Source organism: Sporomusa acidovorans, from assembly GCF_900101845.1.
GTDB classification, from domain to species: Bacteria; Bacillota; Negativicutes; order Sporomusales; family Sporomusaceae; genus Sporomusa; species Sporomusa acidovorans.
The window spans coordinates 3,292-60,962 of record NZ_FNAM01000037.1 but is presented as its reverse complement, the minus strand read 5'-3'; the positions used below and the strand labels follow the sequence as shown (position 1 = coordinate 60,962).

Here is a 57,671-nt window from a genome sequence, read left to right as displayed (position 1 = left end):
CCTTCGGGACCGAGGCGATTGCCGCTGTAGCGATCGCGAATGCGTTATGCGCCACATTGTTCAACTTTCTGGAAGGGTTTAGAATTGGGACAACCGTACTGATTGCCAAAGCGGCCGCTGCTCGTGATATAGCAAAAGGGCGGGCGATAATCAACAGCGGCTTATGCCTGGTTTTGGCGATTGGCATAACAATCATTGTCTTTGCCTCTGATATCAGCAATCTGGTTTACCATATTGCCGGGAATGCGCAAATCAAATATTATGGCGTCGATTACCTTACAATATGGTTATGGGCAGTGCCGGTCATTTTATTTTCTTACGTTTTGACTGGGTTATTCAGAGGGGTGCGGGATACAGCAACACCACTTTACAGCACGGTTGCCGTCTGCATACTCAATGCCGGGTTTTCCTATTTGTTTGTTTATGGTGGTTTAGGCATTGGCAGTATGGGCGTAAAAGGGGCTGCGTGGGGCACGTTGGCTGCCAATCTTATCGGGTTATTCATTACAGCGTTCCTTGTGCTAAAAAAACCGGTTACCAACAAGTATATCGGCTTACGGCAGCCAGTTTCACAACAAATGCCGGAGTATCTTATCCTTGCTGCCGATATAGGTCTGAACACAGGATTTACACTGCTTGCCTTACTGCTTTTTGTTTGCGTCATAAAACAGTTAGGCGCTGTAGCACTGGCTGTGCATCAGATTACCTTGCAGGTCTTTAATTTCGCCTATTTACCGGCAATGGGTTTTTTGATTACGGCTGCCATTATTGTGCCGCAGTTATTGGAAAACAGACAGGACAGCTTGCTTGTTCCTACTGTTAAGCGTCTTGGCAAGATGAGTCTCAGCGTAATTTTTATTACGAGCAGCCTGCTGTTTATTTTTTCAGCTCATGTCAGTTGTTTCTTCAGTCCTACCGATAAACTAGTGGCAGAGCAAACAGCTACAACACTTAAGCTCGTCTGCGTTGGCCAATTATTTTCATCTATTTACATGGTAATGCGGGGGGCGCTGACCGGTTGTAAAGATACCCGATTTATCGTGTATGAGGGATTGGTATCAGGGTATTGCATATTTCTGCCATTGGCCTACCTGTTGGCAATCCAGTTAGGCTACGGTATATTTGGCGGTTATATCGCTTTTCTCATATGGTGCGTCACAGATTGCACAGTACTTGTCTTTCGGTTTTACCGGAAATATGATCAGTGTGGATTTCATCGAGAAGTGAAATGACCATGGACAGAAATTGAGACCCGATAAAAAATGGTCTGCCTTAGGCAGACCATTTTTACTGGGTGGACAATTACCAACCTAAACTATTTTCTAATTGAGGTATAAGGTATTGAACAAATTAGGTGCGGAATTTACTAATGGCATCTTGCAGCTCTGTCGCCATTTTGGCAAGGTTTTGGCTTGAGGCGGCAATTTGTTCCATAGAAGCAGATTGTTCTTCGGTTGCTGCCGAAACGAGCTGTGATTCGCTTGTTACTGTCTCTGTTAAACTCGCTACATTTTCAACCGAGGAAAGAATCTCTTGACTGGCCTTGTCGGCTGTCTGGATGGCTGCAAAAATTTCATTAACTTCCTGCGAAAGCTGAGTAATCATATCGATAATCTGTTGGAATGCAGTGCCGGCATCGTTTACGACACTTGTGCCGACTTTGACCTTGTCGGTTCCTTTATCCATGGCTTGAACCGCTTTATCGGTCTCGCTTTGGATGGCGCTGATTAGGTCTTCAATCTGCTTGGCTGCCACTTGGGATTGTTCAGCCAGTTTACGGACTTCTTCCGCCACCACGGCAAAGCCGCGTCCCTGTTCGCCGGCCCGGGCCGCCTCAATTGCGGCGTTTAAAGCCAAAAGATTGGTTTGGCCTGCTAAACCGGATATGGTATTGACAATTTGGCCAATTTCTTTTGAGCGTTCTCCCAACTGGGTTACTACCTTGGCTGATTCCGTCACTGTCAATTCGAGTTCCGACATGTGGTTAACTGCATTTTGTACTGCTTTACCGCCGTCCTGAGCTGTTTGCGCAGTCCGTGTGGACTGTTCGGAAACAATATTGGCATTGGAAGTTACAAGTTTGATGCTTTCGGCCATTTGTGCCGCCATTTTCGAGGAAGATTCCATTAACAGGCGTTGCTTCTCCGCGCCTTGCGCTACTTCGGTTATGGAGGTCGCTACCTGCGTTGCCGCCTGTGCCGATTGTTCAGATCCGGCATTGAGTTGCTCCGACGAAGTGGCAACAAGTTTGGCATTCTCCTGTATTTTGCGGATTAACTGTGTTAAGTTGCCAACCATTGTGTTAAAGGCTTCTGCCAATAATCCCAGCTCATCCTTAGACTTTATTTTAATATGTTCGATGGTTAAATTTCCTGCAGCAATACTATTGGCCGCAGTTACCAGTGCAAGAATCGGCTTAATTGCGATGGAAGACAGGAAATAAGCAATGCCGATATTGATTAAGAGTAGCAGCAGGCCGATAAGCGAAGTCGTTTGTGCATCACGCAGACTTTGGGCAATAGCAACGCTGTACGGGATCTCCGTACAAATCAGCCAGCCGGATTTTTCATGCTTTATGTAGCTCACCAACATTTTTTTATCATTCATCATGACTTCTTCCGAACCGTTGTTTCCCGCTAAGCCGCGCTTGACAAATTCATAATTTGTCATATCAACACGTTCTTCGGGCTGTTGAAGGTTTTTGGTCGGGTGTGCTAACAGTTTTCCGTCCCGATCAAGGATATACACAGTAACTTGATCAGTGGAAAGATTTTTAACAAAATCATTTAATACTGAAAGTTCAATAGTCCCCTGGACAACCCCTGTTACATTACCCGTAACGCTGTCGGTAACAGGGGTTGCCAGTACGGAAATAAGATGCCCATTATCTTTGCTTACCAGAACTTCAGAAATAACATTTGGTTGTCCTTTTATTGCCTGCTTAAAAAAATTGCGGTCAGCTACACTGACTAATGGAAAATTATCACTTCTAGCAACTTGCTTTCCGTCATAAGCGTCAACAAGAATAGGATTAAGGTCGGTGTAAATTTTTGAAGCACCGACGAGAAGAGTTCTGGTTTCCTGCGCATTATAAGAGCGAATAACAGGATTTGCCGCCAGGAGTTTTATACCGGCTAGATTTTTATCAATAAAGTTGTTAACTTTTTCCTGAACAACGGCAGATCGTTGCGCATTTTCGGCCAGTGCATTTTTGGTAGCAGTTTGGATGGAATTATTCAAACTAATGCCGGTATAAATAATCAAGGGAATTGAGCTCGCTATAAATAATGCCAACATACATTTTTTTTTAAGATTCAAATTATCGCCACCTTTCGATTATTGAGAAATTAAACTGGATATCTCCTTTCCGTTTAGACTAATTAGATTAAGTCAGTTGGCTCCCTATCTATATTACTCCTTTGTAATTAGCAAAAACACCTTTGATTTTTTTAACTTTAATCTGTAAAAAATTGTCCAGTTTGGTTAATATTTAATGAACAGGCTAAAATATCCTGTAGCGAATAAAGTGTGATTCGCGGCAAGAATAGCCTATATTCCGCATGAAAGAAGCCTGAGGTAGGCGGTATATTGACGTTGTTCCACCGGATTTGTGTTTTTGCCAACACAGCATCCGTCTGGCAAGAATCTTTAGCGCGTTATATAAAGTTAAGATAGTTACATAATACAGGAGGCTAGGATATGCGTGTGCGTACGTTAGGAGTAGGCGGGGCTTTTACCGACCGTTTTTATCACACCAATTATGTGGTGGAATTTCCGGGCTGCCGTTTGCTGGTAGATGCCGGGACAACGCTACGGTATAGTTTACCGGCAAGCGGGTTTACGGTTAAGGATATAAACGCAGTGGCTCTTACGCATTTTCATTCCGACCATGTGGGCGGTCTGGAGGAATTTTCCCAGCGATGCCGCTATTTGTACCAATACAAGCCAACCGTTTATGCTATGCCGGACCAAATTCCGCTTTTGGCAGGTTTATTTGCGCTTCATGGCACGCAGCCGGAGGATTATTTGCACGTAACCGCAGTAACCCATTCAACTGTAATCGGCTCAACGCCTAAAGAAAACTATTTATTAGAATATTACTCGACACAAGGCCTGCACGCCGAGGTAACCAGTAATTACATAATTGGCATCCGGCGGGTTGACAGGCACAACAAAGCTGTACGCATGATTTTTACGGGAGATATTGGACCAATTGAAAAATCAGTATTGGGGCGGCTTATGGCTGATCCGGAAACGATAGCCGTATTCCATGATTGCCATACCGGTACAACAGCAACTCCGGCACACCCAAGCCTGCAGCAAATAACGAGCTTCTATCCTCCGGAGCTATACGGTAAAATTCATCTAACTCATTATGGGGATAATATTGCTGATTATCAACACAAAATCTATGAACTTGGATTTAACATAGCGGTCCAGGGAGAAATCTATAAGTGGTAAAAAAATAATTCCCGCAAAATTTGCGGGAATTTGATGTATGTCTTCGGTTTTATTGCCGGCAGTAACGGATTTGGACTATGAGTACGGACGCTATACCGGCGATGAAGAGCATATATTTTTTTTGTCGGTTATTTCTATAGAGTTGGCATAATTAAGTCCCCACTGACACAACGTTTCTAATATCGGTAACAGGCTTTTGCCGGCCGGGGTCAAAGAATATTCTACTTTCGGCGGAATTTGCGTATAAATAAAGCGGCTTACCAAGCCGCTGGCTTCCAATTCCCGCAATTGTTGAGTCAGCATTTTCTGGGTTATTTTGGGCAGCGTTTTTTTTAATTCGCTAAACCGCAGGGTTTTTTCTCCTAAGTGCCAAAGAATTAGAGATTTCCATTTGCCGCCGATCAGTTCCAACGTCAATTCCATGGAGCACTGGTATTGGTTATTTTTGAAGGTAATCACGGTTACCACCTCCTTATTTTATTTCATGTTACTGGATTGATAGTATACAAAAAGATACTATAGCACAATTAAGTGCGTACTTGCCTAAATGTATTCTATCATTTATTATTAAATTAGGGAAGGCATTCTTTGGAAGGGTTACGTATATATTTCGCATTAAAGAAGTTTGCAGGCACAGGCGGGTAGTGTAGGATACGCTCACCAACACACACCATCCGGCTGCAAAATCTTTAGTACGTTATATAGAGAGTGCTTTTTTGCATGTAAGGCAAATGAAAATTGATAGGTGGGAAAGGAAGGGTGACGAATTTGAAAGTAATTGCGTTTAACGGAAGTCCGCGGGCTAATGGCAATACGGCGCAAAGCCTGAAAATGGTGTTGACGGAATTGGAAAAGGAAGGCATTGAGACGGAATTGATCCAACTGGGGGGGAAGAAGGTCTACGGCTGTCTTGCCTGTGGCAAATGTTGGGAGACAAAAGATAACCGCTGTGCCCGGAAGGATGATGATATGAATACCTTTATCCAGAAAATGATTGACGCGGACGGCATTATCATCGGTTCACCAACTTATTTTAGCAATGTGTCTACAGAAGTAAAAGCGCTTATTGACCGTTCGGGTTTTGTGGCCAAGGCGAACGGCGGCAACATGCTGCGGGGTAAAGTTGGCGCGGCGGTTGTGGCTGTGCGTAGAGCCGGAGCTACTTTTACCTATTCCGCCATTAATTTCTTTTTTGGGATTGCCGAAATGATTATACCGTCTTCAAGTTATTGGAACATGACCTTGTCGCTTAATCCGGGAGATGTTCAGAAGGATGAAGAGGGCATCGAGACTTTTCAGACTTTGGGGAAAAATATGGCAAAGCTGTTAAAACAGGTGAGAGAATAGGAATATTGCTAGTAAATTAATATGGTGTTGAATATGAGGAGGAATTGCGATGATTATTGGTAGTCAGGAAATTGAGGAACGTTCGATAGAACGGATCGCCGACATGATGTGTGTGGCAGCAAGGACCGCTCCTAAAGCCAGAGGGGTTGACAATTTAGTTACCGCCATCATTAACGGGCAGGACAAAGATAAACTGTCTGCAGAAATGCGCCGTATTGCCCAGGAATCCGGTATGCAGTTTTTCGAACGTGATGCCAATTGTATCGATAAGGCACCAGTTGTTGTGTTAATGGGGCAAAAAGTGAACCCCATTGGCGTGAAACCATGTGGTTATTGTGGCTATGCGGATTGCGCCGAGTGTGCAAAAGGCAGTGGAATCTGTGCCATCAGTACCGGCGATTTGGGCATTGCCTTGGGATCGGCGGCCAGTACCGCAGCATCATATCATGTTGATAACCGGATTATGTTTAGTGTAGGTAAAGCAGCCATTAACCTCGGTCTGTTGGGCGAGGAAGTTAAAATTGTTTATGGAATGCCGCTTAGTGTAACAGGTAAAAGCCCGTTTTTTGACCGGTAATCCATCAGTTTAGGCGGCAGCTTCCATTCATAAGGTAGAGAGGGGGACAGGAGTATTCGCTGTCTCCTTTATTTTTGTACGCTCTTTTTAGGGTAAAATACGATAAGGTAATCTATCTATTATAGTTGACATTTCAACTAGTATAAAATAAAATTAATGTAGTTGAAATGTCAACTATAATAGGAGGCTATAAATGACTGCATTGAAAAACCAAGTGCTGCGGGAAGTAGGTGCACTTGCCCGTTGTATACAATCAATCAGTGATATTCAGTATCGGAATTATAATTTGCAGAGGGGTCAGTTTATTTTTTTGACTCGTATCTGTGAGCATCCGGGAATTAACTTAATTGAACTTTCTCATATTCTTAAAGTTGATAAGGCAACGACCACTAAGGCTGTACAAAAATTAATGCAAGAAAACTACATAGTGCGGGAACGGGATCGCGCTGACAAGCGGATGTGGCACTTATTCCCGTCAACCAAAGCGAAAGAAGTGTATCCCTGTATCATTGAGGAAGAAAACCGGTATATTGAAATCTGTTTTCAGGGGTTTACCCAGAAAGAAAAAGATCATGTCGGTCGATTGCTAAAAAAAATGCGTGAAAATATTGAACAGGAATGGAAAGCGTTAAAGTCATACAAAGAAGAGTCTAGATAACGGGTAAAGATGATAAAGGAGGCGTATAAGTTGGAGAAGGTTCGCATTGAGAAGTTTTCTAAGGAATATCAGGATGAAGTGATTGATTTGATTTTGGACATTCAGCAAAAAGAGTTTAGCATTCCCATTCGTAAAGAAGATCAACCTGATTTAAGCGATATACCCAATTTTTATCAAACTCAGGGTGGGAACTTTTGGATAGCTGTTGATGACCAACAGGTTGTTGGCACAATTGCCCTGATTGATATTGGCAATCATCAGGGGGCGCTGAGAAAAATGTTTGTAAAAACGGAATATCGCGGAAAAACCTTTAATACGGCAAAACTGCTGTTATCAGCATTGCTTTCCTGGGCCAGTGACCATCATATGCAAGAAATTTTCCTGGGAACGACCGAGAAGTTTTTGGCTGCTCATCGGTTTTATGAAAAAAATAAATTTGCGCAAATACCAAAAGAGCATTTGCCGCGTGCCTTTCCCCTGATGAAAGTGGATACAAGATTTTATAAGTTAATGCTGTAATTGCCGGTGCCGTCTTCTGGCAGAATGTGATCGCTTTTATTTAAATTGCCGGTTGTGGATATACTGCATAATATTTATATTTGTTTTTGGTAAATAATAATCGCAATAGGAAAAAATATTTAAAGAAGGCGATAAAATGAAGACGAAGCATCATTGCAAGACTAAATGGCATTTTAAGAAAATTGCAGCCGCGCTCGGTAGTGCTGTTGTGCTTGCTGCAGCAGCAATACCAGGTGTTACTGCCATTACGTCAAATCATGACGCGACCACGCCGGTTCCACCGGCACCCGCCCAGGAAGCGGCGGCACCCCAACCGCCTGAGCAGGTTGCGCAAGCCGCGCCGCCGGAAGAAGCAGGGGCTGTAAAGGTTTTGGATATAACCGCCACGGCCTATGCACCGGGACCTCATGACAACGACCAATGGGGCAATAAGACTCATTTGGGAACGCAAGTCCGGCCAGGTGTAATTGCCGTTGATCCCAGAGTGATACCCCTTGGATCGCGGGTTATGATAAAATATCCGGACGGATCAAAAGAGTATGCGGTAGCGGAAGATACCGGCGGAGCCATTAAAGGACATCGTATTGATATCGCCAAGTGGACGGTGAAAGAAGCTTATCGGTTCGGTATCAAACCGGTTAAGGTGTATGTACTTAATACGCCGGCGCAGCAAAATGAAGCGCCGGCATAATGAATAATCCCTTTATATTAGGCAGATAGAATTCCAATCTGTCTGATTTAAAGGGAATTTTTATTCCATATAGTTCGGCAGCGTTTTTGTTTTTGCCAGATGACCGGCGGGGCCCTGGGATATAATAAAATAAAGAACGGCAAGGGGGATTATATGAAACCTTTCGTGCCTGAACGGGCTTATTTTGAACCAGATGCGCTAAACTATCCGTTAGGACAGGAATTGTATGAGAAATTACAGTCTATGTCCGTACCCATTACCATGACTTCATCACATAACCGGATAACGGGAATAACCGGAAAAAACGCATGGGAGTGCTATCAGAAAGCGAAACGGACCTTGGCGGTTGGCGTCAGGCGAAGCCTGGATTTTCAAAGCTGCAAACCATCGGCGCACTTTCAACTGCCGCTTAATACCGGCTGTCCGAGTATGTGTGAATATTGCTATCTCATGACTACTTTAGGTAAGAAGCCCTATCTCAGGGTCTATGTCAATATAGAAGACGTGTTAAATAAGGCTGCCGCATATATCAGGGAGCGTGCACCGGAGATAACAATTTTTGAAGGAGCCGCTACATCGGATCCAATCCCTACGGAATATTTAACAGGGTTGTTAAAACAGACGATTGAGTTTTTTGGGCGGCAGCCGTTGGGCAGGTTTCGCTTTGTAACCAAGCATGTTCAGGTCGATACATTACTGGCTGTCAACCATAGCGGTCATACCCGCTTTCGTTTTACACTGAATGCGGCTTCTGTCATTAAAAAGTATGAGCATTTGACGCCTCCTCTGGCAGAACGGGTAGCCGCCGCGGCACAAGTTGCCCAAGCCGGCTATCCGCTGGGATTTATTATTGCTCCTGTTTTTTATTTTCCCGAATGGGAAAGTGAATATAACGACTTGCTGAAACTGTTAGCTAAAGAGTTGCCAACTGCTGCTCAGCCGATTACATTCGAGTTTATTACGCATCGTTTTACCAAGCGGGCCAAAAACAATATCCTGGAGTTGTTCTCCAATACGGCGTTGCCATTGGATGAAACGGTGAGGCAATTTAAATTTGGTCAATTTGGCTATGGCAAATATCTATATGCTAAAGAGCAGCGCGGGGAGATGGAGAGGTTTTTGCGTCGGCAAACCGCTGTCTATTTTCCTGATGCCCAAATTGATTATTTTATCTAACAGCCTCTTAGCAAAAGGTATGAGCAGCTGGAAGAATTTGCTGATATTTTTGCGAAAGTGGTCTCTTGACCAACTTGCAACCTTGATGATATTATTAGGTTGTAAGTTACGAGGGAGGTGCTTTATGAAGGTTGCTTTGATAGGGTTAGGGACAACCGGAAAGATTGTCGCGGAGTTCCTTTTCCAGAAACAGGTTCTTTCATTGGTGTTGTGCCGTAAAAACAGTTCGGCTGCAGCCGGAAAAGATCTGGGTGAAGTTTTACATAGGCCATACATGGCTGTGCCGGTTGAAACGACAGATAACCTTGAAGAGAAATTAACCAAATATAAACCGGACATATTGATCGATTTTTCTTCACCGGCCTTTTTGCGGGAACATTTAACGACACTAGCCCGCTGTAATGTCAATGTGGTAACTGCTGTTACCGGCTATACCCAAATGGATATCAGACGTGTCAAGGTACTGGCCAGAAAACGGAAAATTGGAGTGGTCCTTGCACCGAACATCACTCGCGGTGTTAATGTAACCTTACTAATGGCTCAGATTGCCGCTATTCTACAGCCGGATTATGATTTTCAGGTAATTGATGAAAATCACAGAAATAAAAAAGACAGCCCGTCAGGAACGGCTGAAAAAATAGCCGCCGCCATTATGAAGGGGTTGGGAACCCCACATGGAGATGAGCGGCAGGTGCCGATTTATTCTATTCGTGCCGGGGACATTACCGGCAGGCACAGGGTAATGGCCTGCGGGCCTTATGACCAAATTGAAATTACGCACACCGCCTTTTCGAGAAAGGCGTATGCGGAAGGGGCGTATCAGGCGGCCGGCTTTATTTTAGCGAAAACAGGTCTGTATGAGATGAAAGACGTTTATGGTTTTAGTAATTATTCAGGGGAACGGACATGCGAGGTAGCGGAATCTACTCCTGCCCATGTTTATGCTTAAGGGGAATATTATCATATAAGCAAGCCGCCAGCGGTTAGGAAGAATTAACCGGGCGGCTTACTTGTTTAACGGCCTGCCAACAAACGTTAGGGTTTTCGCTAAGACATCGCTGTCACCTACAACGACAACCCGGTCATGGGGTTGAATGACTGCCTGCGGTCCGGGAGAGATAATGATGGATGTGCCCCGTCTGATAGCAACAACCGTTGCGCCCGTATGTTGCCACAGTCTGATTTCCGCAATCGTATGTCCGACAATGTGCGAGGATTCGGGCACCTCGACTTCAACCGGATTGTAGGGTGTAAGGTTGCGTAATTTATCTGAATAATTAATAATGTCGGAAAGAAGAGCTTCCAGCTTTGCATCAATGTCACGTTTTTGGTGCAGCAGGATTTCGACATCTTGGTGCAAGGAGTAGACGGATTCAGCGCTCTTATATTGATCAATAAACATATAGGCGTTTTCGGTGGAGATGACCGTTACCTCTTTTCCCTGGGAAACGCTTACCACGTTTTTTGCTTTCAACAGGGCAATCGCCTTGCGGATTGTCTCCGGCGATACCGTGTAATGACTTGCCAGCACCGACCTGCCGGATATCTTTTCACTAATGGCAAATTCTCCATTGATGATTCTTTGCGCCAAATCCAGGGCAATGGAACGGTACATGGCTGTTGCGGATTTCATTCAATCACTCCGTTACAAGTAATGGTAAGCTTATTATAGCGCTTCTTTGAGCAGTCAACAAGCTGGGGGCTGCTTAACAGTATACTCGTCGTTGCTTGTTGTTAAATTTGAATTGAATCCGCAGGTTTTTACATTCTTTACAAGAATTATATACATATCAGATTTGAACATGAAGTTTTTAAAGGGGGGGACTTTCTATGAAGTTTGCTGTCATTGGGGCAGGGGCAATGGGGAGCTTAGTTGGTGCGATGCTGCAAAAAGCCGGTGCAGAGGTTTGGCTTGTCGATTCGAATGAGGCCCTTGTGAAGCATATCCAGGCAAACGGTTTAAAAATCAGTATCAATGACACAGAAGAATTCGTAAAAATCAACGTGGCACAATCACCGCAAGCAATCGGCCAAAAGATGGATGTTATCCTGTTTTTGGTCAAAGGCTGCTATACGGAAGCGGCGGCTCAGTCAGCTAAATGCCTCGCCGGCGAGAAAACGTACATAATGACCCTGCAAAACGGGATCGGTAATGTTGAAATATTAGCAGAGCATTATCCCAGGGAGCAGATACTATACGGCATCCTGGAATTTGCCGGAAAAATGGTTGCAATGGGCCAGGTCCAAGGCTTTATTGGGAAAAACTCCAAGATCTGCTTTGGATCTACGCAAAAGATAATTACGGAAGATATGAAAGCGATTGCGGATTTACTGGGAAGAAGCGGTATTCGTGTTATTGTGCAGGAAGATATTGATAGTGAAGTGTGGATTAAATTAAGGAATAACTCCACGAATGTAGTTTTTGGGTTATTGCGGTTAACAATGGGGCAGGCACTTGCCGTAACGGGTACCGAAGAACTTATGCAGGCAGTCAGGGCGGAGGTAATGGCGGTTGCCCGGGCGCGCGGAATATGGTTTGCAGAAGAACAATTGAGCATTAATGGCGGCAAGACACCGATTAATCCTGAACTTTATGCGCATCTTCCCTCTACCGCTCAGGATATCAAAAACAAGAATAAGACAGAAGTCGAATTTATCAATGGTGCCATTTACCGTGAAGGCTTGCGGCTAGGGGTGCCTACGCCGCATAATGAATTATTGTATAGAATGGTTAAAATTATCGAAGCGTCCTACGAAAGGCAATTTTAAATTATGGAAATGGCGAATATACATCTTCACAATGTAATGTATTTTACCGTAACGTCATTAGCCCTGGTATTGATGCCCGGACCGAATACGTTGTATGTATTATCGCGGGGGATAACGCAAGGCAGGAAAGCGGCTGTCATTTCGGCGTTTGGGGCAAGCACAGGCGACCTTTTATACGCATTGTTTGCTGCGCTAGGGTTGGTTGTTGTTCTTCAGCAATCAGCAATGCTTTACGATGTGATAAAAACGTGCGGTGCTGCGTATTTGCTGCTCATTGGTATTCAAACTATTAAAAGCAAGGGTTCGCTTACAGAAAATGTTGAACTGACCAAAGAAACAACGATTACCAAGATGTTTATGAAAGGTTTTCTAACTTCGGCCTTAAATCCGAAGACGGCGCTATTCTTTATGAGCTTTTTACCCCAGTTCATTGATGTAAACAGTGAAGCGGCAGGCGTTACCATGTTGGCTTACGGGTTTATCTTTTTTGTGTTAGGGCTGATTGTGCTTATTTCCTATGCTTTATTGTCAAGCGTCGTAAGACAATGGCTTGTCTCTAAACAGCGGCTTGAGCAATATTTCCGTTGGGTAACGGGTACTATATTCGTCGCATTAGGGATTAGGATGATGATGCCTGAACAACGGTAAGCGGATTCATGATTGAATTCCACATATTTCCATGTATGAAACGGCGCGGTTGGCAGATACTATGAGTGTAAAGGGTCTGTAATGGTCGAGCCAAGATTGGTGTCGGATATCAACAGGTGTTCGGCATCAGTCGGCCAAAGATTGGCGTCGGATCGCAAGGTTCGGCGTTAGTCGGCGGGAAGATTGGCATGGGTTCTGAAAGGCTGTACGGTAGCCCAACTGTTGCCGTGTGGTCCCAAGGGATTTATGTCGGTCGAGCTAAGACTGCTATGGGTTGTGAATGATACGGGTCGTTTGCAGTCGGGAGATTGCAGGCGGTTCGGTAGCTATCTGTGGCAGTCGAGCAAAGGTCTGTATCGGTTGTGTAATGCTTGTGGGTAGGCGAAAGTCTGCGTATAGGTATGTAATGATCGGTGTAGGCTGTAGCGTAGATCATTGCGGGCTCTTTACTTACTAAAAATTTTTTAGCCGCTAAACGCAGTGGCTTTTTTTGTTTGGCGAATTAACGGCAATTTTGTAAGTCCCATATTTGTTCTTGCAACTGCTGATTTTGCCGTTGCAGCTGTTTAATAAGTTCCAGGATATCGTCCATGGTTAGCTGCATATCAGGATTGTCGGCCGTTTTTTGATCATTTTTGTTTGCTTCCGCAGTTTCAAGGGCTGATTGCAGGGTTGCCACTGTGACGATGGCTTCGCCCAAATAGATGATAACTCTGCCAATTACGAGCATATCGGCGACGCGTAATCCTTGTGTTGCAAGCGTTCCGAGAATGGCAACGGCCAAACTGGTCAGAGGAGGATTTTCAAAGAGGTTGGCAATACTCATTCGGTATCAATCCTCACAGTATATTTTGTATAACATATGATTTTTTCGATAAAGTAGTGAACGAATAGAAGTACGGCCGGTAAGGAGAGTCTTATAAGCTGATGGAGAGAATTGACAAAATAATATTTGTATGATACAAATTAAGTAGAGGAGTGAGTTAAGATAACGGGCGAAGTAGATAAATATCAGCAATGTATTGAGGATATTGGTAAGCTGCTGCAAAAAGCCGTACGTACTTTTCAGGTTCTGGAAAAAGAACAAATTAGAATCCATGGTTTTACCTATTCACAATGCTATATACTATTGGAAATCTATAAATATCAGGCATTGGCGATCAATGAAATTAGCGAGAAGATGCGTCTGGACATTAGTACGATCACCAGAATTATGAGCAAATTAGTCCGGGACGGGCTAATTCTGAAAAACCGATCGGTTTATGATAAAAGGATTGTTGAGGCTACTCTAACGGAAAAAGGTAAAACGGTGGCCCGGCAACTACAAAACAGCATTGAAGATTATTATAAAGAAGTTATCTCCAATCTGCCGCGCGGCCATGTTCGTGAAGTGATGAGAGGAGTAGAACTGTTAGTAACGGCCTTAGAAAAGGCCAGGTAAAATGCGCAAGAAAGTAGGATGCTGGATGATTAATATTTGTATAATACAAATATTTTATCAGTGAAACAGCCGGTGAAGCAGGCAGTTTGTTTTTCCGGCTAATTCAAGGGAGGCGATACAATGAAGGCAAGTTTTATTCAGCAGTTGTTTGCAGACCGGATAGGGGGCAAGCACTTTGGCAATGATGTTATACTCTATAAATTTGAAAAAATCAAGAGAGCAAAAAGAGAAGCGCGTAAACGTCAGCCTGCTATCGACCTGATTGACCTGGGAGTAGGGGAACCAGACTGGATGGCAGAAAAAGAAGTTATTGAAATTTTATATGAGCAAGCCAAGCGAAGGGAAAACAGGGGATATACCGACAACGGGATTCAGGAATTTAAAGACGCCGCTGTTCAGTATATGAAGGAGGTGTATCAGGTTTATGGCCTTGATCCGGTCAATGAAGTAAATCATGGAATTGGTTCAAAATCCATTTTGGCACTTCTGCCGTTAGTTTTTATAAATCCGGGAGATATTACGCTTATAACAGTTCCCGGTTATCCGATTTTAGGGACTGCGACCAAGGCACTAGGCGGAGAAGTCGTTGCGTTGCCACTATTGGCTGAAAATAATTATTTGCCCAAGCTGGATGTATTGACTGCCGAGCAGCGCCGGCGAGCCAAGTTATTATATCTTAATTATCCTAATAATCCGACCGGAGCGACAGCAACTAAAGAGTTTTTTGAGGAAGTCGTCTGTTTCGCCAAGGAAAACGGGATTATTGTTGTCTCAGATGCCGCTTATGCCGCACTCACTTTTGACGGACAGCGTCCCCTCAGTTTTTTGTCGGTCGAGGGGGCTAAAGACGTTGGAATCGAGGTTCACTCCCTGTCCAAGGCGTTCAATATGACAGGTTGGCGGCTGGCGTTTGTCTGTGGTAATGAATTAGTTGTGAAGGGATTTGCCGCGGTAAAAGACGACCATGATTCCGGTCAGTTTGCCCCTATTCAAAAGGCCGGTATTTACTGTTTGCAGCACCCGGAAATAACACAAAAAACAGCTTTGAAATATTCCCGACGCCATACTTTACTCGTTAACGCCCTGAAACACATTGGTTTTACAGTTACGAAACCAAAAGCGTCTTTTTATTTGTATGTTCAGATACCCCGGGGGACTAAGTCTGGCAAATTATTTTCAACAGCCGAAGAATTTGCGGATTTTCTTCTTAAGGAAACGTTAATTTCGACTGTTCCTTGGGATGAAGCAGGAGCTTATATCAGGCTTTCGGTAACCTTTGAAGCAGAAAATGAAGTGGAGGAAGAAAAAATTATCGCCGAAATAATGCGGCGTTTAGCTGCAGTTGGCCTTATTTTTTAATACATCTCAGTCAAAAATAATTTTTAAAGGAAAGCCGGAATGGAATGGCGTATTATAATCGTATCGTTTTGCTCTTCCCAATACTAAGCAGCAGGAGTGAAGCTAATGAATTGTATTTTTCTTGATAAGATAACTCCGGAGATGAAGACTTTATTTCGTTCGGAGGTTCCGGAAGATATGGATTTACTTTTTTGGGACGAAATACCGGAAGACGAACGCGAGGTGAATCTTGCTCAGGCAGAGTCTTTGCTTACGGCAACGTATCGGGTAGATGATGCCTTTATGCAGCGTGCGCCCAAACTCAAAATCGTTCAGAAAATGGGAGTGGGCACAGATAATATCGACTTAACTGCTGCTGCCAAACGCGGCATTGTTGTCGGCAATGTTCCGGGGGGCAATGCCAACGGGGTGGCTGAGTTGACGATGGGCCTTATTCTCGAGGTTTACCGCAAAATCAGACAGTTGGATAAGGATACTAGAAACGGTGTCTGGTCGATGTGGAAATACCGCAATTGTTCCTATGAAATCAAGGGTAAAAAGTATGGCATCATTGGTTTTGGCGATATCGGCAAGCGGGTAGCCGAGCTATCGAAGGCTTTTGGCGCAACGCTTTACTATTATAGCCGGACGCGGGCTTCCGCCGAAGTAGAAGCCCGTTATGGGGTTACCTACCTGACATTGGAGGAATTGCTGACAGAAGCGGATATTGTCAGTATCCATGTACCGCTTAGTCCCACAACCCGTAATTGGATTAACGCCGAAAAGCTGAAGCTCATGAAAAAGAATGCAGTCTTTATTAATGTCAGCAGGGGAAATGTAGTAAATGAACAGGATCTTTATGAAATTTTGGCGAATGGCAAAATTCTTGGTGCGGCAATTGATGTTTGGGCTACCGAACCCGTTAATGCCGATAATCCGTTATTAACGCTTGACAATGTGGTGGCGACCCCGCATGTGGGCAGCGGCACGGTTGACACTGTGATCGCTATTTTACGGGCCTCATTTCAAAAAATTCGTAGTGTATTAACTGCGGGGTAAAATCACAGAGAAGGTTTTACGCGAGTTAATTCTTGAAAGGAAATCTATGAATACACAAAAAAAGACAATCCTGTCAAAATCCTTGGTTTTAGTTGCGCTTAGTCACGCCATTACTGATTTAAGCCAGGGCGCTTTGCCGATTCTTTTGCCGTTTTTAAAAAGCGCATTTGCTCTTTCCTATTCACAAGTTGGCTTAATTGTATTGGCTCAGAATGTGACTTCCTCCGTGATCCAGCCTGTATTCGGTTATATAACCGACCGTTTTCCGCTTCCCTGGCTGGTTCCTGCCGGGGTTCTGCTCTCCGGCGTGGGAATGGCTGTAACCGGCTTAGCTCCATCCTATATAGGTTTGCTGGCTATTGTGATTATTACCGGCCTAGGGATTGCCGCTTTTCACCCCCAGGGCGCAAAAATGATTCACAATACCACGCAAGCTAATAGCCGGGGCCAAAGTATGGCTGTATTTTCCGTCGGCGGCAACTTAGGCCAGGCTTGTGGTTCGGTTTTTATGATGACACTGTTGACTTTACCCGGATCAATAAACAATACCCTGTATTTTTGCCTTCCGGCTTTGTTGCTGGCGGCTTTGTTGTGGTTAAACCTGTCCGCACTGTCACCCCAGACTTTGCCGCAGGAAACTCCGAAAGTCAAAAAGAGCGGGGCGACTACCCCAATACCCTTGGCTATGGTCAGTTTGCTGCTTTTTTATATTTTCTTTCGCAGCAGTATCGCTGCCGGGTTAACGACCTATATTCCTCTTTACTTTGCGGATTATCTCGGAGGCAGTCACGCCTATGCCAGTTATCTCGTCTCAGGTTATCTGTTAAGCGGGGTAGCGGGAACCTATGTTGGCGGCGTGCTTGGTGATAAGTTCGGCCGGAAAACGATCATTCTCGGTTCCATGTTATTGACACTACCCATGTTGCTCGTTTTGCCTCATGTTACCGGCTACTGGACGTTGCCGCTCGTATTGACAATCGGCTTTGTTTACATCGCATCGTTCTCGTCCACAACGGTTTTGGCTCAGGAAATGATGCCCGGTTATGAAGCCCTGGCGGCAAGCCTGACTATTGGCTTTAGTATAGGTTTGGGCGGCCTGGCCGTCACGCTTCTGGGATATGTTGCCGATCATTTTGGGGTTCCGAGTGTATTTACTATTATTTCTGTGATTCCTGTTGCCGCTGCCGCGCTTGCCTTTTTCCTGCCTGGCCGACTCTTCAAACCCGATTATTTAGCAAACAAGCAAGGCGCTTTATAGAGAACCTATAGTATATATAAAATCCTTGGAACGTTGTATATAGATAAACTCCTGCCGGTATTTTTAAGAAATTAGCAGGAGTTTATTTCTTAAGGTGTAACAAATAGTGATCAATATATGGCGGCTCAAGCCATAGAACGGAGGAGAAAATGAAAATATTACTATTTATGCTTAAAGGGTTTGAAACCATGGAATGTAGTGCTTTTGTTGATGTCATGGGGTGGGCAAGAAATGATTATCACTATGATGTATCAATCGTTACTTGTGGCTTTCAAAAACGGGTAGTGAGTACTTTCCATATCCCGGTTTTGGTCGATACAACAATTGATCAGATTCGGGTTGATGAGTATGATGCGCTGGCAATTCCCGGCGGTTTTGAAGAATTCGGATTTTATGAGGAAGCTTATGATGAACAGTTTTTGGACCTTGTCCGTAAATTTGACACACAAGGCAAATGGATTGCCACGGTTTGCGTTGCCGCATTGCCTGTGGGTAAAAGCGGAGTGTTAGCAGGACGAAAGGCCACAACCTACCATTTGAATAATGCCTATCGTCAACAACAACTGAAGGCGTTTGGCGTTGACGTTGTAAATGAACCGATTGTCATTGATAAGAACATTATTACTTCCTATTGCCCGCAAACTGCACCGGGGGTTGCATTTACACTCCTGGAGAGGCTTACTTCCCCAGAACAAATGGAAATAGTAAAGCAGGCAATGGGTTTTTAACGGGCAAATAGCCGGAGAGTAAAAACTCTCCGGCTATTCCAATGATAGGCAACCCTATCAAGCAACTAACGGCTCATGTTATTTTCACGGCAGCTGTCTCCTTGAACGGCTTTAGATAGATTACCTATCCTTTTTATTCTATGCAGAGAGCGGAACTTTTACAGCCTGGGCAGTAAAAAGAATTGTACCAATGGGATATGCGGTTACTCTGATAAATTGTCGTAAACGTTTTGGTTTGATCGAACGGCAGGTTCATCACGCAGATGCTTTTTAGCTTGGCTTTCCGTAATTGCGGCATCCATGGATTTACCAATAGAACTCGGTTTCCTGTATGATTTTGTATAGGTACGGAATCTTAGATAGGAGCCATTTGCTCTATATGTCATAACGACCACCTCGAAAATTAGTTTATGAAATGCTGTGAAATCAATTCATACCACATTAAAGAATACTGCCGGCGCAGGCGGGAGGTGCATTGACAACGCTCCGCCACTGGCGTTTGACTTCCGCTTTTTGCCAACGCACCCCCCGCCTGCACAAATCTTTAGCACGTTGTATATTTTTATCAGGATGAATCAGGACAAGGTGAATTTTTAAAATTTAGCAGTGGAAGTTATTGTATATTGGTAAAAAACGAGGTAGTGTTAATGTATACACATGTGTATAATAAATAATGGAGCCATGAATTGACCAGAGTGGCTGTATATTGTGTACGGGGTTGTTTGGGTTATGCATATCAAGACTTGAGGAGTGGTATCAATGGAGTTATCAAAAATGGGGTTATCAATTAGTCCGTCATCTACACTGGCTATAGACGCGAAGGCCAAAAAAATGAAGGCTGAGGGAATTGATGTGATTGGCTTTGGTGCAGGTGAACCTGATTTTGATACGCCGGAGCATATTAAAAAGGCAGCAATCGCCGCTATTGAAGCTGGTTTTACAAAATATACGCCTGCATCAGGAATCATGGAATTAAAGCAGGCTATTTGCAAAAAGTTCAAAAAGGATAATGGCTTAGACTATACACCAGCCCAGATTGTTGTAAGCAATGGGGCCAAGCATTCTCTGATTAATACTTTTCAAGCAATCTGCAACCCCGGTGATGAGGTTATTATACCGGCGCCGTACTGGGTGAGCTATCCTGAAATGGTAAAGATAGCCGGTGGCGTTCCCGTAATTGTAAAAACTTCGGAACAAAGTGGCTTTAAGTTTACAGTAGATCAGTTACAACAAGCATTAACCAAGAAAACAAAAGCCATCATCCTCAACAGCCCGAGCAATCCCACAGGGATGGTTTATTCTAAGGAAGAACTTACAGAAATTGCGGATTTAGCCGTGGAACGGGGAGTGTTTGTTGTTTCCGATGAAATATATGAGAAGTTGATATATGATGGGTATCAGCATGTTAGTATTGCCTCACTGAATGACAAAATCAAAGAACAGACCATTGTGGTGAACGGTGTTTCCAAAACCTATGCGATGACCGGCTGGCGGATTGGTTATACGGCCTCAAATAATGAAATTGCGAAAATTATGGCAAACATACAAAGCCATGCGACTTCGAATCCCAACTCAATAGCGCAAAAGGCGGCAGAAGCGGCCATTTGCGGCAATCAGGACATGATAAATACAATGGTTGCCGAATTTATTAGTCGCAGAGATTATATGGTAAAGCGAATTAATGCCATACCTGGATTGTCTTGTGTTACTCCCAAGGGGGCGTTCTATGTACTTATGAATATTTCCAAGTTAATCGGCAAGGCAATCGAGGGCAAACAAATTTATGGATCTGACGATTTCGCCGATGTTTTACTTGAAAAAGCTCAAGTTGCGTTGGTACCCGGGTCAGGCTTTGGCATCGATACACATGTAAGATTGTCTTATGCCACATCGTTAAAAAATATTACCGAAGGCCTTAATCGAATTGCAAACTTGTTAAACAAACAACAGTCATAGAATGCTCATCTGCTATGAGATAGACTCATTTCTTTGATAAAAGGAAAGACCTTGGTCAGTAATTTGACTGAGGTCTTTCGATAGACAATGATTAGGTTTGCACCAAACAGGCGGTTGCTGCATTGAATGATAATGAATCAATTATTGCCCACCTTCCTTTTAAGGTGTGTTATCTGGAGAAAGTCCTGGTTTGAGTTGTTGGGACTGGGGAAGAGGCATAATATAAATTTTAGTAAGTCTAAAAAGGGATTTATCATGGATAATAGTTCAAATAAAATCTATATTTTTTTGTGTCTGGCGGCAATTTTATGGGGTGCGCAGCCGGTGGTAGTCAAAGTGGTTCTGCAAGAACTGTCTCCCCTGCTGATCACCCTCTATCGTTATGTTGGCATTAGCATGATCCTGTTGATTATCTTATATATCACGCATGGCAGAAATATTTTTCCTTCCGCAAGGCATTTGCCTATTCTAGCCGTAATGGGCGTTAGCGGTATTACGCTTAATAACGTTCTTCAATTTAGCGGGCTGCAATATTCTACCGTTATTAATTGTACGCTGGTTTCTGCTACCACGCCGGCAATGACGGCCGTAATGGCTGCGTTAGCTCATCAGGAGCAAATGAATGAAGTACAATGGATAGGCATCATTACCTCATTCTTTGGTGTTTTATTTTTAGTGACCCACGGCTCGCTGGCGATTATCACAAGTCTTTCTTTTAATTTTGGTGACATTCTGTTTTTTTGCAGCCAAGCCTGTTGGGCAATCTACACGCTTTTAGGCCGTAAGATTATGGCTGAACTTTCGCCGATGTTTACCACGGCCTGGGCCGGCCTGATTGGTGCTATACTAACGGGGATTCTCGTGCTATGGGATGGCATTGAACTCACAACGAATTTGACGGCAAACGGCATAGGGGCAATGTTCTACATGATTCTTGGCGGCGGTGTCTTAGCCATGATTTGGTGGAACAGGGGCGTTAAGATAGTAGGTGCGAGCCAGACGGCTATTTTCATTAATATCATGCCGGTAGTAGGAATGCTGTTAGCTGTTTTATTGCTGGGAGAGCATTTAGGGTGGCGCGAAATTGTGGGCGGCTTGTGGATCTTTTTGGGTGTATATCTGACTACTCCAGGGGGAGCCCATTCCTTTCCTATTCATCCGGACAAGACTTTGCTGAGTGGAAGAAGGTAGGTTTGTTTTTATGGCAGCTTGTTGACGTAAGTCCATGGCTTTTGTAAATGTGCGACCTGTTTTTAATGCGCTGATTGTTTCGAGAAAAATGTCTTTATAGCCTTTTTCATGATAAAGGTTAGTCCATCGGCGGTGGCAAATGAATAAATACATAACTTTAAAGAGGTTTTCTTAGCTAAATATCGAATTATTGGTATTTGTATGAACTTATTATATAAGGAGATGCCTTTTTTTTGTACTCATTGACGAAGAATTTCAACTGGTTGCTCGTAGTTTTCATCATCATTGCAGGAATAAGTTATATATTTTTTACTTACTTTCAGGGAGTACCGGTTCTAAACTACCACCAAATCAATAATCAAAGCCATAATTCATTAACACTCAGCGATAGCGAGTTTGAAGCACAAATCAAGTATTTATACAAACATGGCTATACCCCTATCGGGCCAGATGAATTGGCAGACTATTTACAAAATGGAACAGAGCTTCCGTCAAAACCTATTTTGATTACTTTTGATGATGGGTATGAGGATAATTATCAAGTGGCTTATCCAATTTTGAAAAAATATCATTTTAAAGCCACAATATTTTTGATTACTGATTTTATAGGCAATAATAACCGGTATTTAACCTGGGATCAAATAAAAGAAATGAGTGATAACGGCATTAGTTTCGAAAGTCACACGTTAAGCCATATAGCTTTGCCCAAAGCTTCTGATGAAGAGATTCGTGCCCAGTTGCTCCGTTCCAAGGAAGGTTTGGAGTGGCGACTTGGCAAAAAGGTTGAATACTTGGCTTATCCGGGTGGCGAATATGATCAACGGGTTATAGGCTTGGTGAAAGAAACCGGGTATCGGGCAGCTTTTACCGTGAATTTTGGACGAGACAGGGTGAACTGTACACTATTTACTTTAAATCGTATTCCGATTTTCGGGGGCGGAACACATACGTTCTTCCGTTTTTGGCTACGACTAAAATTCACGCAATTATTTGATGCCTTACAGGATTATAAGAGCTTATTAATCAAGAAAGGCAATACTTCTCTTGCCGGGCTAATTTATATTCCTTGAATAAGGGGAGAATGAAGAATTTCTATTACCTGAGATTTTAACAGACAAAAAAATTCCGCCGTTTCCATATTCATCGGAATAACGGCGGAGTTTTTGTTTTTCCTTATGGCGCCTATAGTCATTTTTTCGATCCACCCAAACAGGAGCGAGTTTGACTTCCGGGGTCATAGCCCGGTTAGGCTTTCCGGCAATTTTTAGTGTGTTGGGGTTGATGGTACCACATGGTATTGTTTTTTTATTTTTGGACATGGTTAGCACCTCCTGATCATTATTATAATCAGCAAGTTCTTTCTTGGCAATTCTTAAATTCGAATTATACGGATATTAGGGCTAATAGAATCGAAGGGAAAAGTTAATTATACAGAAGTGTACCGATGTTTACAGGATTGAGGGGAGATGCGTAAAATGGATTCCAAAGAGCTGTTTTTATATTGTCTGGCTAAACCCGGAGCCATGGAGGATTATCCTTTCGGACCGGATGTCATTGTAATAAAAGTAGCATCAAAAATATTTGCGTTGCTGTCACGGAGGAATGGACTGGATAATCTGTCGCTGAAATGTGATCCTGGCTATTCCGAAATAGTAAGACAACAGTACGCAAGTATAACGCCTGGCTACCACTTAAATAAACGCCACTGGATCACGCTAGTGCTTGATGGTAGTATTCCGGAAGGAGAAATTAAAAGTTTAATTGATCATTCTTATGATCTGGTTTATAAGTCCCTTCCCAAAAGAATGCGAAGTGGTTCAAGGGGAGATTGGTGAGGAAAAGGATACTTTGAGAATATAAGTACTGGAGGGGATTGCTTTGAAACAAAATATTTATGACAATGATATTTTTTATCAGGCTTATCTTGATCTCAGACTGAATTCGACTGGTCTTAATGATGTGCTTGAGATTCCTGCATTTAGATCGCTCTTGCCTGAAAACTTAACTGGAATGCGTATATTGGATTTAGGCTGCGGCTTCGGACAGGCTTGTAGTCGGTATGCATCGCAAGGTGCTGCGAAGGTCATTGGCGTAGATATTTCAAAAAAAATGATTTCCCGGGCAAAACAAATTTATCGACATGAGAACATAGAATATGTTTGCCTTCCTATTGAAGATATAGGCTTCCCCCGGGAAGAATTTGATTTGGTGCTTAGTTCGTTAGCTTTTCACTATATCGCCGATTTAAAAAATGTGTTGGAGAGAATATTGTATTGTCTAAAAAATAATGGATTTTTGATCTTTTCCCAAGAACATCCTGTCGCAACCGCCAAACAAATTCCTGATGGCTGGTGCAAAAATGAAAATGGCGAGAAAATGCATTGGATATTAGATGATTATAATGATGAAGGGATAAGAAAACAAAATTGGCTTATTAAGGATGTTATTAAATATCACAGGACAATGTCTACTATTATGAATACTCTAATTGGATGCGGGTTTAAGATTGTGAAAGTGTTAGAGCCAACACCGATTAAAGAAGCGGAGATAATTAATAAGGATCTGAAAAATGAACGAAGAAGACCACCTTTTCTTATGATAAAAGCACAGAAGGGTCAAAGCAGTACGCACTCTTGTAGAAGAGAAAGAGTATAAGATTATAGGCGATGAGCCACAACTTATAAATTAATGGCGGAGACTTAAATTATGCAAACGATGAATTTGAGCATAATTATTAACAAAAGGAATTTTTTTCCTCTCGGCGAATGGTATATTTTATAGAGGAAGGGAGATGAGGTTGTGCCTTTTAGTCCAAAATCCATATGTCCAAAATGTAAACAGCGTTCGTTGATAACGCTTAAACTCCAGGAATCTTATTTGACAGTATTAAGAAAGTGTAAAAATCCGGCATGCGATTTTGAGGAGGCAAAATCCTATTTTACCAGCCAGAGGAATCAGCCGTACACTTATAAAAGCAGACCGTAAGCAAACCACCTCAAAGACCCTATAGTCAATAGGATTTTTGAGGTGGTTTGAGTATATTGTCGCAGTCGGCCGGGAAACAATAATTGGGCCGCATAAATGGCTAAGGTCAAGGTAATGGTACTAAAAAGCGTGGACAGCATGACTGCCTGCGAGGCAAAATCCTGGCAGCTATCGCATTCTACCGCGATAAGCCGAAAAAATGAAAAATTTTGGTTGTGTCGTTGCCTGCTGTAATCAGGCTATGCACCAAAAGTGATGAGAAAGAGGGGGATACCTCTCTTATTTTTTTATTGGCTGTATACTATGGTATAATTGGGAGTGTTAGCCATATTACAGATGGACGGAGGTGGAAGGAAGATGCGCACCTGGGCTTTTTTGCATAGATATAAAACCAAATATGGGAGACAGTTTCTGGTTGCTGCCCTGTTTGTAACCATTGAAGCCACCTGCGATCTTTTGCTTCCCACCATCATGTCCAAAATCATTGACATAGGGGTGGCAGGCAGGCGGACCGATTATATTCTAAGCCAGGGTGCTCTTATGGTTTTTATAACGGCATGCGGTGCCCTGGCGGCCTCGCTGCGCAATGTTATTTCCAGTAAGGTATCGCAGCAATTCGGCGCGGACCTGCGGAGCGATCTATACGAAAAAATTCAGATGCTGGCATTTACGAATATTGATAACCTCAATCGGAGTTCATTGATAACCCGGATAACCAATGATGTCAATCAAGTGCAGCTTTTGGCCAATGGGCTAATGCGAATTTCGCTTAAAGCACCGCTTTTATGTATCGGCAGTTTGGTTATGGCTATTAACCTTAATCCGCGCTTAGCGGTGGTACTGGTGTTAGTCGTTCCGGTCGTTGCCTTATTGATAGCCATCAATATTAAGATCGGTTTTCCCCGTTTTGTTGGGGTCCAAGCTGCGCTGGACCGGGTTAATGCCGTTATGAGAGAATATTTGTCAGGGATTAGAGTGGTTAAGGCGTTTAAACGATTTGCCTATGAGCAGGAAAAATTTGCGGCAGCCAACCAGGAATTGCAGGAGAAATCGGCGGGGGCTATTCGCCTGATGTCCGTTTTTAGTCCCAGCATAGCCCTTACTGTTAACCTTGGCGTTGTTATGGTGTTGTGGATGGGGGGACTGGGGATTCACGCCGGGCAGGTGCAGGCCGGACATATAATTGCGTTTATCAACTATATGACGCAGATATTGGTGTCGTTAATGATTATGTTCCTTATATTTAATAACTTTGTCAGGGCAAAAGCCTCGATTGTGCGGATTGGCGAAGTCTTTGACCAGCAAAACGACGCCAAATGGGTTACAGGCTATGCCGGCACTCAGCTGGTAGACAATGGCCGTATTGATTTTGAAAATGTCAGCTTTAGCTATGACGGATTCGGTGGCCAGCCGGTTTTGAAAGATATCAGCCTGACCTGCCTGCCTGGCCAGACGATTGGTATTATTGGTTCGACCGGTGCAGGCAAAACCAGCCTGGTCAACCTTATTCCGCGTTTTTACGAAATAACGGCAGGTTCAATAAAAATCGACGGCCATGATATAACGGAGATTAATCCAGGCCAGTTACGGGAGAAAATTGCCCTTGTGCCGCAGCAAGCGGTCTTATTTACCGGAACCATTATGGAAAATATCCGCTGGGGTAAAGAAAATGCTGCCGCTCACGAGGTGGAAGCAGCAGCAAAACTGGCAGCGGCGCATGATTTCATTATGTCTTTTCCGGAAGGGTACAACACCTTATTAGGACAGGGAGGCGTTAATTTGTCGGGCGGGCAGAAGCAACGGCTCGCCATTGCCAGAGCACTTGTTAGGAAGCCTACCATCCTTATTCTCGATGATTGTACCAGCGCGGTGGATGTGGTCACAGAAGAAAAAATAAAAGCAGCGTTAAACCAATATGCCAATCAGCTGACTTGTCTGATTGTGGCGCAGCGGATTAGTTCGGTTCTGGCTGCGGATAAAATTGCTGTTATGGAACAAGGAACAATTGCGGCCTGCGGTACTCATTCTGAGCTATTGGCAAGCAGCGGGATTTACCGGGAGATTGTCCAGTCTCAGCGGGGAAGGAGATAACCATTAATGACGGAAGGCAACGCGCAAAACAGCAATCCTGATCACCGTGTACCGGCGTCAAACCAGTCCTGGCGCAGTCCGGGCATTGGCAGGGCCTTTGGGGGGCGCCGACCCCGCGGCACTGCCAAACCTAAAAACTTTACGCGAACCATGCGGCGCTTGTGGCAGTATTTACGCCAGGAACGAAGAATGCTTATCGTTATTTTTTTCTTAATTCTGGCTGATTCGGTATTGGCGTTGATAGGCCCGTATATAATCGGTGTGACGATTGACAGCATGACGGCTCCGGCACCGCAGGTCACGCTGGAAGTGTTACTGCTGATTCTGGCTGTTACGTACCTGGCAGACTGGCTGCTCGGCTGGGGGCAGGGGTGGCTGATGGCCGGTATTTCCCAGCAGGTCGTCAGGCAGTTACGGGCAACTTTATTTGCCAAGCTGCAAAAACTGCCGCTTGCCTACTTTGACGTCCATCCCCATGGTGAGTTGATGAGCCGATTAGCGAATGACACCGATAACGTCAGCAATACCATATCGCAGTCCATTTCCCACCTCATGTCGGCTTCGATTGCTATTACGGGTTCTTTTGTGATGATGCTGGTGTTAAGTCCCGTACTGACTCTGGCGGCTTTGATTACTTTGCCGTTGGTTATTATTTTGACTCGTGTTATTTCGCAAAAGACCAACGTATTGTTTAAAAAAACACAAGTTGAGCTGGGACATTTAAATGCCCATGTGGAAGAGACTGTTGCCGGTATTCAGGTGATTAAGGCATTTAATCATGAACATAAGGCCATTGCGGACTTTAAAACTATCAATCACAGACTTTGCGAAGTTGGGTCAATTGCGCAAATATGGTCTGCTTTGCTTATGCCGATCATGAATGTTATCACCAATATCGGCTTTGGAGCTATCGCCATTGTTGGTGGTGTGCTGGCAGTTCATGATGTAATCTCTGTCGGCACCATTGCCAGCTTTATCAGTTATTCTCGGCAATTTGTCCGGCCTGTCAATGAATTGGCCAATATTTTTAATACATTGCAATCCGGGGTGGCCGGTGCTGAACGGGTTTTTGAAGTTCTGGACCAGGCTGAGGAGCCGGCTGATCTGCCTGAGGCTGTTGAGCTTGCGGACCCCAAAGGAGAAGTGGTCTTTGACCATGTCAGTTTTGGCTACAGACCGGATATGCCGGTACTAAAAGAGGTAAATTTTGTAGCCGCTGCCGGCACCAGTACCGCACTTGTTGGTTCTACCGGGGCGGGCAAGACAACCATTGTTAATTTGCTTACGCGGTTTTATGATGTTACCGGCGGCCGCATCCTGCTTGACGGCCGTGATATCCGCCAGTATACGCGGGATAGTCTCCGTACATGCTTTGGCATTGTGTTGCAAGATACCTATTTGTTTTCCGGCACGATTAAGGACAATATTCGCTATGGCCGACCGGCAGCAACCGATGACGAAATGGAGCAAGCGGCATTATTAGCCAACGCCGCTGCCTTTATTAAACGTTTACCTTATCAGTATGATACCTGGCTTTCAGAAAACGGCGGCAATCTAAGTCAGGGTCAACGGCAGCTTATCGCTATTGCCCGGGCAATTTTAGCCGATCCGGCGATCCTTATCCTGGATGAGGCTACCAGCAGTATTGATACTCGCACAGAATATTTTATTCAGGATGCCTTGCGCAACATTATGAAAGGGCGTACTACGTTTATCATCGCTCACCGGCTCAATACCATTCAGGAGGCCGACCAGATTTTGGTGCTAAAGAACGGTCAGATTGTTGAGCAGGGAAACCACAGCGACCTGTTGAATGCAAAGGGGTTATATGCTGCCGTATTTTCTAATCAACTGGAAAGCAAAGAGGACTTTGATGTTCTCAAGGAGTAAATACACTCTGGAAGCAGGTAGCAAATCGATAAATTATAGAAAACCAAACAGGCCGAAACATATTATTACGGAATCAGCTGTTGGTTACCGCTTGTTGGATCATTAACGACTGTTTGGGCTTCTCGAAAAAATTGACCGGGTAATTTAAAATTAATGGTAAAGGTGGTTCCGTTAGTGCCTGTATCAATACCAATGACGGCATGATGCCGGTGGGCGATTCTAAAGCATATCGGTATTCCCAGGCCTGTCCCGGTATCCTTGGTGCTTAAAAAAGGTGTTCCTAATTTTTCCCGTATATCTCCGGGAATGCCGTGGCCCTGGTCACGAATTGACAGGGTTACTACATCCCGGTTATGCAGAGTGCCTATTGTTAGATTGCCGCCTTCAGGCATAGCTTCGAGCCCGTTGTGCACCAGGTTTAAGATTAGTTGGCGGATTTCATTTTCATCAAGGAAAAGCTCCGGGACGTCGGTCAGTTCCAGTTCAATGTGTGAATTAGATGCGGCGGCATGGGCTTGCATCAGCGGAAACAACGATGTAACAATCCTGTTTAGGCTGCAGTTTTTTAAGTCGGCCCGTTTATCTTTGGCAAGCGTCAGGTATTCGCTGATAATCGTATTGGCTCTGTCCAATTCCTCGATCATTATGGCAAAGCGTTCTTTACAGGCAGGGCACGGTTGCTTTTTTTCCAGCATTTGCAGATAGCCGCGCACGGTAGTCATTGGATTGCGTATTTCATGAGCAACATTGGCTGCCATCTCACCCACCATATTCATGCATTCGACACGGGAGACAACTTGCTCTAGTTCTTTACGGACAGTAACATCCCGGATAATGCCTTCTACCGCCTCTAAATTTCCTGATTTATCATAGACAGGTACACATTTTTGCTCAAACCAGATTACTTTTCCATCCTTGCGGATTAGTCTCAGGGTAAGAGGTAAATCATTTCGCTGAAAGGGATTGGCAATATAGCAGGAAAATAGGGACAAATCATTAGGATGTATAAGCTTAAATATCAGCTTGGCATTCGCATAGAATTCTGCAGGCGTATAGCCGGTAACAGAAAGTACTGCAGGGCTCACATATTCAAATCTTGCACGCGGCAGGACCTTATAGCGGTAAATAATATCAATTGCATTTTCCGCCAGCAGCCGGTATTGTGCTTCCTTATGAATTAGTTCCAGTCTGGCTTTTTCAAAATATATCGCCAGCATGCCGGCGGCAATAAGCGGCCGGAGAATGCCAGTAATAATATTACTCCAGAAAAGCAGCGTTGGCACTTGAACAATGCAAGGCCGAATAATTGTAATGATTCCCCAAAGGATAAAGGCACAGCCAACGATGCAGTGCCCTACCCGGTTTGCCTGCAAATGCCGGATAAACACGGAGCCCACCCATAAAAGCGCGCTCCCGAAAAATAAAGCGCCCGTAACCATAGTAAACAAATAATGCAGGCGAGCAAAACTAAAAAGGGCATCTAATAAGAATACCAAAAATGTTGCATTCCACCAATAACGTCTCAGCGGTTTACCGATAAGCAGACAAGTGCTCCACACAAACAGTAAACCACAGGCTAGATAGAGTAGATGACAAATAAGGTAGGCGGGCAGTGAATATTTCCAAGGTAAAATCTCAAAATTAAATAAAACCATACGAAGAGAATAACAAAGCCAGCTTATAACCCAAACTCCAATATGCCGTTCACGATATAGGATAAAAAGATATAAATAGACCAGTAAAGTCGATATAATCCCAATCAGGGAGCCGCATATGGACAGTTGAAGAGATGACATAGTACTTCTCCAATAATACTTTATTCTATAAATACCTGAAAAACGACTCGCAAAACCAATGTTATATTCGACTCCTTCCAATTATTTCCTCCTAAAATAAGTAAAAAAATATATTATTTTACAAAAAAAGATTGCCTTATTTGTACATGGAGCAATTTCGGGGCTTCTAGAGGTAAAGTTATCTCCCTGCGGCAACTGTTTAAATCCTGAAATATAGAATAATGAAATGGAAGTCGCAAGTTGAGAGTGGCAGAAAATCATGTTTTGTGTTCATGTTGATACACCTACAACGGACAAAAGAATTTTTGTCCGTTGTAGGTGTATTTTTATTATAAAAACTGCAGGAATTTATGTGTAATATATAGAAAATTACTAAAATATTCTTTTTTGAGAATATTATCCTTTTTTTAATACCTCAAAAGAGAGTATATTTCAGCATGAGGGGAATGGGGGGAACTGTTATGAGTTTTTCATAGAAAATTCGGCCAACTGATAGGAAAATTTTAAGTGAAAAGGAGTATGCGCATGAAACAGGAAGATTTTATGGGTAATGAACTGAGCGTGCCTGAACTTACGCTTCGGGGAATGCTGCTGGGAGTTCTAATTACAGCCATTTTTACGGCGTCCAATGTTTATCTGGGCCTGAAAGTGGGGCTTACGTTTTCGTCGTCTATTCCTGCAGCAGTTATTTCTATGGCAATTTTAAAAATGTTTAAGGATTCCAATGTGTTGGAAAATAACATGGTCCAGACTCAGGCATCGGCGGCAGGTACTCTTTCGGCAGTTATATTTATTATTCCCGGTTTATTGATGATCGGGTATTGGCAGGGCTTTTCTTTTTGGCAGACCTTGATGATTTGTGCTTGTGGCGGCAGTTTGGGCGTGTTGTTTACTATTCCATTGCGTCGGGCGATGATTGTTAATAGCGATTTGCCTTATCCTGAAGGTCTGGCGGCTGCAGAAATTTTAAAAGTAGGGAGTGGCAGTGCAGCCGGCGCCAAGGAAAATGGCGTCAAGGATATTATGGCCGGTGGTATTATTTCAGCAATAATCAGTCTATGTGCGAGTGGTTTTCAAGTTATTTCAGCGGAAATGCATTATTGGTTTACCTTTGGTAAAATTACCTCCCAGTTTCCTCTCGGTTTTTCTTCCGCTTTATTGGGGGCTGGTTATCTGATTGGCATTGCCAGCGGGTTGGCCATGTTAGTCGGGACAATTTTGGCCTGGGGCGTATTTGTTCCTTATCTTACATCGGCAATGTCACCGGCAGCCGGGCAGAGCGCCAGTGCCTTTGCCTCGGCTATCTGGGCACAAAAGGTACGGCTTATCGGTGCCGGCGCAATCGGTATTGCGGCAATTTGGACATTGATTACATTGGTAAAACCAATTGTAGATGGTATGCGTATTTCCATTCAAGCTATGAGTCAGTCGGAGACGGAAAAAAGCCTGCATCGTATGGATACGGATTTGTCGCCTAAAACGACAGCCCTGGTGTTAGGGGTCATTGTTATCGGTTTACTGGGAACATTCTATTCCTTTATTGCCGAAGCAAATTTGTCAGCCGGTGCGACCTGGATCTTTATTATTGCCGGCGTTGCCATAGCGATCTGCGTGGGATTCTTTGTGGCGGCAGCATGCGGTTATATGGCCGGATTGATCGGTACATCAGCCAGCCCGATTTCAGGAATCGGCATTTTGGGGATTATCATATCCTCACTGGTCGTTTTGGGAATTGGTACAGCGGTCAGCCTGTTTGACTCGGAAGCAGGGAGAAAATTTGCCATTGCTTTAGCTATTTTCATGACAAGTGTAATTGTCAGTATTGCCGCCATTTCCAATGATAACTTGCAGGATTTGAAGACCGGCTATCTTGTCGGTGCCACGCCCTGGCGGCAGCAGGTGGCCTTATTGTTGGGCTGCATTGTGGGAGCCTTTGCCATTGCGCCGGTATTGAATTTGCTTTATGAAGCCTATGGGTTTGCCGGGGCGATGCCGCGCGCCGGCATGGATGAAAGCCAGGTCTTGTCCGCACCGCAGGCAACTTTGATGGCTACAATAGCCAAAGGGATCTTTAGTCATAATTTGGATTGGAATTATATCCTGTTTGGCATCGGTGTCGGCATTGTGATCATTATTATTGATGTACTGTTAAAAAAGAATTCGGCAAAATATTGTCTGCCCCCGTTAGCGGTAGGTATGGGGATTTATTTGCCGCCTACCCTGGAGATGCCGCTGGTTCTTGGTGCTGTTATGAGTTATATTGTGTACCGGTATCTGCACGCCCGGGCATTGCAATACAGTCCGCAAAAAGTTGAAGAAGAAGTGGAAACATGCAACCGCCATGGGGTACTGTTTGCATCCGGTCTCATTGTCGGTGAGAGTATAATGGGAGTTATTATTGCCATTATTATTGTCATCTCTGTAACCGGCGGCGGCAGCGATTCACCTCTGAAACTTGTGGGTAAAGACTTTGGCCCTACGGCAGATTGGCTTGGCTTGCTTACATTTGTTGCGTTGATTGCTCTGTTCGTCTATCGCGTAATTAGTGTCAAATCAACCAATGAGTAATGTTTGTTTACCGTTCCTTCAAAAGTACGCCATAGCGCCAGTTTGATGATGAGACTGGCACAGTAAACGGGTAGAGAATGCTGTTCTCTACCCGTTTACCTGTATGCCGGAAGCTGAAGGCAAGGCGAAAGTCCACCGGACAAGGTTATAGGCTGGAAAGAATTGAGGGCCTGGGAGGGGTGCCGGCAATGGCCTGCTTGGTAACAAAAACAATAGATGATATAATTATTTTAGAAATCTTTATTGAGTACTAGATAGTAGGGAGGAAAAATAAATGCGGATAGATGTTGCATTTTTGCCTGCAGATATAAAAGAAACTGATCTTTCGGATACAACCTGTATTGTACTGGATATATTCCGCGCAACAACAAGTATAGTGACCGCTATGGCCCATGGCTGCAAAACGATTGTACCGGTTTTGGACATTAACGCTGCTCAAAGTATGGCCGACCAAATGAAATCGGCTCTACTAGCAGGTGAGCGCCAGTCAATCAAGATTGAGGGCTTTGATTTTGGAAACTCACCGTTTGAATTTGCAACCGACAAAGTGAATGATCGGACGATTATTATGACTACAACCAACGGAACCATTGCCATTAAGGCGACGGAACAATCGGATCATACCTTGCTAGGCGCATTTATCAATGCCGGGGCAGTTTGCCGGCAGGCCAGGAAATACGGGAAAGATATTATGATTGTTTGCGCCGGAACCGACCGGCTTTTTTCGTTGGAAGATGCTCTCTGCGCAGGGCTGCTGGTGAGTAGCCTGCAGGCAGAAGAAAAAGTTATTTTGACAGATTCGGCTCAGGGGGTCTGGACGATGTATAACGGAGCGAAACCGTCTATCCTGGAGATTGCCGGCAGCAGCAGAAATGGGAAACGGTTATACGATATGGGAAATAGGAGTGATGTCGAGTATTGTTTGCAATCCAATGTGTTAGATGTTGTTCCTCAGTATAAAGAGGGCAGGATTACGCTCGTATGAGGTTAACTGTGTCGGCATCAGCTTGTTTGGCTGAAGAATGTGATTTGGAGAGAATTCTGTATGGATGCAAAAAGTAGAAACCTTCTGGAAATTCATTTCGCAGTCTTTCTCTTTGGTTTAGCCGGTTTATTTGGCAAGGTAGTCGAATTATCTGCACTCATGATTGTTTTCGGGAGAGTATTTTTTGCCAGTATATTTTTAGGCGGTGTCCTGCTATATCGAAAACAAAAGATAAAACTGGACCAGTATAAAGACTATGTGTATATGCTGTTAATGGGGTGCCTTTTAGCTACTCATTGGGTTACTTTCTTTCAATCAATACAAATGTCTACTGTGGCAATCGGCCTGTTAACGTTTTCCACGTTTCCTGTTTTTGTTACCTTTCTCGAACCCTATTTCTTTAAAGAAAAAATTAAACCAGCCGATATGGCTGTTGCCGGTATCGCCTTTTTAGGGATCATGCTTGTAGTACCTCGTTTTGAGTTAGACAATCACATAACTAAGGGTGCCTTATGGGGAATCGTATCAGGCTTTACCTATGCGCTTCTTTCCATGCTTAACCGGCGATACGCCAAGGACTATTCCGGTATAGTTGTCGCTTTTTATGAGCAACTCATTTCTGTCATTGTCTTGCTGCCGTTTTTTCTTGTACAGCAACCGGTAGTAAAGATAAATGACCTATTGTTACTTTTTGTCTTAGGCATCATTTTTACCGGAATTGCTCATTCGCTTTTTATTAATGGATTACAAAATATAAAAACGCAAACAGCGGGAATTATTTCTTGTCTTGAGCCGGTATACGGCATTATTTTTGCCGCCTTTTTATTGCACGAATTACCGACGGCGAGAGAAATGATGGGCGGCAGTATCATTTTAGGCACCGTCTTATATTCGACGATCAAGTCTAAAAAGTAAAAATCCTAACAGCCATGAAGCAGTAGAGAGCGTTTCTTGACAAGCAGAATCGTTTGTTATACACTAGGGAAGAAACCCCATATATGGAACAAAAACGAGGAAGAGAAATAGTATTGGATTACCCTTTTTGCAGAGAGGAAACGTTTGGGTGTAAGTTTCCAAAGGGGTGCCTCGAACCCAGCTTGGAGTTCCGTACCACTGGTTAATATGGATTACGGCGGCTTTCTACCGTTAGCAGAATGAGCGGGCGCAGCCGCAGTGGCTGTGTCAACTAGGGTGGTACCACCGGTACTCTCGGTCCCTCACGGGATCGAGTTTTTTTGTCCTAACAGAAAGTAGAAACTTTCTTAAATGCAGGATAAGGGCAACATCGGCTTACGTTGTCGCCAAGGCTCGGCGCAAGCCGTGTTTTAGCGTAAACCTTTCCCTGGATAGAACGACGGAGGCTTTGTCGGCGATCAAGGAATTTGACTTAAGCCGGGTCTTATATAGCGACTAGGCCAAAGCATAAAATGAGGAGTGAAACGGGTGGAAAAAGAAAAAAAACTGGTAGAAGCGATTACATCCATGGACAAGAACTTTGCACAATGGTATACAGACGTTGTTCTAAAGGCGGAACTGTGTGATTATTCCAGTGTGCGCGGCTGTATGATCATTCGGCCTTACGGCTATGCAATATGGGAAAACATTCAAAAATATCTTGACGATGCTTTTAAGGCTACAGGCCACGAAAATGTTTATATGCCGCTGTTTATTCCCGAAAGTCTGCTGCAAAAGGAAAAAGACCATGTGGAAGGTTTTGCCCCGGAAGTAGCCTGGGTAACTCACGGCGGCGAGGAAAAGCTGACTGAAAGGCTGTGTGTACGGCCGACTTCCGAAACTCTGTTTTGTGAACACTGGGCCAAAATCGTTCAATCCTATAAAGATTTGCCCAAGCTATATAATCAATGGTGTTCGGTGGTACGCTGGGAAAAGACCACTCGTCCCTTCTTGCGTACGACTGAGTTTTTGTGGCAGGAAGGACACACCATTCATGCCACGGCCGAGGAAGCAGAGGAGGAAACCATCCGGATGCTTGACGTATATGCCGATGCCTGCGAAAATCTGTTGGCCATACCGGTTCTGCGCGGCCGGAAAACCGATAAGGAGAAATTCGCCGGGGCGGTTTCAACGTACACAGTTGAGAGCTTAATGCATGACGGCAAGGCCCTGCAATGTGCTACTTCCCATTATTTCGGCGACGGCTTTGCCCAGGCTTTTGGCATTCAGTACAGTGACAAGAATGGTAAATTGCAGTACGTACACGAGACTTCCTGGGGTTTTACGACCCGGTCGATCGGCGCTCTGATTATGGTTCACGGGGACGACAGCGGCTTGGTACTGCCACCGCGAGTTGCCCCGGTGCAGGTAGTTATCGTACCAATCGCAACCCATAAGCCGGGGGTTGCGGAGAAGGCGGAAGAACTTCGGCAGCGGCTGAACAAAGTGGTCCGGACCAAACTGGATGCAACCGATAAAATGCCTGGCTGGAAATTTAGCGAATACGAGATGAAAGGTATTCCTGTGCGCCTGGAGGTTGGACCAAAGGACATCGAAAAGGGTCAGGTTGTTCTTGTACGGCGGGATACCCGGGAGAAAATCGTAGTTGCTATGGACGCGGTAGAAACTAAGGTAACCGAGCTTTTGGAAACGATACAAGTTGCCCTACTGGAAAAAGCACGCCGGACGCAAAACGAAAAAACCTTTACCGTTCAGACAGTGGAAGAACTGCGCGACGCTCTTGACCGGCAGGCCGGTTTCGCCAAGGCCATGTGGTGCGGGGACCAGGCGTGTGAAGACAAAGTAAAGGAAGTTGCGACTGCTACCTCCCGTTGTATTCCCTTCGAACAGGAGAAAGCGGGAGAAACCTGTCTGTGTTGTGGAAAACCGGCTAAACACTTGGTGGTTTGGGGCCGTGCGTACTAGTTGACGGCATTGGTTGTCAGGTATCTTGCTTCATAAAGTAGACCTTTGGGGATAGGCCAAGAGCGTGAACTCTCGCAAATTCGAGGATTCACGCCCTTTTATTTTCTAAAACAACGCAAGCGAGTAGACTTGTTTTAATGCCGATGGGATTTTGAAGGAATTACGCATACATTCGCATAATATATTTTTTTCTACAGCATTTTGTAACAAAGTGTGTTGCCGTAGCCCATAAGATTGCTATAATTATTTTAGAAGTAAGTTGATACTTTACAGCGGGTATTACATTCAGGATGCGCTATATCCGTGATATGTGGCGAAGGGTAGTGGGTTTTTGAATAGGCGTGAGTTTATAAAAAAACTTGTGATATATGGTGGCACTTTAGGAGTGCTTGGCAAGCTGTTAGTTCCGGCCATATCGGCTGATTCTGTTTCCGTTACGCAGGAATACTACCGGATTGTTTTATTAGGTGATCCGCATTTACCTGTACGCAAGCATGTTGTTTTGGATTTGCATAAACAGCAAAAAATTCTGGATGCCAAAAATAGAGTTGTATATGATGTGAATTCCTGGGAAGATGTCAATCAAATTATTGTTTTGGGAGATATTGCAGCGCAATTTGGCAATGTGGAAGAATATGACTATGCCAGACAATATTTTTCACAATGTAAGAAAACGGTTTCCTTTATAGCCGGAAATCATGATTATATGTATTGCGATGATTTTTCACCGGAAGGCAAGTTTGTTCTTGCCGATGCGATTACCCGGGAACAAAAGCTCAATAGATTTAAAGAAACGTTAAAACAGCCGGAACTGTTTTTCAGTCAGAAAGTCGGACAATACCTTCTGGTCTTTTTATCACCGGATTCTCTTGATTCCCGGCATTTAACGCAAATATCAAATCCACAGATTAATTGGTTAAAAAATGAATTATCCCGAAATAAAACAACGCCTACCATTGTTTTTTTTCACGCGCCACTGGCCGGGACTTTGTATAAGTACAATAAGAATGTCAATACTCCTAATTTTATTAGTCAACCCAAGGAAACAATTAAGGAAATCCTTGACGATAATTTGCAGATCATCATGTGGGTTTCCGGTCATACTCATACTTCAGCCAAAAATTCAAGCTTTGTCTCAAATGTTAACATTTTCGGAGGGCATATAACGAATATCCACAATACGGATATGGATAGGGAACGGATCTGGACCAACTCGTTATACCTATACCCGGACAGAGTGCTTATTAAAACCTTTAATCATAAAGACCAAACATGGGAAGAAAACCTGGAACGTACAGTTTACTTATAATTTAGATGAAATCAAGAAACGCCTGCTAAATTTATAATTATTTAGTAGACGTTTCTTGATTTTATTGATTTATATATTGAAAGTATGATATGGGGGCGCAACGGCAGTCAGTTCAATTTTCCGAGTACCTGAGAACCTCAGCCAGCAGGTTGGCGTTTTTTCCAAGCGTTTTGTTGGCGATAGACTCGACAAACTCTTTGCGATAGGATATCGCTTGGACTACTCCTAAATTGTTTTCGATAAGCTTGGCCAACTCATTGAACTGGTCAAACAACGGAGATTCAAGCTTTGACATTGTTCCAAAGTTAAGCAGCAACCTTGGTCTGCCATCCAGGTATTCGGACAGCTCGGCCATCAGGGTTTGACAACTGGTTAATGTAAGGCTCTGATAAATAAACACATGAATAAAATTGTCCTGAGTGCTGATGGCGTAGGGAGCCTCATATTCAGTTTCGGCATCTACTATGGCGCGCATAGCTTCATTTGATTTTAGTTTATGAATGCTGGACAACTGTTTTTGTAGATCAAATTTTTGCTGAAGCACATTTTCTATGGCTGCAGCTACTTTTTCCTGGCAAATGGGTTTTACAATGAAGTGTCTGGCACCCCGCTCCAACGCATCAATAATACCTGCGCGGGTTTCTATGGCGCTGATCACAATAATGCGGGCATCTGGATAAGCTGCCATAATTTTTGAGATAGTCTCGGCGCCCCCTAAGCCCTGCATTGTTAGGTCCATTGTCACTAAATCAGGCTTCAACCGGGCATATTCTACAAATGCTTGTGCACCATTGGTAGCTTCGCCTACAACCACATGCCCCAAGGCTATTACGACGTCCCGCAGCATTTGTCTGGCGAATGTTGAATCATCGGCAATAAGGATTCGCGCCGAATGCCGCTTTGGTTTCTCCTGGAAATTACAGGCAGCCTTAAGATGACTGATCAACTCAAGATGCCTGTCTTTGTCAAAAGGTTGCTGCAAAACAGTGGATATGACTGCAGACACTTTCTGCAGCGATACGGGTTTAATAATAAAGTGCCTGGCGCCTCGTTCCAGAGCGTCCCCAATAATTTGTTTTTCCTGATGCGAGCTTACCACAACAATGCAGGCTTGGGGGTCTGCAGCTATAATTTTGGAAATTGCCTCAGCTCCGTCACTGATTTTCATAGTTAAGTCCATAGTTACAAGATCAGGTTTTAATTTCAGATATTCTTCTACAGCTTGTTCGCCATTTTTAGCCTGGCCGATGACATTATGACCAAGTGCCGTTATAATATCGCCCAGAATTTTTCTTTCCATCATAGAGTCGTCTACAATGAGAATGTTGGCCATGTTTCCTCCACCTTTTAAATTCGGTTTAGTATCCAATAAGGATCTCAGATACTTGTATGGTCAAAATAATTGGCGTATAGCAATTTTGCTTCCATTAATTAAATCGATGATTTTGTTCTTGTTCTTAACCGCGGTTATTTTATACTTCTGTATGTGCGCATTGTTAACGGAGTGTTTCTCTTTCACATGTTTCTTGTTTCCACTTCAGCCAGATTATCTGCTAAATCATATTTGGCTCGGATTATGAACCAAATATAACTAAGGAGAAAAATGCCCATGATGATAGCCGAGCACCAATAAATTGAAGCATAACCAAGTTTTCCCGCCAGCATTCCCAAAGCGATCGAACCTACACCATTGCCGACATCAATCATATTATAAAAAGTTGCGCTGGCGGCGCTGCGTTTTACTGGTGGTACAAGATTAAACATCCAAGTTTGTACTGCGGGAAAAATGGTTCCATAACCAAATCCGTAAAGAGCAGAGGCTGTTAGAAAAGCTGTCATGCTTCTGCTTTGAGCCAACACCACAAACCCTAATAAAAATATTATTGTACCAGGTAAGATGACCCAGGCAGGCCCCTTTTGATCAAATATGCGGCCTGTCACCAGACGAGATAAAAAGATACACAAGGTACACATCAGAAAGAACGCACCCGCATTAGCAATATGGGCTTCTTGGGCTAATAAAGCGATGAAATTTAAAACTCCACCGATACAAATTCCGAACAGTAAAGCAAGAAGGGCTTGAAATAACAGTTTTGGTTCAATCAGTTTATCGATAAATGAGGATTCTGCTTGTTTCTCTGTAAGTACAGCACGGTCATCAGGAATGGAACAAAGAGTCAAGCATAAGAGGGCAAGTATTTGGCTGGCTGTTGCCACCATAAATAAACTGCTAAAAGAAAAATTATCAACAATCCATACTCCCAGTCCGGGGGCAATCGCCATGGCCAGAGTGGTGCCTAGTCCAAAATAGCCGATTCCCTCGCCACGGCGGGATTTCGGAATTAAGTCGGTGACAATGGCCGCATATAACGTAGTGGCTATGCCAAATCCCAGTCCGTGTACTACCCGTAAAGACAGTAAGCGGGGCACAGTGGTTGCTAGAATATAACTTAAGGCAGCAATAAAACATAAAATACAGCCAATATATAAATAATATTTTTTGCCCCATTTTTTAATTCCGTAGTCTGTAAAAAAACGAATCAGAATCGCACAGAATACAAAAATTGCCGATAATAATCCGACATCGGTACTTGTTCCGCCTTGATTTAAAATATAAATAGGAAGTGTCGGCAAAAAAATATGAAAGCCGCTAAATAAAAAAGTATTGGAAATAGTAAATAAAATAAAATCTTTGGTCCATAATTTAGAAATAGTAGTTGTCATTTGAGTATCCTTTCTAAGTAATACAGAAATATCACTTTCTATATTTTTGTGAATTTGCATAAATGGATTCAAGCATTACGTACAATTCGTGTTGCTTTTCATCAGATAAATCGGCTAGAATTGATTGCCGATGACTGTTAATAGCTTTTTCCCAGACCGCATATTGACTTAGTGCTTTTTCAGTTAAAGAGACTTTTTTCTCACGTTTATCAATTCCGGATTTTCTTTTAACAAAGCCTTTTTCTTCAAGTTTTACAACAGTTTTTGAGATTGCTGCCGGTTCGATGTTGAGATAACTGGCCAAAGCGATCTGAGAAATAGGGCCAGTTTCTTTTATGGTCACAATAATTGACCATTCAGAACTATATAGCCCATACTCTGCCAGAATTTGGTTTACTCCCTGGGAAATAGCGCGCGTGGTTTGATAGAGTAAATGGATTAACTTAGCTGCATTCATGGGTCACCTCATTAGCCTATAAAATTAATATACTAGTAAATAATTTACCGGTATAATGTTAACTAGTATAGTATTATTGTAAATTAAAGTCAAGTATGGATAAATTTTCGGAAAATTAGTTTATTTATATCAATCGCTTGGCCGTTTAACTACTGAGTTTATTTGAATAGAGAATAAAAATAAGGATAACCCAATTGCGTTGGCTGGCTAAGGGTTATCCTTGTCTTATATTACAAAAATTTTCCTTGTCATATTTTTGGCACATTTACCATGTATATTATAAGAGGAAATTCATACCTGTTTTGTAACCTTATGAAAAAAGCTATAGGAAAGAGGAGTTCTATGTTAAAAAAACTTATTCCGCTATGCATTGCCTGTATTTTTGCTTTTTCAGGCGTAACTGCCAGCGCCTCATCGGCATTGGAAAAAGAAATCACGAATGATTTAAAACAATTTAACGGGCAAGTTGGCGTATTTGCTAAAAATTTAAAAACAGGGAAAACCATAAAATATAACCAGGATACGGTTTTTCCTACTGCCTCCACAAGCAAGCTGATTGTGGCCTTGGCTACATATAAATTCTTGTATCCCAAAGCATCGTCTGACAAGCAGGCAGAGTATAATCAAGACGTTGATCTGATGATAAAAGTGAGCGATAATAATACTTTCGATGAATTATTGAATGAATTGGATGCAACCAAGAAAGAAGAATTTGAAGAAGTTGAGCGGGATTTACGTCTGAAAAAAACGGCAATCCATAATGAGCAGGCGTATAAAAAATACAATTACCATAGCGTGACAACGCCTTATGAAATGTCAAAAGTGCTGGAGTCTATTTACAAGGAAAAATATATTGAAAAAAAACATGTGCTGCGCTTAAAAGATGATCTGGCCAATACCATCTACAATGATGAAATTCCCCGCTATATGCAAGTGCCGGTATTTCATAAAGTCGGTGAGTTGGATGATGTGCTTTGCGATGTGGGGGTCATTCAGGATGGGCATGACCCGATTTTAATCAGTTTTTACACCCGTACGCCGGATCATAGTTATTCCAGTGACTTTATCGCCAATGTATCGGCAAAGCTGTACAATGCACTCCGCAGATGACAATTAAGCATGTTCCAGTTTGTGGATAATGGTTGCAAGACGGGATAATCCCTGTTTCATGTCAGGCAGCGCCGCATAAGAGTAAGATAGGCGGAGATGGTGATTGGCAAGGGCGTCATAAATATTGCCGGGGTTAATTAAGAGCCCATTGTCCAATGCGGTTTTGAACAATTTTTGCATAGAGACCGGATGAATTAGTTTCAGCCAGATATAAAAGCCTCCTTGGGGAATCGTCCAGGTGGCTATATCTGAAAAGTACATGTTTAAGGCTTCGAGTGCAAAATCGCGGCGAATCCTTAATTCTGCCCGTACTTTTCGGAGCTGGTTTTGGTGTAATCCACTGGCAAGCCACTCCGCTGCGGCCCATTGCGACAAAGAACTGGAACCATAGTCGTTTTGCATTTTTATATCTGCTAATCGTTCTATCACTGGTTCGGGACCGATAATCCAGCCGATTCTAAGTCCGGGACTTAAAGATTTGGATAAGCTGCCAATATAGATTACACGCCCATCCTGATCACGTGCCTTTAGCGGAGCTGGCGGTGGCGCATCGATCCAAAGTTCGCGATAAACATCATCCTCGATTATGGGCAGCAGTTCTTGTTGACTTAGTGCCAGCACATCCTGGCGGCGTTGTTTGGTCATCAGTATGCCGGTAGGATTATGAAAACAGGGAATGGTATATAAAAGGGAAGTACTTTGCCGCTTGTTTTGATAGCGAATCGGAGCCGGCTCAATTCCTTCGTTATCCATGGGGATTCCATGAAATTGCATACTCATGGATTGAAATAACTTGAGCGACGAAAGGTAGGAGGGCTTTTCCAAAAAAATATTGGCGCCTTTAGGCAACAGCCCAAAACAGATAAGCTGGAGAGCTTGCAATGCCCCGGATACGATCAAAATAGATGCCGGTGAAGCGTTGATTCCCAAGTCTCGTACATATTGACTTATTTGTTGGCGTAGATAGAGTAGGCCTTTAGCCTCTTCATAGCCAAAGGATTGTATTTTGTCAGGTATTTTGCTTATTATCGATTTTAATTCGGCAGAAGGGATCAGGTCCGGGGAGAGTTCACCCGTACCTAAACGAATATTAGCCGGGTTGAATTCAGAACGGTTAATTTCCTGAATGGCGGGAAAATTGGGCAGGCAGATGCCGGAGTCAACATAGTGATTCCAATCCACTTGTTTGGGGGAAGCCAATACCGACCAGGTATTATTTGCTACCCATATACCGCTGCCTATTTTGCTTTTCAGCAGCCCATCGGCAATTAGTTCGGCAAGCGCTGTTGCGAGCGTACTTCTGTTAACATGAAAAATATGGGCAAGTTCCCGTTGCGGAGGCAGTTTGGTATTTACCGGCCAGTCGCCGGAATAAATTTTGCTTTTTATATATTCCATAATTTGTATATGTAAGGGCATGCGGTCTTTCTTGTTGGGCCGCCAGTCTATGGAAAACATCCGCCTATTCCTCCGAAAATATTTTTTCTATATACAACGTGCTAATGCACCGCCCGCCTGCGCCGGCAGTATTCTTTAATGCGGAATATATATATAATCTACGAAAGAGTTTCTTATAGTATAACAAATTGGCTGAATAATACCAATCCAATTGGCTGGAGACACTGCCGGAAAATCTTTCTATAATGGTAAAAAACATGATAGGGAGATAATTTATATGCAATCATTTCTGCACGGATTTTTTTTAGCCATCGGCTTAATACTACCTTTGGGAGTGCAAAATTTATTTGTTTTTAATCAGGGAGCAACTCAGCCAACCTTCCTTAAGGCCTTGCCGGCTGTTGTTGCCGCTTCTGTTTGTGACACACTTTTGATCCTTGTAGCCGTAAACGGGGTTTCTTTGTTTTTAATTAAGTTTGCGGCATTTAAAATGGCCCTGATAGGGGTGGGAGTAGTTTTCTTACTTTATATGGGGTGGCTTACCTGGAATCATGTAAGTGAGCACAATGGACCGGAGGCTAAAAAAAGTTTTTCCTTAAAGCAGCAGGTTGTCTTTGCGACTACGGTTTCCCTATTTAATCCGCATGCGATATTAGACACGGTTGGCGTAATCGGTACTAGCTCAGCTAATTATGCGGGGATGGAAAAAATTTTATTTACCATAGCCTGTATTCTTGTTTCATGGTTATGGTTTTTTTCCCTTGCGGCGACAGCGCGGCTGATAAGCAAAGAAAATAAATTTACAGAGGGACTTACATGGTTAAATAAGTTATCGGCGGTGTTCATTTGGGGGTCAGCCTGTTATCTGGTATATAATGCCATATAGTGCCAACAGTAAATAAACCTTTTGCAAAAAAAATAAACCCTTTGCGGCTAAGCAAAGGGTTTAGGTTATGTTTAATGCTATTTATTTGCCAACACAGCCAAATTGACCTGTTTCCTGACCTATTGAAATAATTTTAGAGCTTCCACATTTTTCGCAGACATCCGGTTTTTTACCGCCCTCTACCTCGTGAATATACCCACAGTCTTCACATTTGTACAAGGTATCTGCCATTTGTAAAACCCCCCGTTACATTATTTTAATAAATTCTATTCTTTGCCATTAAGAATTTTCCTTTTATTCGCAATAAGTATACTGTATACATTAAAAACATTTTTGCCTCATTGTAGTACTTAAAAGCGGCGAATTAACAACTTAATAGCGGCAGGGATTATTGTGATTATGTTTAATAATATAAGTTAAAGGTAAGATCCTATTAGCGTAGGAATCGTTTAATAAAAATCATTAGATAATGAGGTTTGGTATTAGAATGAATCAAACAAAAAAACGGGTAGTTGTATTGGCAATATTGGCGGCATGTATTTTGCTGATCTATGGAACGAATCCGGAACCTTTGCGCAAAATGATTCAGTTGCTTGTTAAGGGAGACATAACGGCTTGTATTGATTATATTCGCTCCTACGGGCCTTATGCAGCCTTAGTGAGTTTTGGCATTGTTGTATTTATTAATACGGTTGCCGTTTTGCCGAATATTTTCATTTTAGCGGCTAACGGCATTATCTTCGGTATCGTGGAAGGCACACTGATTTCCTGGGTAGCGGAGTCTGTAGGCGTGATTATTAGTTTTGCATTTATGCGCTATTTCTTTCAGGATTATGCCCACCATGTTATCGAACGTAGTAACGCGCTGCAAAAAATAAATGATTTTAGCGGTAAAAAGGGTTTTCAGATTATGTTGATTGCCCGTAGCATTCCCTTTATTCCCTCAGGGCTTATTACCGCATTAGGAGCAGTCAGCAACATTACCTGGAAAGACTATATTTTGGCGACTTTTATCGGTAAGTTGCCGTCTGCTTGGATTGAAGTTACACTGGGGCATGACCTGGCATCCTACCGGGAACATACAATGCGGTTGTCGATATTGATCATCATTTCCATAGCTGCTTATGGAGGCTATTTATGGTACAAAAAAAAGCAAGACTAATCGCTATTGACTGGAAGCTAAAAATAAGCTAAAATCAATTCGATAAATATCGAATTGATTTTAGCTGGCGTTAAGAAGGATTGAAAAATGAACACAAAAGAAATGGCAAAGATATTCAAGGCCCTTTCGCACCCCAACAGACTGGAATTATACTTGAAGATTGCCAAAGCGCATGAAGCAAGCTTTGAAGCTGGGTGCGACTGCTTTGTAACAGATATCATTGATTCTTTGAAGATCGGGGCTCCTACAATTTCGCATCATATTAAAGAATTGGCAAATGCCGGTTTAATCAGCACCGAGAAGAAAGGAAAATATCTAATTTGTAACGTGAATGAAGAATTGGTTGAGGAAGTTTGCCGGATGTTATCACTACAGCATAAATACGTAAAATAAATGAAAATAGCCCTAAAAATTCGATAGTTATAAAAATGTTAAAGTAAGCAGCGCTTGGGCAATCCTCTCTGGAGACAGCACATTTTCTATAATCCCCAATAATAGCAAGAGGAGAAAAACAGTGAAAATTTTTTATTTTACCGCTACAGGCAACAGTTTATATGTTGCCAAAAGAATCGCAGGAGAGCGATATTCGATACCTCAGATGCTGAAGGAAGGAAAGAATGACTTTGAAGATGAAGCGATTGGCTTTGTATTTCCCTGCTATGGTTTTGGATTGCCAAGAATTGTACTAGACTTTATCAGGAAGTCGAATTTTAGGGCCACATACTTCTTTGCCGTTATGACCTATGGCAATATGGCGGCAGCCGGCCTGAGACACTTGGAAAATGTCGGGAAGGAGGCTGGCATCCAATTTCACTATATCAATGAGATACTTATGATTGATAATTATTTGCCCCTGTTTAGGATGGAAGACCAGCTAGCAAAAGAAGACGCCAAAAAAATTGAAGAACAACTGGACCGAATAGTCGGTGAGATTAATAGCCGAGAAAAAAGGGTCATCAGAAAAAGGGGGGGCTCGGTATTCTTTTCTAAGCTAATTCATCATTTTTTCGCAAAAAAACAATTAGATCATGGCGATCAAGGTTTTGTGGTGCAAGACAATTGTAACCAATGTAGAGTCTGCGAACAGGTATGCCCAAAAGGAAATATTAAATGTAACGGGAAACCTGAATTTTTGCATATATGCGAAGGCTGCTATGCATGCATACACCATTGTCCGCAAAATGCACTGCATCTGAAATCGGAGCGAAGTAGCTTAAGATTTAGGAATAGAAACGTAACATTAACGGAAATTATGGATGCAAACCGTCAGGTCTTATTGTAAACAGAAATGCAAAGGGAGTGAAACATTTTGGAATATATATAGTTGGGAAAAACCGGACTTAAAGTATCAAGGTTTGGGCTTGGTTGTATGCGTTTTCCAACAAGTGAAACAGATGCGATTAGCATGGTCCGGTATGCGATTGATCATGGCGTAAATTATTTTGATACCGCCTATGTCTACAAAGATAGTGAAATAATTACTGGCAAAGCCCTGCAGGACGGTTACCGGCATAAAATTTTTTTAGCTACCAAAAGTCCGCTTTGGAATATTGGCAAATATGACGACTTTGAAAAATAGGTTTCGGGGGGTTAACCGGCAAAAGTACGGGAAGCATAGTTGGTTGCTATACATAAGTCACATTTCTCTTTTTTTGCTTTTGTGGAAGCCAAGCTGGCAAGATTGATCAGATTAGAAATCGTGCGGAGGGTGTTCTGTGAGTTTTCCTGCATAGCCTTTCTCTCGGCGATACCCGCCGATACGGAAACAGGTATGTTTTTATGAAATTTATAGCGGGAAATGATTTTCAATAGATTTTGCGTAAACGTATAGCATTTGTCAATATAATACGGGGTAAGCACTAAAAATTCATCGCCGCCGAATCTGGAGACGTATGTTTGTTCGGGCAGGTTGGTTTTAAAGAGCGTTCCTAGCTCTTTTAATATGATGTCGCCAGTGATATGACCGTATTCTTTATCGATGAGACCAAAGTTATTCACATCAAAAAATACAAAGGATAATTCCTGATTACTTTCGATAAAGCGCACCGCGTTATAGTAGATGAAATCACTTTTGGGGAGTTCTGTTAAGAGGTCAATATGTTTTCCCAATTCAGCCTCTAAAAGCGATTTTGTAATAATGCCTACAAGCTCCTTATTATCCAGGACTAATAACAGGTCAGTATGGTTGGCATCAAAAACTTCTTTGGCTTTCCAGATGGATGAATGAGCATCGATATAGACAATATGATCAGACATAGCGTCGGCGGCAATTCTGTTGGGATGTGACTGCAGTAAATCTTTATACGTTAATATCCCGATAATTTGGTTGTCTTCCATTACCGGAAAGCCTTCGCAGTTGTTTTCCAAAACAAGACTTTGAATATGGCGCAGACCGTCAACCGCATTGACGACAACATATTTTTTTATCATTATGTCATGTACATAGCGCATCATATTTCGATTGACTTGCTAACAATGATCGTAAGGTTAAGCTGTACCTTGATGATCATTGTCTCGTTAGCAATTTTTTCTCCTTCTTCTAACACTAGCGATACTAATTTATCTTGAGGCAACATATTGAGCAGGGACTTTCTGATGACAATCGCTTCAATAGCCGGGTGCTCTATTTTTTTTATTTCGTATTGATCAGGCGACACAATATTCACCATTCTTTTAGCTGCCTCCGGACCAATGGGTGCTTTTTTGCCGATGATTAATACGTCCTGCATGGGAGGAATTTCGAATTCGGATAAGCGCATGCTTATTTCTACTTTTTTACTGCTTTCCGTAGGATTGCTCATGACTTTTGCCTCCTTTTTCGCTAAAATATAATATAGTTAGTCTAAGTGTAGACAAATCAGTTGAAGCTAATCGCACTACTATCAGTAAGAGCATGTAGACCCTGTCCTCAAAAGGGGAGACAGCCTGTTAAACGCACTTATGTATAAAAAAAAGCAGGCCAAAGCCTGATTGCATAATTTGTAAAATAATAAACGGCAGCCTAGCAATCAATATATATCATGCGTGCTTTTTGAAATAGCTTTAGTAATGGAACCTTGTTATGATGAAAGGATACCTTATATATTAGAACATATCTTCCAAGAAAATGTCAAGAATGAATTGGGCATTTAGGCCTACTTTTTTGGGACTTTTTGACTATTGAGAAATAACCGATAAAACGCGAGTTACAGAAAGCGAGGGAAGAGCCATGTTTGAAAACTTAGTTAAGAAGAACCGGAGTTATCGACGGTTTTTCGAAAATGAAGAGCTTTGCCGGGAAACATTAGTCAAACTTATTAATTATGCCCGCTTATCTCCTTGCGGAGCTAACCGGCAAATGCTGCGTTACTATATTGCCTGTGATAAGCAGCTGAATCAGAAAGTATATCCGGGTTTACGATGGGCCGGCTATCTAAAAGACTGGGATGGGCCCCAAGAAGGAGAGCGTCCCTCAGGCTATATTGCTATTGTAAGGGAAGAACAGGTTAACAAAGTGCATACTGTAGACTACGGTATAGCAGCGCAAAGTATTTTGCTGGGAGCAGTTGAACTAGGGCTGGGAGGCTGTATGATAGGAAATTTTGATCAGGCCGTAATACGGGAAGCCCTGCAAATACCGGAAAACTATGAGGTTCTTCTTGTTATTGCTTTGGGTAAGCCCCAAGAAACTGTCGTAATGGAAGAGATTGACTTGGACGGAGATATTAAGTATTGGCGTGATGAACAGCAAATACATCATGTTCCCAAACGTAAACTGGCAGATATTATTATGAATTGAGAACTTAAATAACAAGGAACCATGCCGAAACTTTACCATTTCGGAATGGCTCCCTGTCCATCAGGATAGTTCGGTTGATCTGTTGGTTCCTTTCATTTTTAACGACTCAATCCCACTTAGAGTCGTTTTAGCATATCCTGCAGTTCATTCATTAACGTAGCGTCAATTTGCCCCTTGAATTCCCCGAAAACAGGCTGGATGGCATCCCGGAGTATTTTAAGGTCAGAGTCAGCTATTTTATTAATAAGCATGCCCTTACCCTCCAGGTCGGTGATTAATTTTGCCGTTTGTTTGCGTGTCACGGCTGTGGTATATTTGGCGCTTTCCTGAGCCGCTTGTTCGATCAGCACTCGATCCGCTGCCGGCAAAGTGTCCCACAAGGCCTTGGAATATAGCATGACAAACGGACTGTAAAGATGTTGTGACAGCGTTAAGTATTTCTGTACTTCATACAACTGGGAAGCGTAAATGATGGAAAGAGGGTTCTCTTGCCCGTCAATTGTCTGTTGACTTAACTCTGAGTATAATTTGCTGAATTCTAATGGCTTAGGCGTAGCGCCAAGTAGCTTAAATGCCTCGATATGGATAGGATTATTCATCGTGCGCAGCGTAAGTCCCTTAAAATCGTCCAGACAAGTGATCGGATGCCGGGAATTAGTCAAATTGCGGAATCCCTGATCGACAAATGCCAAACCATGCAGACCGTATGTATCCAAGGCTGCCAGAATTTTGGTGCCAAATGAGCTTGCGAGTATGCGATCAACAGTATTCTCATCCTTGAAAGTAAACGGAAAATCAAATACCTTCATTTCCTGCACAATTGATCCCATCTGAGATGAGGCCATAAGCGTCATCTCCACAATACCGTTTCTCAATTTATCCAATACTTCGGTATCGTCTCCCAATTGATTATTAGGGAATATTTTAACTTCCCAAGCTCCCTGGGTCTTGGCAGTGATTGTCTCGGAGAATTTTTTTATTCCGTTATAAATTGCGGAAGTTTCTGACTGGCCAATGGCAACCATAATAACTTTTTTCTTTGATAAGTTGAGCCTTATGATTGCCTGATGTAATTCTCCCGCCGTTCTGGCTAGCGAGCGTGATTTCCCCGCGATGTCTTCAATAGAGTGGTTAACCTGCTGCGTATTAGCGGCCGTTGTTTCGGTTGCTGCCAGCGATTGCTCGGTAACTGCCGCAACGTGATGTACGGCATCTCTTAGGGCAATGGTGGACTTGGACTGATCTTCCGCAAATTTGGCTACATCATGAATACCGCTGCGGGTTATTTCTATTTCGCTTGTAATTTTAGTAAAACTGTTATTAGCCTGCGTTATGGCTTCTACCCCTGTTGACATTCCCTCGGTAGTATCGCGAAAAGCAGCTACCACCTTATCCATATCCGCTTGCATTTGCTCAATTACCGTGCCAATTTGGCTGGCAAATTCCTGCGATTGCTCGGCTAACTTTCGAACTTCCTCAGCTACTACGGCAAACCCTCTGCCATGTTCCCCGGCTCGCGCCGCCTCAATAGCCGCATTCAAGGCCAATAGATTTGTTTGGCTGGTAATCGTTGCAATCATGGCGACTATATCTTTAATTTCATGCGACTTTTGCGCAAAATTTTCAACCAGACCAACATTACTGTGGGCTTCGGCAGCAATCTCGTTAATTGTTTTAGCGGCCGAGTCAATAGCCATCTGCCCTGCATTCGAAGCTTTGATGATCGATTCGGCACTGTCTGCAAGTAATTTCATCCTATCGGCCGTAGTTTGTGCCAATGTCGAGACTTTATCGGTTTGTTCTGCCGCCGCTATTGTCATTTTACCGACTTCATCCGAACCGCCGGCAATTTCAGATATATTTTGGGCAATAAGATTAACAAACTGCTTGGCTTCGTACATGAGTGAGGCAAGCCCCACACTGGCTGTTGATAATTTCTCTGCACCGGAATACAAGGCGGCTGTATGATCCTGCGGGTTGGCAGCCTTTGTACTGGCGGATAATGCTTTTATGTTTAGGGCTTCACTATCGTTATTCGCCTGTAGGCCAAGTGGCCGCGCAAATTTTAGAACCAAATACAAAACAATTCCCGCATTGAATAGATTGACTGCTAACACTGCTACGGTACTGTAATTTGTTTTAAACAATTGGGACATTAGCGCCGTCGCCGCCAGATTGGTTACTATTCCGGAAAAAGCAAATAAAATAAACAGCTTCCATTTGATGCTCATGAACTGCTTCCTCCCTTTTTAATACAGAAAAAAGTACTTGCAAGTTAAGAATGTTTAGAATTATACAGATATAATTACTATTTCGACAAAATTCTGGGTATTCCTCCAAAATAACGAAACAAATCTATATGGCTGATGTTTATGGACTGTAGGTCCGCATAGGGATATTGGAAAATTTTTTACTACTTGGGTATTTTAAGCAGGGAAATAACGCAGGATATCGAATATTAATTATGTTTTTCCTTTGTTAAGGAAACTATGGTTATTTTTGCAAAGACGTAGGGTCAGCAATATAGAAAAAGTCATACGGGGAGTGTCATTATTGTGCGTAGATTAATTTGTTTAGCAATCGCCATCAATTTTTTGCTAAGTTTCCTGCCGGGTAGTTCCTATTGCTATGCGGCCGCTTCCAAAACGGAACTGGAGTGGGACTTCTTAACTTCACACGGGATTGACCGCGATATTGATACGGTATCGTTACATATACTTAAGAAAATTTCTGGAACTAAAAATAGATCTGTATATAGAGGGATTACCATTACTCGGCCGTACGGGGAGATAACTCTTAACCAAAAGATTCGGGAGAGCTCCGCAGTCGGCGTCGGGCCTACCTACATGATCCGTAATGAAAAATATCTTTCTGACAAGTTATCCGTAGCCTTCGATATGAGCGGGGGAGTTATGCTTTATGACAAAGTATTTCCCGCTGGAGGAAGATATTATAATTTCATGTGGCGGATCGGTCCTCAAGTCATTTATCGATTTAACGAAAACTCTTCAATCAATGTCGGGTATAAGCTAATGCATGTTTCTAATGGCTTTAGAACGCATAATCCCGGGTATGATTCCCGCGGAATTTCAGTTGGGTTTGTGACTAATTTTTGATCAGTAAAATTTTAAAAGACAAAAAGCACTGTTTCCGTGAAGAAACAGTGCTTTTTTATGGTTTTTGCCATTGCAAATTAACTGTAACCGTTATTACACTGTGCAAGTATAACGACGATTGTTAGTCTATTAAGCTGAAAACATTTTGGATTAAATTTTTCTAATGTTAGCTAGTTTTTTCTTTGTATGGATAATGTTTTGGACGATCTTGTGGGCAATTTCCGGTTGGGAGCGATAGAATTTTTGAAAAGTAGTGCCGGATAATACTAAGATTTCTGCAAAAGTAACGGCAATAATATCTTCCGTTTGTGTATTGCTCTCCGTTAATCCGTTTGCTCCAAAGTGTTGACCGGGTACGGTGTATTCCTTGATTGGGCGCTGGAAGGTTAATGATTTTAATTTGCCGGAAATTAATAGATTATAAGTATAACTTACATCACCTTGAAACGTAATCCTATCGCCTGCATCACAGTGGACAACAATCCCGCAGCTATGAAGGAATTTTTTCGCTTCCATTTCTGATAAGCCATGCAGTAACGTTATGCATTCAGTTGGCGGACAAGTTAAGTGTTTGCCTAAAAGATTCCATAATTCTTCTTCTGTGATAATTTGACTATTAATAATGGATGAATTATTGGTGAAAACGCTATCAAACCATTCAACTACGTTGGTATTTAATGATTGTCTTTTCCGTGCTATGCGAAAAAGCGGTGAACGTACTTTGCGGAAATGCTGAACGTCATCTATAAGCATAACAATAGGGGTCGCTAAGCCGTGACCATGATAAAAAAAGTTTTTGTAGTATCTGCGGCAACCTAGTTGTTCATAGAGAGGAAGCAAATGAAAGTTGCAGATACCAAAGAGAAATTGGGCTTGTTCATAACAACAAATTTCATAGCATTTTGTCATAAGCCGATAGAACGCTGGCGAGCTTCGATAAGCGGGAGTGACCATTACTTTTGTAGCAAAGGCAAATTTATGATCGCCATGTTCAATAACGCCATTGTTAAATGTATCCAGAGCTAAAAATTCTATTACTCTTTGGGGAAAGTCTGCAATGGTACCGATATTGATTCGATAAGTGGCAATTATCTCTGAACCAACTTTGGCATATAACAGCACTGCCCATTCGTCTAATTTATCATATATTAGCTTATTATTGTAGTCTACCTCTTCAAAATGCCTAGACATTTCTTCTACATAGATCTGATAGCGGAAGCGGTATACTTCTTTCTTTTCTTCCAGGGCTTTAGCTACGCAAATTTTAATTGAATTTTCTGGAGTTACTGTTACGCAGGAATTTGTTTTTTCATTATTGATTATCATGTTCTTCTCTCCTTCATAATAGTTATTAACGAATAGACTTTTTTAAAAAGTTATGTCGTCATAACGCTCACCCCCCTAATAGGGGTTACGGAGAAAAGAATACAATTTCCTGTAATAGTGTAAAGAGATGGAAAATAATGTTGAAATGTGTACAATATTAAGATGTAAAAAAGCCCCTTTTCAGTGATTTGCTCACCGAAAAAGGGCTGAGATCATTTAGGGTTTTTATAGGACTGGCGGACTAAAATACACGAAAAATGTAGTTCCTGTAGTGCTGGTATCAATCTTAATACTGGCATTATGACGGTGGGCTATTTGGTAACAAATTGGAAGACCTAAGCCGGTGCCTGTATCTTTTGTGGTAAAAAATGGTGTACCCAAATGATCCAAGATATGGAGCGGTATGCCCGAACCCTGGTCGCTGATAGATAAAACAATTTTGTTGTCTCCACGGAAAGTACGAATAACCAGATTTCCGCCTGTTGGCATTGCCTCAATGCCATTACGGACTAAATTCAGCAACAGTTGACGAACCTCATTTTCGTCCAGCAACAATTCGGGAATATCGCTAAGGTTAAGCGAGGCATATACTTTGGAAGAATTAGCGTCCGCTTGGATCAAAGGGAATAAGGCCTCAATGATATAATTTAGAGAGCATTTCTTTAAACTAACTAATTTTTCGTGGGATAAAGAAAGATACTCGCGGATAATATTATTGGCTCTGTCTATTTCTTCAATCATTAGTGTAAATTTTTCTTTATCCGGTTGATATTTTTCTTTTCGTCCCAGTACCTGCAGGTAGCCGCGCACAGTAGTCATGGGATTTCTGATTTCGTGAGCGACAGTTGCCGCCATGCTGCCTACCATATTCATCCTGTCAAATGTTGAGGCCATTTGTTCCAGCTTTTTTCGTTGCGTAATATCACGAATAATGCCTTCGAGTGCCACGAGCTGCCCTTTTTCATTGTGAATAGGGACACATTTTTGTTCGACCCAGAGGGTGGCTTTGTCTTTGCGGAATAAGCGTAGGGTCAGCGGCGTTTCCAAAGAGCATGGCAGATTATTGATGAAGTCGTCAAGCAGGGATTTGTCGTCAGGATGAATCAATTTGAAGATTAAGTTATTATCAGCATAATACTCTTCGGGGGCATAACCGGTAACCAACAGAGCGGAGGGACTTACATATTCAATTGTGGCTTCAGGGGGGAGGCGATAATAGTAGATTACGTCAATGGCGTTTTCTGTTAATAATTTATATTGAAATTCTCTATTGGATAAATCGGTTCTGGTTTTTTCGAAATATAGTATTAAAGTGCCAATAGCAATAACTAACCGCAATATTCCACCAAAAGCGTATCCCCATGGAAGCATCCACGAGCCATACATTATAAAAGGCGCTGAAAAGTTGATAAGACTCACTAGAATATAAGCACAACCGGTAACCAAGCGGCCGAAGATAGGTGATTCAGAATGACGTATAAAAAGGAAGCCAACCCATATGAATGCAAAACAGCCGGAATAGATGGGTAGTAATAATTTATACAGTAAGGAGAAACATTGAATATTCAAGGTAATACTTAAAATGAAACTGATGACAGTGCCATATATCCACCATTTACTAAGCGGCTTTTTTATAAAGCTATAAGTGCTCCAAACAATCAGCAGGACAAAGATGAAAGTCAACAATTGATATAATGTCAAACCTAAGACGGATTCGGGTTCTTTCCAGGAAAATAATCCTGAATCAAAAATAGCCGACCTAAAGAGAAGGACAAGCCAACTTATGGCCCATATACCCATATAGCGAACACGGTACAATACATATAGATATATGGAAATCAGAACTATCGCAAGCGTTCCAATCAATGAACCCATGACGGATAAATATATATAATCCATAAGCTCCTCTGTTAAAAGTTAATAAATTACATTTTTTATTCTCTATAGAATGCGCCAGTTCCTCCTTTTATGGATAGTTAGATATTTTATCTAGCCTAAACTGAGTCCAAGCTCTCTCGCACCTTAAGGGGCGAGATTGGTAAAAAATAATATAAATTAAAAGTAAAATAAACTTGACATTTAGAATAATTAATTATACATTGTTTATAGAAGATTGTGGAAGGGAGTAATAAATGACTAAATCATCAGTACAGCTTACAATCAGCAATCGCCTGCATGTTTTTCGGGCCGAACATAGACTGACCCAAGAACAGTTGGCAAAAGCAATTGGCGTAACAAGAGCGACTATTGTGGCAATCGAAGGGGGGGGCTATAATCCATCTCTAGAGCTGGCTTTTCGTATAGCGCGATATTTTAAAACAGATATTAATACGATTTTTTCGGTTGAGGAGGAGCAGAATGAGAAAGTTTGACGAATTTTTGTTAAAGGTTTTTTTATTTGAGTTACCGGTACTAATGTTTTATTTTATTTTTCTGTTTATTTTTGACTTGCAAAAGGCTGCACAAACAAATGTATATGCGAAAGTCTGGTATGATTTTGGCGGGTGTGCGGTCTTTGGTTCTTGGATGCTTATTTCTCTCTATCTAAGTGTTAGACTTATGCTGTCGGCAGAATTTAGAGAAAAGATATTATCTAAAATTACATTTCTTAAAGAGCGGGATGAACGTGAATTTATTTTGACAGGGCAAGCGGCAAAAACAACCATGTTGACAACGCTTGCGGTTTTAATATTTCTATTCTGTTTATCATGCTTTCAAGTTTCTGTTTATCGTGTACCGCCGGAACAAGCTATTGACGGAAAAGACAAGGTGCTGTCACTGGGTTTTCAGTTGGATTTGTCAAATAGCCCACAATCCCACAGTTCCCAAAGTGATGCGAATACGGAGGATATCGTCTCTTACACGGCATTGCCTATTTCCAGTTCGTCAGTAATCTTAGGACTGATTGGCTGGCAAATTCTATCGTACAATTATTTGATGCACCGTGCTATGAAATGAAGGTGAAAGCAGGTTAATTTATTATTCTTTCGTGGAAAAGACGAGAAGACAAGGGGACGGAGGCAATGTCTTAGAGACAGAACCACCATCCCTTTGTCTTCTCTTTTATCAAGATTTTACGCATACCAGTCCAGTATTATGAAAATAATATAATAAACATTATTAATCAAAAGCATTAACGTTAGCGCGGCATGTGCTTTCGTCCAGCCAGGGATCTAATCCAATAAAAGCCGGCAAAGAGTGTTGAGGCCTATGCTTTTTTACTATAGTGCGTGGATTATAACGTTCTACGCGGTTTTTCTGTTTACTTGATAATTTCTAAGTATTAATTTAAACGCGGTTTGTTTAAAACAGTGCGTAAGATAATAGGTATTTAAATGAGTAACAAAGTAACACGATTTACTTGTGTTACATTATTTTTAGGCGTCAGAGTAA

The 57,671-nt window shown here is 42.6% G+C and carries 55 protein-coding genes and 1 other annotated feature (1 of these 56 running past the window's edge); of the genes, 39 read left to right on the top strand and 16 right to left on the bottom strand.

Annotated elements, in window-relative coordinates:
* Positions 1–1,232 carry the 3' portion of an MATE family efflux transporter gene (locus tag BLR65_RS20990; RefSeq protein ID WP_093796135.1) on the top strand. It extends 109 nt beyond the left edge of the window, so 1,232 of the gene's 1,341 nt are visible here — the last part of the coding sequence; its start codon lies beyond the left edge, outside the window; it ends in the stop codon at positions 1,230–1,232.
* A gap of 118 nt (positions 1,233–1,350) precedes the next feature.
* Here the strand turns inward: BLR65_RS20990 and BLR65_RS20985 are convergent, their stop codons facing one another.
* Positions 1,351–3,318 carry a methyl-accepting chemotaxis protein gene (locus BLR65_RS20985; RefSeq protein ID WP_093796134.1) on the bottom strand — a complete coding sequence of 656 codons (1,968 nt, stop codon included), beginning with the start codon at positions 3,316–3,318 and terminating at the stop codon, positions 1,351–1,353.
* 381 nt (positions 3,319–3,699) lie between these two features.
* On the opposite strand from BLR65_RS20985, the gene BLR65_RS20980 reads away from it, so the two are divergent.
* Positions 3,700–4,461 (top strand): MBL fold metallo-hydrolase, encoded by a 762-nt coding sequence (locus tag BLR65_RS20980; protein WP_093796133.1) that lies wholly within the window; start codon positions 3,700–3,702, stop codon positions 4,459–4,461.
* A gap of 90 nt (positions 4,462–4,551) precedes the next feature.
* Here the strand turns inward: BLR65_RS20980 and BLR65_RS20975 are convergent, their stop codons facing one another.
* Complete coding sequence (locus BLR65_RS20975; RefSeq protein WP_093796132.1) at positions 4,552–4,920, bottom strand: winged helix-turn-helix transcriptional regulator; 369 nt, start codon at positions 4,918–4,920, stop codon at positions 4,552–4,554.
* A 300-nt stretch (positions 4,921–5,220) separates the two neighbouring features.
* On the opposite strand from BLR65_RS20975, the gene BLR65_RS20970 reads away from it, so the two are divergent.
* The 7 genes from BLR65_RS20970 to dapB all read left to right on the top strand — a co-directional run bounded on the left by BLR65_RS20970 (position 5,221) and on the right by dapB (position 10,378).
* On the top strand, positions 5,221–5,808 hold the full coding sequence (locus BLR65_RS20970; protein WP_245692961.1) for a flavodoxin family protein: 588 nt from the start codon (positions 5,221–5,223) through the stop codon (positions 5,806–5,808).
* Between the two features lie 49 nt (positions 5,809–5,857).
* Entirely contained in the window at positions 5,858–6,385 is a 528-nt protein-coding gene (locus BLR65_RS20965; RefSeq protein WP_093796131.1) for a ferredoxin domain-containing protein, read from the top strand.
* Positions 6,386–6,578: 193 nt separating this feature from the next.
* Positions 6,579–7,043 (top strand): MarR family winged helix-turn-helix transcriptional regulator, encoded by a 465-nt coding sequence (locus BLR65_RS20960; protein WP_093796130.1) that lies wholly within the window; start codon positions 6,579–6,581, stop codon positions 7,041–7,043.
* 30 nt (positions 7,044–7,073) lie between these two features.
* Positions 7,074–7,562: a GNAT family N-acetyltransferase gene (locus BLR65_RS20955; RefSeq protein WP_093796129.1), complete on the top strand. Its 489-nt coding sequence runs from the start codon at positions 7,074–7,076 to the stop codon at positions 7,560–7,562.
* A gap of 136 nt (positions 7,563–7,698) precedes the next feature.
* A complete protein-coding gene (locus tag BLR65_RS20950) occupies positions 7,699–8,253 on the top strand; it encodes a 3D domain-containing protein (RefSeq protein WP_093796128.1) in 555 nt (184 codons plus the stop codon).
* Positions 8,254–8,406: 153 nt separating this feature from the next.
* Positions 8,407–9,429, top strand: coding sequence for a spore photoproduct lyase (gene splB, locus BLR65_RS20945; protein WP_093796127.1), 1,023 nt, complete (start codon positions 8,407–8,409; stop codon positions 9,427–9,429).
* Between the two features lie 124 nt (positions 9,430–9,553).
* Complete coding sequence (gene dapB, locus BLR65_RS20940; protein ID WP_169716919.1) at positions 9,554–10,378, top strand: 4-hydroxy-tetrahydrodipicolinate reductase; 825 nt, start codon at positions 9,554–9,556, stop codon at positions 10,376–10,378.
* A gap of 57 nt (positions 10,379–10,435) precedes the next feature.
* Here the strand turns inward: dapB and BLR65_RS20935 are convergent, their stop codons facing one another.
* Positions 10,436–11,062 (bottom strand): TrkA C-terminal domain-containing protein, encoded by a 627-nt coding sequence (locus BLR65_RS20935; RefSeq protein ID WP_093796125.1) that lies wholly within the window; start codon positions 11,060–11,062, stop codon positions 10,436–10,438.
* Between the two features lie 197 nt (positions 11,063–11,259).
* Between BLR65_RS20935 and BLR65_RS20930 the strand changes: the two genes are divergently transcribed.
* The 3 genes from BLR65_RS20930 (at position 11,260) to BLR65_RS31035 (ending at position 13,130) form a co-directional block, all read left to right on the top strand.
* Complete coding sequence (locus tag BLR65_RS20930; protein WP_093796124.1) at positions 11,260–12,198, top strand: ketopantoate reductase family protein; 939 nt, start codon at positions 11,260–11,262, stop codon at positions 12,196–12,198.
* 9 nt (positions 12,199–12,207) lie between these two features.
* On the top strand, positions 12,208–12,846 hold the full coding sequence (locus BLR65_RS20925; RefSeq protein ID WP_093796139.1) for a LysE family translocator: 639 nt from the start codon (positions 12,208–12,210) through the stop codon (positions 12,844–12,846).
* A gap of 116 nt (positions 12,847–12,962) precedes the next feature.
* A complete protein-coding gene (locus BLR65_RS31035) occupies positions 12,963–13,130 on the top strand; it encodes a hypothetical protein (protein WP_245692960.1) in 168 nt (55 codons plus the stop codon).
* A 218-nt stretch (positions 13,131–13,348) separates the two neighbouring features.
* Here the strand turns inward: BLR65_RS31035 and BLR65_RS20915 are convergent, their stop codons facing one another.
* The gene (locus BLR65_RS20915; protein WP_093796123.1) at positions 13,349–13,672 is read right to left on the bottom strand and encodes a hypothetical protein; all 324 of its coding nucleotides are present in this window, start codon (positions 13,670–13,672) and stop codon (positions 13,349–13,351) included.
* 162 nt (positions 13,673–13,834) lie between these two features.
* Between BLR65_RS20915 and BLR65_RS20910 the strand changes: the two genes are divergently transcribed.
* From BLR65_RS20910 to BLR65_RS20875, 8 genes are all read left to right on the top strand, one after another.
* The gene (locus BLR65_RS20910) at positions 13,835–14,287 is read left to right on the top strand and encodes a MarR family winged helix-turn-helix transcriptional regulator (RefSeq protein ID WP_425441020.1); all 453 of its coding nucleotides are present in this window, start codon (positions 13,835–13,837) and stop codon (positions 14,285–14,287) included.
* A gap of 120 nt (positions 14,288–14,407) precedes the next feature.
* A complete protein-coding gene (locus BLR65_RS20905; RefSeq protein WP_093796121.1) occupies positions 14,408–15,646 on the top strand; it encodes an LL-diaminopimelate aminotransferase in 1,239 nt (412 codons plus the stop codon).
* A gap of 105 nt (positions 15,647–15,751) precedes the next feature.
* Complete coding sequence (locus BLR65_RS20900) at positions 15,752–16,684, top strand: 2-hydroxyacid dehydrogenase (protein WP_093796120.1); 933 nt, start codon at positions 15,752–15,754, stop codon at positions 16,682–16,684.
* A 46-nt stretch (positions 16,685–16,730) separates the two neighbouring features.
* On the top strand, positions 16,731–17,942 hold the full coding sequence (locus BLR65_RS20895; protein ID WP_093796119.1) for an MFS transporter: 1,212 nt from the start codon (positions 16,731–16,733) through the stop codon (positions 17,940–17,942).
* Between the two features lie 149 nt (positions 17,943–18,091).
* Positions 18,092–18,670: a DJ-1/PfpI family protein gene (locus BLR65_RS20890; protein ID WP_093796118.1), complete on the top strand. Its 579-nt coding sequence runs from the start codon at positions 18,092–18,094 to the stop codon at positions 18,668–18,670.
* A 759-nt stretch (positions 18,671–19,429) separates the two neighbouring features.
* Positions 19,430–20,626: a pyridoxal phosphate-dependent aminotransferase gene (locus BLR65_RS20885; RefSeq protein ID WP_093796117.1), complete on the top strand. Its 1,197-nt coding sequence runs from the start codon at positions 19,430–19,432 to the stop codon at positions 20,624–20,626.
* A gap of 255 nt (positions 20,627–20,881) precedes the next feature.
* Positions 20,882–21,817, top strand: a complete 936-nt coding sequence (locus BLR65_RS20880) for a DMT family transporter (protein WP_169716920.1) — start codon at positions 20,882–20,884, stop codon at positions 21,815–21,817.
* A 242-nt stretch (positions 21,818–22,059) separates the two neighbouring features.
* On the top strand, positions 22,060–22,887 hold the full coding sequence (locus BLR65_RS20875; RefSeq protein WP_245692958.1) for a polysaccharide deacetylase family protein: 828 nt from the start codon (positions 22,060–22,062) through the stop codon (positions 22,885–22,887).
* Here the strand turns inward: BLR65_RS20875 and BLR65_RS20870 are convergent.
* A complete protein-coding gene (locus tag BLR65_RS20870) occupies positions 22,870–23,136 on the bottom strand; it encodes a hypothetical protein (protein WP_093796114.1) in 267 nt (88 codons plus the stop codon). The genes BLR65_RS20875 and BLR65_RS20870 overlap by 18 nt on opposite strands.
* A gap of 156 nt (positions 23,137–23,292) precedes the next feature.
* Between BLR65_RS20870 and BLR65_RS20865 the strand changes: the two genes are divergently transcribed.
* The 4 genes from BLR65_RS20865 (at position 23,293) to BLR65_RS20850 (ending at position 28,783) form a co-directional block, all read left to right on the top strand.
* Entirely contained in the window at positions 23,293–23,652 is a 360-nt protein-coding gene (locus BLR65_RS20865; protein WP_093796113.1) for an MmcQ/YjbR family DNA-binding protein, read from the top strand.
* Between the two features lie 43 nt (positions 23,653–23,695).
* A complete protein-coding gene (locus tag BLR65_RS20860) occupies positions 23,696–24,472 on the top strand; it encodes a class I SAM-dependent methyltransferase (protein ID WP_093796112.1) in 777 nt (258 codons plus the stop codon).
* 687 nt (positions 24,473–25,159) lie between these two features.
* Complete coding sequence (locus BLR65_RS20855; RefSeq protein WP_093796111.1) at positions 25,160–26,893, top strand: ABC transporter ATP-binding protein; 1,734 nt, start codon at positions 25,160–25,162, stop codon at positions 26,891–26,893.
* A gap of 6 nt (positions 26,894–26,899) precedes the next feature.
* Complete coding sequence (locus tag BLR65_RS20850; protein WP_093796110.1) at positions 26,900–28,783, top strand: ABC transporter ATP-binding protein; 1,884 nt, start codon at positions 26,900–26,902, stop codon at positions 28,781–28,783.
* A 65-nt stretch (positions 28,784–28,848) separates the two neighbouring features.
* Here BLR65_RS20850 and BLR65_RS20845 read toward each other — a convergent pair whose 3' ends face one another.
* Positions 28,849–30,438 carry an ATP-binding protein gene (locus tag BLR65_RS20845; RefSeq protein ID WP_245692957.1) on the bottom strand — a complete coding sequence of 530 codons (1,590 nt, stop codon included), beginning with the start codon at positions 30,436–30,438 and terminating at the stop codon, positions 28,849–28,851.
* A 666-nt stretch (positions 30,439–31,104) separates the two neighbouring features.
* On the opposite strand from BLR65_RS20845, the gene BLR65_RS20840 reads away from it, so the two are divergent.
* The 5 genes from BLR65_RS20840 (at position 31,105) to BLR65_RS20820 (ending at position 38,321) form a co-directional block, all read left to right on the top strand.
* Positions 31,105–33,147, top strand: coding sequence for an OPT family oligopeptide transporter (locus BLR65_RS20840; protein WP_093796109.1), 2,043 nt, complete (start codon positions 31,105–31,107; stop codon positions 33,145–33,147).
* 274 nt (positions 33,148–33,421) lie between these two features.
* A complete protein-coding gene (locus tag BLR65_RS20835; RefSeq protein WP_093796108.1) occupies positions 33,422–34,132 on the top strand; it encodes a 2-phosphosulfolactate phosphatase in 711 nt (236 codons plus the stop codon).
* A 60-nt stretch (positions 34,133–34,192) separates the two neighbouring features.
* Positions 34,193–35,047, top strand: coding sequence for a DMT family transporter (locus tag BLR65_RS20830; protein WP_093796107.1), 855 nt, complete (start codon positions 34,193–34,195; stop codon positions 35,045–35,047).
* 88 nt (positions 35,048–35,135) lie between these two features.
* Positions 35,136–35,353: a binding site (T-box leader), on the top strand.
* 222 nt (positions 35,354–35,575) lie between these two features.
* Positions 35,576–37,012 carry a proline--tRNA ligase gene (proS, locus tag BLR65_RS20825; protein ID WP_093796106.1) on the top strand — a complete coding sequence of 479 codons (1,437 nt, stop codon included), beginning with the start codon at positions 35,576–35,578 and terminating at the stop codon, positions 37,010–37,012.
* A gap of 310 nt (positions 37,013–37,322) precedes the next feature.
* Positions 37,323–38,321 carry a metallophosphoesterase family protein gene (locus BLR65_RS20820; protein ID WP_093796105.1) on the top strand — a complete coding sequence of 333 codons (999 nt, stop codon included), beginning with the start codon at positions 37,323–37,325 and terminating at the stop codon, positions 38,319–38,321.
* 112 nt (positions 38,322–38,433) lie between these two features.
* On the opposite strand, the gene BLR65_RS30550 is transcribed toward BLR65_RS20820, so the two are convergent.
* The 3 genes from BLR65_RS30550 to BLR65_RS20800 form a co-directional block, all read right to left on the bottom strand.
* Positions 38,434–39,654 carry a response regulator gene (locus BLR65_RS30550; protein WP_211285168.1) on the bottom strand — a complete coding sequence of 407 codons (1,221 nt, stop codon included), beginning with the start codon at positions 39,652–39,654 and terminating at the stop codon, positions 38,434–38,436.
* Between the two features lie 182 nt (positions 39,655–39,836).
* The gene (locus BLR65_RS20805) at positions 39,837–41,105 is read right to left on the bottom strand and encodes an MFS transporter (RefSeq protein WP_093796104.1); all 1,269 of its coding nucleotides are present in this window, start codon (positions 41,103–41,105) and stop codon (positions 39,837–39,839) included.
* On the bottom strand, positions 41,077–41,502 hold the full coding sequence (locus tag BLR65_RS20800; protein WP_093796103.1) for a MarR family winged helix-turn-helix transcriptional regulator: 426 nt from the start codon (positions 41,500–41,502) through the stop codon (positions 41,077–41,079). Before BLR65_RS20800 ends, BLR65_RS20805 begins: the two co-directional genes overlap by 29 nt.
* Before the next feature lie 342 nt (positions 41,503–41,844).
* Here BLR65_RS20800 and BLR65_RS20795 point away from each other — a divergent pair, with 342 nt between their 5' ends.
* A complete protein-coding gene (locus BLR65_RS20795; RefSeq protein ID WP_093796102.1) occupies positions 41,845–42,612 on the top strand; it encodes a serine hydrolase in 768 nt (255 codons plus the stop codon).
* Positions 42,613–42,615: 3 nt separating this feature from the next.
* Here the strand turns inward: BLR65_RS20795 and BLR65_RS20790 are convergent, their stop codons facing one another.
* Complete coding sequence (locus BLR65_RS20790; RefSeq protein ID WP_093796101.1) at positions 42,616–44,070, bottom strand: aminotransferase-like domain-containing protein; 1,455 nt, start codon at positions 44,068–44,070, stop codon at positions 42,616–42,618.
* A 217-nt stretch (positions 44,071–44,287) separates the two neighbouring features.
* Here BLR65_RS20790 and BLR65_RS20780 point away from each other — a divergent pair, with 217 nt between their 5' ends.
* Positions 44,288–44,896, top strand: a complete 609-nt coding sequence (locus BLR65_RS20780) for a LysE/ArgO family amino acid transporter (protein WP_093796099.1) — start codon at positions 44,288–44,290, stop codon at positions 44,894–44,896.
* A gap of 81 nt (positions 44,897–44,977) precedes the next feature.
* Here BLR65_RS20780 and BLR65_RS29965 read toward each other — a convergent pair whose 3' ends face one another.
* Positions 44,978–45,127, bottom strand: a complete 150-nt coding sequence (locus tag BLR65_RS29965; protein WP_169716922.1) for a hypothetical protein — start codon at positions 45,125–45,127, stop codon at positions 44,978–44,980.
* 256 nt (positions 45,128–45,383) lie between these two features.
* Between BLR65_RS29965 and BLR65_RS20775 the strand changes: the two genes are divergently transcribed.
* The 4 genes from BLR65_RS20775 (at position 45,384) to BLR65_RS20760 (ending at position 47,637) form a co-directional block, all read left to right on the top strand.
* Positions 45,384–46,058 (top strand): TVP38/TMEM64 family protein, encoded by a 675-nt coding sequence (locus tag BLR65_RS20775; RefSeq protein ID WP_169716923.1) that lies wholly within the window; start codon positions 45,384–45,386, stop codon positions 46,056–46,058.
* An 87-nt stretch (positions 46,059–46,145) separates the two neighbouring features.
* Positions 46,146–46,451, top strand: coding sequence for an ArsR/SmtB family transcription factor (locus BLR65_RS20770; RefSeq protein ID WP_093796097.1), 306 nt, complete (start codon positions 46,146–46,148; stop codon positions 46,449–46,451).
* A 121-nt stretch (positions 46,452–46,572) separates the two neighbouring features.
* Complete coding sequence (locus BLR65_RS20765; protein WP_093796096.1) at positions 46,573–47,340, top strand: EFR1 family ferrodoxin; 768 nt, start codon at positions 46,573–46,575, stop codon at positions 47,338–47,340.
* Positions 47,341–47,427: 87 nt separating this feature from the next.
* Entirely contained in the window at positions 47,428–47,637 is a 210-nt protein-coding gene (locus BLR65_RS20760) for an aldo/keto reductase (RefSeq protein ID WP_218130653.1), read from the top strand.
* An 11-nt stretch (positions 47,638–47,648) separates the two neighbouring features.
* Here the strand turns inward: BLR65_RS20760 and BLR65_RS20755 are convergent, their stop codons facing one another.
* On the bottom strand, positions 47,649–48,488 hold the full coding sequence (locus BLR65_RS20755; protein WP_093796136.1) for a diguanylate cyclase domain-containing protein: 840 nt from the start codon (positions 48,486–48,488) through the stop codon (positions 47,649–47,651).
* Positions 48,489–48,508: 20 nt separating this feature from the next.
* Positions 48,509–48,859, bottom strand: a complete 351-nt coding sequence (locus BLR65_RS20750; protein ID WP_093796095.1) for a hypothetical protein — start codon at positions 48,857–48,859, stop codon at positions 48,509–48,511.
* A 407-nt stretch (positions 48,860–49,266) separates the two neighbouring features.
* On the opposite strand from BLR65_RS20750, the gene BLR65_RS20745 reads away from it, so the two are divergent.
* Entirely contained in the window at positions 49,267–49,836 is a 570-nt protein-coding gene (locus BLR65_RS20745) for a nitroreductase family protein (protein ID WP_093796094.1), read from the top strand.
* 116 nt (positions 49,837–49,952) lie between these two features.
* Here BLR65_RS20745 and BLR65_RS20740 read toward each other — a convergent pair whose 3' ends face one another.
* Positions 49,953–52,067: a DctP family TRAP transporter solute-binding subunit gene (locus BLR65_RS20740; protein WP_093796093.1), complete on the bottom strand. Its 2,115-nt coding sequence runs from the start codon at positions 52,065–52,067 to the stop codon at positions 49,953–49,955.
* A 324-nt stretch (positions 52,068–52,391) separates the two neighbouring features.
* On the opposite strand from BLR65_RS20740, the gene BLR65_RS20735 reads away from it, so the two are divergent.
* Positions 52,392–52,952, top strand: coding sequence for an acyloxyacyl hydrolase (locus tag BLR65_RS20735; RefSeq protein ID WP_093796092.1), 561 nt, complete (start codon positions 52,392–52,394; stop codon positions 52,950–52,952).
* 150 nt (positions 52,953–53,102) lie between these two features.
* Here BLR65_RS20735 and BLR65_RS20730 read toward each other — a convergent pair whose 3' ends face one another.
* Entirely contained in the window at positions 53,103–54,278 is a 1,176-nt protein-coding gene (locus tag BLR65_RS20730) for a GNAT family N-acyltransferase (RefSeq protein WP_093796091.1), read from the bottom strand.
* A gap of 225 nt (positions 54,279–54,503) precedes the next feature.
* Positions 54,504–55,649, bottom strand: a complete 1,146-nt coding sequence (locus BLR65_RS20725) for an ATP-binding protein (RefSeq protein ID WP_245692956.1) — start codon at positions 55,647–55,649, stop codon at positions 54,504–54,506.
* Positions 55,650–56,410: 761 nt separating this feature from the next.
* Between BLR65_RS20725 and BLR65_RS20720 the strand changes: the two genes are divergently transcribed.
* Both BLR65_RS20720 and BLR65_RS20715 read left to right on the top strand, forming a co-directional pair.
* Entirely contained in the window at positions 56,411–56,650 is a 240-nt protein-coding gene (locus tag BLR65_RS20720) for a helix-turn-helix transcriptional regulator (RefSeq protein WP_093796089.1), read from the top strand.
* A complete protein-coding gene (locus BLR65_RS20715) occupies positions 56,637–57,236 on the top strand; it encodes a hypothetical protein (RefSeq protein WP_093796088.1) in 600 nt (199 codons plus the stop codon). The genes BLR65_RS20720 and BLR65_RS20715 overlap by 14 nt, the downstream gene beginning before the upstream one ends.
* Positions 57,237–57,671 lie beyond the last annotated feature (435 nt).

What these genes read in the sequence shown, in the direction of transcription:
- BLR65_RS20915 (WP_093796123.1), bottom strand. Translation starts at nt 13,672, where the DNA reads ATGAGTATTGCCAACCTCTTTGAAAATCCTCCTCTGACCAGTTTGGCC.
- dapB (WP_169716919.1), top strand. Translation starts at nt 9,554, where the DNA reads ATGAAGGTTGCTTTGATAGGGTTAGGGACAACCGGAAAGATTGTCGCG.
- BLR65_RS20845 (WP_245692957.1), bottom strand. Translation starts at nt 30,438, where the DNA reads ATGGTTTTATTTAATTTTGAGATTTTACCTTGGAAATATTCACTGCCC.
- BLR65_RS20885 (WP_093796117.1), top strand. Translation starts at nt 19,430, where the DNA reads ATGGAGTTATCAAAAATGGGGTTATCAATTAGTCCGTCATCTACACTG.
- BLR65_RS20760 (WP_218130653.1), top strand. Translation starts at nt 47,428, where the DNA reads ATGCGTTTTCCAACAAGTGAAACAGATGCGATTAGCATGGTCCGGTAT.
- BLR65_RS20855 (WP_093796111.1), top strand. Translation starts at nt 25,160, where the DNA reads ATGCGCACCTGGGCTTTTTTGCATAGATATAAAACCAAATATGGGAGA.
- BLR65_RS20895 (WP_093796119.1), top strand. Translation starts at nt 16,731, where the DNA reads ATGAATACACAAAAAAAGACAATCCTGTCAAAATCCTTGGTTTTAGTT.
- BLR65_RS29965 (WP_169716922.1), bottom strand. Translation starts at nt 45,127, where the DNA reads ATGGCAGATACCTTGTACAAATGTGAAGACTGTGGGTATATTCACGAG.
- BLR65_RS20935 (WP_093796125.1), bottom strand. Translation starts at nt 11,062, where the DNA reads ATGAAATCCGCAACAGCCATGTACCGTTCCATTGCCCTGGATTTGGCG.
- BLR65_RS20840 (WP_093796109.1), top strand. Translation starts at nt 31,105, where the DNA reads ATGAAACAGGAAGATTTTATGGGTAATGAACTGAGCGTGCCTGAACTT.
- BLR65_RS20755 (WP_093796136.1), bottom strand. Translation starts at nt 48,488, where the DNA reads ATGATAAAAAAATATGTTGTCGTCAATGCGGTTGACGGTCTGCGCCAT.
- BLR65_RS20870 (WP_093796114.1), bottom strand. Translation starts at nt 23,136, where the DNA reads ATGTCCAAAAATAAAAAAACAATACCATGTGGTACCATCAACCCCAAC.
- BLR65_RS20830 (WP_093796107.1), top strand. Translation starts at nt 34,193, where the DNA reads ATGGATGCAAAAAGTAGAAACCTTCTGGAAATTCATTTCGCAGTCTTT.
- BLR65_RS20780 (WP_093796099.1), top strand. Translation starts at nt 44,288, where the DNA reads ATGCAATCATTTCTGCACGGATTTTTTTTAGCCATCGGCTTAATACTA.
- BLR65_RS20900 (WP_093796120.1), top strand. Translation starts at nt 15,752, where the DNA reads ATGAATTGTATTTTTCTTGATAAGATAACTCCGGAGATGAAGACTTTA.
- BLR65_RS20740 (WP_093796093.1), bottom strand. Translation starts at nt 52,067, where the DNA reads ATGAGCATCAAATGGAAGCTGTTTATTTTATTTGCTTTTTCCGGAATA.
- BLR65_RS20795 (WP_093796102.1), top strand. Translation starts at nt 41,845, where the DNA reads ATGTTAAAAAAACTTATTCCGCTATGCATTGCCTGTATTTTTGCTTTT.
- BLR65_RS20865 (WP_093796113.1), top strand. Translation starts at nt 23,293, where the DNA reads ATGGATTCCAAAGAGCTGTTTTTATATTGTCTGGCTAAACCCGGAGCC.
- BLR65_RS20770 (WP_093796097.1), top strand. Translation starts at nt 46,146, where the DNA reads ATGAACACAAAAGAAATGGCAAAGATATTCAAGGCCCTTTCGCACCCC.
- BLR65_RS20880 (WP_169716920.1), top strand. Translation starts at nt 20,882, where the DNA reads ATGGATAATAGTTCAAATAAAATCTATATTTTTTTGTGTCTGGCGGCA.
- BLR65_RS20720 (WP_093796089.1), top strand. Translation starts at nt 56,411, where the DNA reads ATGACTAAATCATCAGTACAGCTTACAATCAGCAATCGCCTGCATGTT.
- splB (WP_093796127.1), top strand. Translation starts at nt 8,407, where the DNA reads ATGAAACCTTTCGTGCCTGAACGGGCTTATTTTGAACCAGATGCGCTA.
- BLR65_RS20850 (WP_093796110.1), top strand. Translation starts at nt 26,900, where the DNA reads ATGACGGAAGGCAACGCGCAAAACAGCAATCCTGATCACCGTGTACCG.
- BLR65_RS20960 (WP_093796130.1), top strand. Translation starts at nt 6,579, where the DNA reads ATGACTGCATTGAAAAACCAAGTGCTGCGGGAAGTAGGTGCACTTGCC.
- BLR65_RS20725 (WP_245692956.1), bottom strand. Translation starts at nt 55,649, where the DNA reads ATGCTTCCATGGGGATACGCTTTTGGTGGAATATTGCGGTTAGTTATT.
- BLR65_RS20930 (WP_093796124.1), top strand. Translation starts at nt 11,260, where the DNA reads ATGAAGTTTGCTGTCATTGGGGCAGGGGCAATGGGGAGCTTAGTTGGT.
- BLR65_RS30550 (WP_211285168.1), bottom strand. Translation starts at nt 39,654, where the DNA reads ATGGCCAACATTCTCATTGTAGACGACTCTATGATGGAAAGAAAAATT.
- BLR65_RS20965 (WP_093796131.1), top strand. Translation starts at nt 5,858, where the DNA reads ATGATTATTGGTAGTCAGGAAATTGAGGAACGTTCGATAGAACGGATC.
- BLR65_RS20775 (WP_169716923.1), top strand. Translation starts at nt 45,384, where the DNA reads ATGAATCAAACAAAAAAACGGGTAGTTGTATTGGCAATATTGGCGGCA.
- BLR65_RS20890 (WP_093796118.1), top strand. Translation starts at nt 18,092, where the DNA reads ATGAAAATATTACTATTTATGCTTAAAGGGTTTGAAACCATGGAATGT.
- BLR65_RS20905 (WP_093796121.1), top strand. Translation starts at nt 14,408, where the DNA reads ATGAAGGCAAGTTTTATTCAGCAGTTGTTTGCAGACCGGATAGGGGGC.
- BLR65_RS20835 (WP_093796108.1), top strand. Translation starts at nt 33,422, where the DNA reads ATGCGGATAGATGTTGCATTTTTGCCTGCAGATATAAAAGAAACTGAT.
- BLR65_RS20790 (WP_093796101.1), bottom strand. Translation starts at nt 44,070, where the DNA reads ATGTTTTCCATAGACTGGCGGCCCAACAAGAAAGACCGCATGCCCTTA.
- BLR65_RS20950 (WP_093796128.1), top strand. Translation starts at nt 7,699, where the DNA reads ATGAAGACGAAGCATCATTGCAAGACTAAATGGCATTTTAAGAAAATT.
- BLR65_RS20715 (WP_093796088.1), top strand. Translation starts at nt 56,637, where the DNA reads ATGAGAAAGTTTGACGAATTTTTGTTAAAGGTTTTTTTATTTGAGTTA.
- BLR65_RS20925 (WP_093796139.1), top strand. Translation starts at nt 12,208, where the DNA reads ATGGCGAATATACATCTTCACAATGTAATGTATTTTACCGTAACGTCA.
- BLR65_RS20750 (WP_093796095.1), bottom strand. Translation starts at nt 48,859, where the DNA reads ATGAGCAATCCTACGGAAAGCAGTAAAAAAGTAGAAATAAGCATGCGC.
- BLR65_RS20980 (WP_093796133.1), top strand. Translation starts at nt 3,700, where the DNA reads ATGCGTGTGCGTACGTTAGGAGTAGGCGGGGCTTTTACCGACCGTTTT.
- BLR65_RS20800 (WP_093796103.1), bottom strand. Translation starts at nt 41,502, where the DNA reads ATGAATGCAGCTAAGTTAATCCATTTACTCTATCAAACCACGCGCGCT.
- BLR65_RS20745 (WP_093796094.1), top strand. Translation starts at nt 49,267, where the DNA reads ATGTTTGAAAACTTAGTTAAGAAGAACCGGAGTTATCGACGGTTTTTC.
- BLR65_RS20730 (WP_093796091.1), bottom strand. Translation starts at nt 54,278, where the DNA reads ATGATAATCAATAATGAAAAAACAAATTCCTGCGTAACAGTAACTCCA.
- BLR65_RS20805 (WP_093796104.1), bottom strand. Translation starts at nt 41,105, where the DNA reads ATGCAAATTCACAAAAATATAGAAAGTGATATTTCTGTATTACTTAGA.